Below are 56,990 nucleotides of genomic sequence, written 5' to 3' on the forward strand. Positions count from 1 at the left end.
ATGACCGCTCGCAAGAACTCCGGCAGGAACGTCCAGCCCCCGCGCTGGCTCAAGCCGATGAACAAGCTGTTCCTCGTGTTGCGGCGGGTGGGCTCGGGATGAAGGAGCTGCCCGTGCTCACGGTGCCGGGGCGGCGCACCGGCAAGCCGCGCAGCACGCCGCTGTCGGTCCTCGAGCACGAGGGGCAGCGTTACGTGCTCGAGGGCTTCCCCGGCGCGGACTGGGCGCGCAACGTGCGAGCCGCTGGCGGCCGGGCGACGACGCTGTCGGTCGGGAAACGCACCGAAGGGGTGCGCCTGGTCGAGCTGGATCCGGCCGACGCGCGGCCGGTGCTGCGGCTGTGGCCGGAACGGTTCGCCGATGGCGCGAAGCTCATGGCGGACGCCGGCGTGGTGGAGGCGGTCACGTCGGAGGCGTTCGAGGCGCTGGCGGGCCGCTGCGCGGTGTTCCGCATCGAGCGGGCGTGAAAGCGGACGGTTCCCGTCCGCTATTCGTCCTAGGAAGGACCGCATGACCGAGTACATCGCGATCGTCGGCGCCCGCGAGAACAACCTGCGCGACGTGTCGGTCCGGATCCCGAAGCGGCAGATCACCGCGTTCGTCGGGGTGTCGGGATCCGGCAAGTCGTCGCTCGTGTTCGACGCGATCGCCGCGGAGGCGCAGCGCCAGCTCAACGAGACCTTCTCGGCGTTCGTGCGCGGGTTCCTGCCCAAGCTCGGCCATCCCGACGCCGACCTGATCGAGGGCCTGTCGACGGCGATCGTGGTCGACCAGAAACGCCTCGGCGGCGGCGCGCGTTCCACGCTGGGGACGGTCACCGACATCAACGCGTTCCTGCGGCTGCTGTGGTCGCGCCGCAGCACCCCGCACGTCGGGTACGCCTACGCGTTCTCGTTCAACGAGCCGCAGGGCATGTGCCCGACCTGCAAGGGCATCGGGCGGAAGGTGCAACTCGACCACGCCGAGTTCTTCGACCTGGACAAGTCGCTCAACGAGGGCGCGATGCGCCACCGCGACTTCGCCGTCGACTCCTGGTACTGGCACATCTACGTCCAGTCCGGGAAGTTCGACAACGACAAGCCGCTGCGCGACTACACCGACGCCGAGTGGCAGCTGCTGCTGTGGGGCTCCGACGAGAAGGTCGCGCTGAAATCGCCCGGCCGCAAGGCCGTCAGGATGGACTTGGAGGGCGTGGAGGCCAAGTTCAACCGCCTCTACATCCAGGCCGACGCCGACTCGGGCAGCTCGGAGCGCAAGCGCGAGGCGGTCGCCCGGTTCACCACGTCGGTGCGCTGCCCCGACTGCGGCGGGACCCGCCTGAACGAGGCGGCGCGCACGGCCACCGTCGGCGGCTACACCCTGCCCGAGGTCACCGCGATGAACCTGCACGCGGTGCACGCGCTGCTGCCCACCCTCTCCGACCGCGAGGTCGCCCCGATCGTCGACGAGGCCACCGAGCGCGTCGGCGCGCTGATCGACATGGGCCTGGGCTACCTCACGCTCGACCGGGAGACGTCCACGCTCTCGGGCGGGGAGTCGCAGCGGATCAAGATGGTCCGCCACCTGGGGTCGTCGCTGGTCGACGTCATGTACGTGTTCGACGAGCCGACGATCGGGCTGCACCCGCGCGACGTCGGCCGGATGAACGCGCTGCTGCGGCGGCTGCGCGACAAGGGCAACACCGTCCTCGTCGTGGAGCACGACACCGACGTGATCACCGCGGCCGACCACGTCGTCGAGCTCGGCCCGCTCGCCGGCGCCGAGGGCGGCCGGATCGTCTACGAGGGGGACGTGGCCGGGCTCGCCACCTCCGGCACGCTCACCGGGGAGTACCTGCACCGCCCGATCCGGCTGCGCGACGAGCCGCGCACCCCCACCGGCCACCTGCACCTCGCCAACGCCAAGGCCAACAACCTGCGCGGGTTCGACCTCGACGTGCCGCTCGGTGTGCTCGTGGCGCTGACCGGCGTGGCGGGCTCGGGCAAGAGCACCCTGGTGCGGGAGGTGCTGCTGCCCCAGCACCCCGAGGCGATCATGGTGGACCAGAGCCCGGTGGCCACCTCGATCCGCTCCACCCCCGCCACCTGGACCGGGGTGATGGACCCGATCCGCAAGCTGTACGCGAGGGCGACCGGGGTGAAGCCGGCGCTGTTCAGCTTCAACTCCGACGGCGCGTGCCCCACCTGCAACGGGCTGGGCGTGGTCTACACCGACCTCGCCTTCCTCGACGGGGTGCGCTCCACCTGCCCCGACTGCGGCGGCCGCCGCTACACCGACGAGGTGCTCGCGCTCACCGTCGACGGGAAGTCGATCTCCGACGCGCTCGACATGACCGCCGCCGAGGCGTGCGAGTTCTTCACCGCGCCCGACATCCGGCGCCGCCTGCGCGCGCTCGTCGACGTCGGGCTCGGCTACCTCACGCTCGGCCAGCCGCTGTCCACCCTGTCCGGCGGCGAGTGCCAGCGGCTCAAGCTGGCCGGGCGGCTGCACGAGGAGGGCAACGTCTACCTCCTCGACGAGCCCACCACCGGCCTGCACATGTCCGACTGCGGGCACCTGCTGGCCCTGCTGGACCGGCTGGTCGACGGCGGCAGCTCGGTGATCGTCGTCGAGCACAACCTCGACGTGATCGCCCACGCCGACTGGGTGATCGACCTCGGCCCGGACGGCGGCGACGACGGCGGCGCCGTCGTGTTCTCCGGGACGCCCCACGATCTCGTCCGCGCCCCCGGCTCGTTCACCGGGGAGCACCTCGCCCGCCACCTCGCCGATCACGCCGCCGGCTGACCCGCCCGCCACGTCGTGCGCCCCGCCGACGCCGTCGCGCATCCTGGAGCTCGATGACCTCGACCCGCCCCCTGAGCCCGCCCGCCGCGAGCCGGGCGCCGGGGCCGTGTGACCTCGCCGCCTTCGTCCCCGCCGACCCGCCCCGGGCCGGCCGCCTGCTCCTGACCGCGGAGCCGGCGCCCGGGCTCGGTGCGCCCGGCACCGCCGAGGTCGTGCCCCCACCCGGGGACGAGGCCCGCCTCGCGCGGGTGCGCCGGGTCGCGGTGGCCGACGCGCTGGCGCCGCTGCTGCGCCTCCCCGACGACGCCGCGGACGCGCTGCGGTTCTGGGCCGAGGCGGCCCGGTTCGCGCTGCACCTCGTCGCCCGGGGCCGGCTGCTGCCCGGCGTCTCCCCCGCGGGGTTCGACGCGTGGCGGGTCGGCCCGCTCGATGGGGCCGACGCCGACCGGCTGCACGCCCTCGCCGCCGCCATGCCACCCACCGCGCGGGCGGTTCCCGCGGCGGGCGCCGAGCCGCTCGCGCTGCCCGCGGCCGCGCCGCTGGTGCGCGCCTTCCTCGACGCGGTGGCCGACGTGCTGCCGCGCACCGACGGCGCCGCGGAGGCCGTCGGCACCCCGCTGTTCGCCGCGGCCGAGCCGCAACCGGCGCAGCACCTGCGGGACTGGGCCGACGAGGTCGCGGCGGGGGTCGACGCCGGGGTGCGGCTGTCGCTGCGGGTCGAGGCCGACGCGGGCGCCACCCGGTTCCGGGCCGTGGTCCAGCTGCACGCGCTCGACGACCCGACCCGCGTGGCCGACCTCGCCGCCGTGTGGAGCGGGGCGGCGCCCGGGTTCGGTCCACGCGCCCGGATCGACGCGCTGCTGGCGGTCCGGCGCGCCGCCCGGTTCTGGGAGCCGCTCGCGCACCTGCTGGGCAAGGCCGTCCCCGACGGGCTCGACCTGGACGACACCGACGTCGCCGACCTGCTCGGCGACGGCGCCGCCCGGCTGGTCGCGGCCGGGATCGGCGTGCACTGGCCGCGGGAGCTGCGCCCGGAGCTGTCGGCGCGGGCCGTCGCCGGTCGGGGCGGCGGACCGCCCGCGTTCGGCGGGGTTCCCGGGGACGCAACGGCGTCGCTGCACCTGGACTGGGAGCTCGCCCTGCGCGGCGACCCGCTCACCCCCGAGGAGATGACCGAGCTCGCCGCGAGCCACCGGCCGGTGGTGCGGCTGCGCGACGAGTGGGTGCTGGTCGACCCCGCCACCCGGACGCGGGCGGCCGAGCGCACGCTGGGCCCGGTCAGCCCGGTCGCGGCGCTGGGGGCGGCGCTCACCGGACAGGTCGACGACCGCGGCACCCCGGTCCCGGTCGTCACCACGGGCCGGCTGGAGGAGCTGCGGCAGCGGATCAGCGCCCCGCCCGCCCCGACCGAGCCGCCGGACGGGCTCGCCGCGACGCTGCGCGACTACCAGCTGCGCGGCCTGGCCTGGCTGGACCGGATGACCTCGCTCGGCCTCGGCGCCTGCCTCGCCGACGACATGGGGCTCGGCAAGACCATCACCCTGATCGCCCTGCACCTGCACCGCGGGCCGCTCGCCGCCGGGCCGACGCTCGTGGTCTGCCCGGCCTCGCTGCTCGGCAACTGGGAGCGGGAGATCCGCCGGTTCGCCCCCGGTGTGCCGGTGCGCCGCTACCACGGCAGCGGCCGCGAACTGGACGACGCTCCCGCCGGGGGTTTCGTCCTCACCACCTACGCCACCATGCGCATCGACGTCGACGCGCTCGCCGCGCACCGGTGGGGCCTCGTCGTCGCCGACGAGGCGCAGCACGTGAAGAACCCGGTCTCGGGCACCGCGACCGCGCTGCGTCGCATCCCGTCCGCGGCCCGGGTGGCGCTCACCGGCACCCCGGTCGAGAACGACCTCGACGAGCTGTGGGCGATCCTCGACTGGACCACCCCCGGCCTGCTCGGCAGCCTCGGCCAGTTCCGGGCCCGATGGGCCGAACCCATCGCCGAGGGCGCCGATCCGGCGCTCGCCGACCGGTTCGCCCGGCTCATCGCCCCGTTCCTGCTGCGGCGGCGCAAGTCCGACCCCGGCATCGCGCCCGAGCTACCCCGCAAGACCGAGACCGACCGGCCGGTCGGCCTCACCCGCGAACAGGCCGGCCTCTACGAGGCGGTGGTGACCGCGACGATGGCGCGGATCGCCCGCGCCGACGGCATGGCCCGCCGCGGGCTCGTGCTCTCCCTGCTCACGGCGCTGAAGCAGATCTGCGACCACCCCGCGCTGTACGCGAAGGAGCCCGACCCGGTGCTCGCGGGCCGGTCCGGGAAGCTCGAGCTGCTCGACGAGCTGCTCGACACGATCCTCGCCGAGGACGGCGCCGCGCTGGTCTTCACCCAGTTCGTGGCCATGGGGCGGCTCCTCGAGCGCCACCTGCGGGCCCGCGGCGTCGGCGTCCAGTTCCTGCACGGTGGCACCCCGGTGCCGGAGCGGGAGGCGATGGTCGAGCGGTTCCAGCGCGGCGAGGTGGGGGTGTTCCTGCTGTCGCTGCGGGCGGCGGGCACCGGGCTCAACCTCACCCGCGCCGACCACGTCGTGCACTTCGACCGCTGGTGGAACCCCGCCGTCGAGGAGCAGGCCACCGACCGGGCCCACCGGATCGGGCAGACCCGCCCGGTGCAGGTGCACCGGCTGATCAGCGAAGGCACCGTGGAGGACCGCATCGCCGCCCTGCTGGAGTCCAAACGGGCACTCGCCGACGCCGTGCTCGCAGGCGGCGAGGCCGCCCTCACCGAGCTGACCGACGCCGAGCTCGCCGACCTCGTCGACCTGCGAGGTGGGGCGTGACCGCCGCGCGGGGGTTCCCCGCCTTCCCGCCGCGCCCCGGCCGGCGCGGCCGGTCCTGGTGGGCGCGCGCGTTCGTCGCGGCGATGGAGGACACCGCGCTCGACGCCGCGCTGCTGCGGGCCGGCCGCCGGTTCGCCGGCAGCGGGCGGATCGGGCCGATCACCGTGTCGCCCGGGCGGATCGCCGCGACCGTCGACGACCCGGACGGCAGCTACGACGTCGCCGTGCACCTCGCCCAGCTCGCCGACGCCGGGTGGGACCGCTTCCTCCACCAGGTGCGTGCCGAGGCCGGGCACCTCGCGGCGCTGCTCGACCGGGAGGTACCGCGGTCGCTGGTCCGGTCCGCCGACGCGGCGGGGGTGGCGCTGCTGCCGACGATCGGCGACCTCGAGTCCGAGTGCGACTGCCCCGACGTCGGCGACCCCTGCCAGCACGCCGCCGGCCTGTGCTACCAGGTCGCGTGGCTGCTCGACGACGACCCGTTCGTGCTGCTCCTGCTGCGCGGCCGCGACGCCGACGAGCTGGTCGACGTGCTCGCCCGCGAACCCGCACAGACCGCTGCCGCGCCGCCCGGCCCCGCGCCGGGTGGGCGGGACGTCGACCACCCGGTCCCGGCCACCGCCGCCTACGCGACCGACCCGGCGAGCCCGCCTGCTCCGCTGCCCCCGCCCGCCCGCGCGGGCGACCCGGTGCTGGCGGAGCCGCCCGGGCTCCCGCCGGGGGCGCTGGAGCAGCTGGTCCGCGCGGCCGCCGCCCGGGCCAGGGCGCTCCTCGCCGACGGGCCGCGGTGAGGCGGCACCGGCCGCCGGCGAGGGGACCGCAGGCCGAGGCGGGCTCGGCCGTGCTCACCGCGGGGTGGCGGCGCCGGGGGTGATCTCGACGAGCCGATCAGCCAGGAAGCGGCGTTCGGCGGCGTTGGTGGTCAGCGCGATCGCCCGCTCGTAGGCCTCCGCGGCCTCGGCGTGGCGGCCGAGGCGGCGCAGCAGGTCGGCCTTCGCGGCGGGCAGGTAGCGGTAGCCGGCCAGGCGCGGGTCGTGCTCGAGCGCGGCGATCTCGGCCAGGCCCGCGGCGGGCCCGTGGACCATCGCCACCGCGACGGCGCGGTTGAGCGCCACCACCGGCGTCGGCCAGCGCCGCAGCAGCTCGTCGTAGAGCAGCAGGATCTGCGGCCAGTCCGTCTCGCCGTAGGCGGGGGCGAGCGCGTGCAGCGTCGCGATCGCCGCCTGCAGGGCGAACCGGCCCGGGTCGCCGCCGCGCAGCGCCCGCACGACCAGCGCGTCCGCTTCGGCGATGGCCGCCCGGTCCCAGGCGGCGCGGTCCTGCTCCTCGAGCCGCAGCAGCCGCCCGTCGGCGCCGGTGCGGGTCGCGCGGCGCGCGTGGTTGGCCAGCAGCAGGGCGAGCAGGCCCGCCACCTCGCGCTCGCGCGGCAGGAGCGCGTGCAGCATGCGGGCGAGGTCGAGCGCCCGTTCGGCGATGTCGTCCCGGGTGAGGGCCGGGCCGTCCGGCGCGGTGTGGCCGGTGGTGAACAGCAGGTGGATCACGGTGAGGACCGCGTCCAGGCGGCCGGGGAGCTCCTCGGGTGCGGGCATGCGGAACGGGATGCGGCTCGCGGCGATCTTCTTCTTCGCGCGCGTGATGCGGGCCGCCATCGTCGCCGTGGGCACCAGGAAGGCCCGCGCGACGTCCGGGGTCGGCACGCCGCACACCAGCCGGAGCGTGAGCGCCACCTGTGCCTCACGGGCGAGCGCCGGGTGGCAGCACAGGAACACCAGCCGCAGCCGGTCGTCGGCCACCGGCGCCGCCGCGGGCGGCTCCACGAGCAGGTGCAGCTTGGCCCGCTGGGTGCGAGCCCTGCGGACGGAGTCCAGCGCGTTGTGCCGGGCCGCTGTGGTGAGCCACGCGCCGGGGCGGGCCGGCACGCCGTCGCGCCGCCACGCCTCGAGTGCCGCGGCGAACGCCTCCTGGGCGCACTCCTCGGCCACGTCGAGGTCGCGGGTGACGCGCACCGTCGCGGCGAGCACGGCGGCCCACTCGCGGCGGTGCGCGTCGGCGAGCGCGCGCCCGACGTCGTCGGTCACAGCAGCGGTCGCACCTCGACCGCCCCGTCCATGATCGGCAGGAGCCTGCCGACGGCGAGCGCCGTGTCGTGGTCGGGTGCCTCGATCACGAAGAACCCGGCCAGCACCTCCTTCGTCTCCAGGAACGGGCCGTCGGTGACCAGGCCGCCCTTGTGGATCGTGCGGGCGGTCGCGGCGGGCTGCAGCCCCTGCTCGTGGACGATCCGTACCCCCATTGCGGCGATCTTGTCGCCCGCGGCGACGTTGGCCTCCATCACCTCCGGGGGGATGTCGGCCACCCCGCCGGGCAGCTCCTTCTCGTAGATCAGCACCGCGTATCGGGGCATCGTCGTCACCAGTTCCCTGTCTCGGGGCCCACCGCACCGTAGGCCAGGGCGCCCGCCCGCGCGTACCGCCCGACGACGACTCCCGACCGGGTGGTCGCGGCCGCGGCCGTCTCGAACCGGCCCGGGACGGTGCCGCTGCCGAACAGCCGCTTGCCGGTCCCGATCACCACCGGGACCACCACGAGGTGCAACTCGTCGACGAGGTCATGGGCGAGCAGCGTCTGCACGAGCTGCCCGCTGCCGTGCACCTGGATCTCGCCGCCGTCTTCCGCCTTCAGCTCCGCGACCGCTTCTGCGACGTCGCCGCGCAGGAGGGTGGAGTTCTCCCAGCCGACCGCCGCGAGCGTCCGGGACGCCACGTGCTTGCGCACGGTGTTCCACTTGGCACCGATCGGGTCGTCGGCCGCCGCAAGCGGCCAGGTCGCGGCGAACTCCTCGTAGGTGCGCCTGCCGAGCAGCAGCGCATCGGCCCGCGCCGCCACGCCGGTGGCGTGGGCGATCACCTCGTCGTCGATGTACGGCGCCGCCCAGCCGCCGTGGGCGAACCCGCCGTCGCGGTCCTCGTCGGGGCCGCCGGGTGCCTGCACGACGCCGTCCATGGACACGAACGCCGCCACCACCAGGGTGCGCATGTGGTCTCCTCACCGGTCGGGGCGCCGCTCGTCGGCGCCCGTTCACCTCCCCGGCGACGGAGGCGACGGCGAATCGACCGGATTCCGTGTGACGCCGGACACGCTGCGGCGGACCGCCCGGCCCACCCGGGCGACGACGGCCTCCAGGGGCCCGCGCAGCCCGGCCGCCTGCAGGCCCAGCCCGATCAGCGTGGCGACCGCGACGTGACCCAGCCACAGCACCACGTCGTCCGAGCCGCTCCCGGCGTAGACCGCGAGCGCCACGACGTGCAGCGTGTAGAGCGTGAGCGGGGCCGAACCCGGCCCGGCGGGCACCCGCACCAGGCGCCGCGACCAGTGCGCCAGCAGCAGCATCGCGCCGAGCACGGCGAGCGCCGACCCGGTGGTGGCGGCGAGGTCGGCCGGGCTGCCCGAGTGCGGGGTGTCCGCGGCGAGCCACCACCAGTTGCCGGTGGGGGTGGTGCCGTAGCGGCGCTCGGACGCCGCGGCCCCGAGCACCCACACCCCGTTGCCCGGGCCGAGCAGCAGCGACGACGCCGTGTGGGCGGCCACCGCGAGCGCGGCGCCGCCGACGAGCAGGCCCGCGGCGACCTGCGGGCGCCGCAGGTCGAGCCGGCCGACGGCCATCCCGGCGAGCAGGTACGTCGTCCAGGTCAGCACCGGGTAGTAGCCGGTGAGCAGGAGCGTGACCAGCGCGTCGCCGGGCGCGGCGAGCGCCCACCAGCCCACCTGCCGCCCCGGCCCGTCGGGGAGCCCGCTGCGCAGCAGCTGGCTCACCACCGGGGCGAGCGCGCACGCGAGCACCGCGCCCGCGGCGAGCGCGCCGCGCGGCAGCCGCAGCAGGAACGCGGCCACCACGAACAGCAGGCCGTAGTAGCTCAGGATGATCGCGACCGGGGCGTCGAGCGCCACGAGGGTGAGTCCGAGCGCGCCGACCAGCACGCCGCGCCCGACCAGCGCGGCGCCGGCCGCGAGGTGCTCGCGGCCGGCGGCCGGCCGCCGCGTGCCGCCCGTCGCGAGCGCCACCCCGACCCCGGCCAGCACCGCGAACAGCGCCGACGCCCGCCCCGACGCGACGAGCCCGGTGAGCGTCGGCTCGCGGCCGACGCGCAGCGGGAAGATGTGCGTGGCGAACATCCCGACGAGCGCCACGGCGCGGGCCGCGTCCACGCCGAGGATGCGGCCCCGGCCGCGGGTGGGTGGCTCCGAGGTCACCGGGCCGGGGCGCCGGCGCCGACGTGGCCGTCCGGCCGGTTCCCGGCCCGGCGCAGCCAGTCGGCGAGCGTGCTCTGCACCGAGCGCAGCGACGGCCTGCGGCGCGGGTTGGTGTCCAGCGCCGCCCGCAGCAGGGCCAGGTGCGCCGAACGGGTCGGCAGGTGCGTGAGCGGCGCCCCGGCGGCCGCCGCCCGCAGCCCCGACACCGCGTCGGCGTGATGGCCGCGCGGCGGGTGGCCGGTGAGCGCGTAGGAGATCGTGGCCGCCAGCTGCCAGGCGTCCGACGCCGGCGTGGCGCGCTCGCCGCACGCGACCTCGGGGGCGAGGAAGTCGGGCGTGCCGAGGACGAAGCCCGCCATCGTCATCGTGGAGTCGCCGGTCTTGCGGGCGATCCCGAAGTCGATCAGGTGCGCCAGGCCCGCCTTGTCCATCACGACGTTGCCCGGTTTGACGTCCCGGTGCATCACACCGCGGGTGTGCGCGGCGTCGAGCGCGCCCGCGAGTCCCATCCAGACGTGCGCGGCGGTGACGTCGTCGAGCGGGCCGCGGTTGCGCACCAGGTCACCGAGCGAGGGGCCCTCGACGTACTCCATCACGATCACGAGGCCCTCGAGCTCCCGCAGCCCCGGGTCGGAGCTCGCCGGCAGCAGGTCGTGGATCCGCACGCAGTGCGGGTGCCGGACGGCCACGAGCGCCCGCGCCTCGCGCCGGATCCGCTCCTCGGTCTCCGGGTCGGGGGCGTGCGCGGCCTTGAGCGCGACCAGCTGGCCGAGCCGGGCGTCGTGGGCGAGCCAGACCCGGCCGAAGCCGCCCGCGCCGAGCCTGCGGATCAGCCGGAACCGAGCGGGCGGCCCCGCGGGCGGCACGGGCGGCGCAGCGGGTGGCACGGCGTACGGCGGGGCCGGGGCCACCAGGGTGGGGCGCGGCGGCGCCGACGAGGCCACCTGCTGGTGCTGCGGCAGCGTCGGACGGGGCGTCGGCGCGCGTGGTGCCGGGATCACCGGCGGCTCGGGCTGCCGCGCGGCGAACCGGCGGGCCAGCCGGTCGGCCAGCGAGGAGCGGGGCGAGCCGGCGACGGGGGCCGCCGGTCGGCGTGCCGGGACGGGCGGGCGCGCCGACTCCGTCCGCGGCGGCCTGCGCGGCGCGGGCGCGGCGAGCGAGCGGCGCACCACCTCGCGGGACGGGGCCCCGACGACCAGCACGACGGCGATGCCGAGGAACGCGCCGATCGAGACGCCGATCCACAGGTGCCCCGTCGACCCGGCGGGGGTGCGCCCCGTGAGCACGGTGAGCGCGAGCAGCGGCACCCAGAAGAACTTGGCGGGCCAGCTCGGCCCGCGCCGCAGCGCGAGCCGCGCCTGCGCGGCCACGCACACCGCGGCCACCAGCGGGAACCCGACGAGCAGGACGACGGCGAGGCCGAAGCGCACCGGGTCGGCCGGGTTGAACGCGGAGGCGACCTGGTAGCCGCCGAGGTAGGTCGACTGCGGGACGAGGCACACGGTGGTGCCGAGGTCCTCGAGCTGCGCCGAGGTGAGCCAGCCGGTGTCGCGACCGAGCGCCGCGGCGCGGAACACCCGCCCGGTGGCGGTGAACACCGCGAGCGGGAGCAGGCCGGCGCTCACCACCCCGGCGAGGACGAACAGCACCGCCTCGCCCGCCCCGTACCGGGACCCGATCCGCTTGCGCAGCGCCGCCACCAGCACCGCGCCCGCCGTCGGCAGCAGGCCGACCCCGACGCCCAGGGCGGTGACCGCCCACGGCCAGCCGCCCGGACAGACGTCGGCGTCCAGCGCTGTGCGCAGGCTCGCCACCAGCTCGGCGACGAGCGAGGTGAGCGCGTTCACGCCGTGCTCCCCTTCCCTCGGCCCCACGGCGGCCCGCCGGGGGAATCCCGGCACCCACTATGGCATCACCGGGTCACGCGCCGGTGTAGGCGAGGTGGCGCACCACGTCCTTCGCCGCGCGCAGCTGGGCGAGGTCGGAGAAGCCGGACAGCGCGAGTGTCAGGTCCAGCTCGGCGAGCACCGACCGCAGCACGTGGCGCACCCCGTCCTGGCCGCCCAGCGCGAGCCCGTACACGTACGGGCGGCCGAGCAGCACCGCGTCCGCGCCCAGCGCGAGCGCCAGCGCCGCGTCGGCGCCGCTGCGGATCCCCGAGTCGAACAGGACGGCCGCCCGCCCGTCGACGGCGGCGACGATCTCCGGGAGCGCGTCCAGCGACCCGATCGCCCGGTCGACCTGCCGCCCGCCGTGGTTGGACACCACGATCCCGTCGATCCCGACGTCCACCGCGTGCAGGGCGTCGTCGACGTGCTGGATCCCCTTGAGCACGATCGGCCCGTCCCAGTGCTCGCGCAGCAGGTCGAGCCGGTCCCAGCGCAGCGCGGTGCCGGTGAACATCGGCACCCACCGCTGCACCGCGGCCATCAGGTCCTCCTCCGGCGGGGCGGCGAGCCCGGCCCGGAACGCCGGGTCGGAGAACGGGATCGCGGTGCCGACACCCCGCAGGAACGGCAGGTAGGACAGGTCGAGGTCGCGCGGGCGCCAGCCCAGCGTCCAGGTGTCGAGCGTGACCACCAGCACCCGGAAGCCGGCCGCCCGCGCCCGCTCCAGGATGCTGACCGTGACCGCGTCCTCGGTGGGCCAGTACAGCTGGTACCAGCGGGAACCGTCACCGGATGCCTCCGCGACCTCCTCGATCGTGTGCGACGAGGCGGTCGACAGCACCATCGGCACCCCCAGCTCGGCCGCGGCCCGCGCCACGGCGAGCTCCCCGTCCGGGTGCACGATCGACATCACCCCGATCGGGGCCGCGAGCAGCGGCGCGGGCATCGGGGTGCCGAGCACGGTGGTGGACCAGTCGCGTTCGGTGGTGTCGCGCAGCATCCGCGGCACCAGCGCGTACCGCTCGAACGCGGCCCGGTTCGCGCGCATCGTGGCGCCCCCGCCCGCGCCACCCGCGACGTACTCGAACGGCCCGTCGTCGAGCACGGAGCGCGCCGCCTCCTCCAGCCGGGCCGGGTCGGTGGGCAGCGCGGGGCGCTCGTCGGCGAGCCCCTTCAGGTAGATCTCGGCGCCGTACGAGGCGAAGGGAACACCCATTCCGGGGAACCTACTGGCTCGTGCAACCGAACCGGGCGTCGTCGACGTCCTGACGGCATGCACCGCATCACGCTCCCGCTGCTCGCCGCGGCGACGCTCGCCCTCGCCGGCTGCTCGTCCCCGGCGACCCCCGCGCCCGGCGCACCCGCGCCGCCCGCCATCACCGCCCGCGCCACCGGGACGGTCGTGGCGGCCCCGGACACCGCGACCGTCGTGCTCGGGGTCGAGACCCGCGACCGCAGCGCCACCGCGGCGCTCACCGCCAACTCCGAGCGCGCCAACGCCGTGATCGGCGTGCTGCAGGGCGCCGGGGTGCCACCGGAGGACGTCCGCACCAGCGAGCTCACGATCCACCCGGTCACCGGCCCGGAGACCGGCCGGATCACCGGATACGAGGTGAGCAACCTGGTCACCGCCACGCTGCGCGACATCGCCGCCGCCGGCGCGGTCATCGACCAGGCGGCCGCCGCCGCGGGCGACGCGATCCGGGTGCAGTCGATCCGGTTCTCGATCGACGACGAGAGCGCCGCACGGGCCGAGGCACGGGCCGACGCGGTGCGCCGCGCGCTCGACCAGGCCCGCCAGCTCGCCGACGCGGCCGGGGTCGAGCTGGGGCCGGTCCGCTCGATCGTCGAGGTGGGGGGCGGCGAGCCGCCGAGGCCGTACCAGGCCGAGGCCGACCGGGCCGCGGTGGCCGTGCCCGTCCAGCCGGGCACCCAGGAGCTGTCGGTCACGGTCGAGGTGGTGCACGACATCGCCTGACGGGCCGCCAGGAATGCCCAGCTGCTCGGGGCGTTGGGAGTGGCATGGCTCTCACCCGCGCGCACGGGCCGCTGTCGGCGACGGCGCCCGCCACCACCAACTACCGGATCGACGGGCCTGCCCACAAGCTGCTCATGCACCCCTTCCCGCGCCGCGTGCGCGCCGAGTTCGCCGGGCGCACGGTGCTCGACACCCGCGACGGCGTGCTCGTCCACGAGACGAACCTGCTACCCCGGCTGTACGTGCCGGAGCAGGACATCGACCAGTCCCTGTTCGTCCCGAGCGCCCACACCACGCACTGCCCGTTCAAGGGCGTTGCCACCTACCGCACGTTGCGCGTGGGCGACCGGGTCGTCGAGAACGCGCTGTGGGCCTACCTCGACCCGCTGCCCGAGGCGGGGTGGCTCGCCGGCCACGCCTCCCTGTACTGGGAGGCGGCCGACGCGTGGTTCGACGAGGACGAGCAGGTGTTCGGGCACCTCACCGACCCGTTCACGCGCGTGGACGTCCGCCCCACCAGCAGGCACGTGCAGGTGTGGGCGGGTGAGGCGCTCGTCGCCGAGTCGCGCCACCCGCTCGTGCTGACCGAGACCGGCCTTCCGCCCCGCTGGTACCTCTCCCCCGACGACGTGCGGGTGCCGCTGGAACCGTCCGCGACGCGCACCCGCTGCCCGTACAAGGGCGAGGCGAGCTACTTCTCGGTGCGCCTGGCGGACGGCCGCGAGCTCACCGACGCGGCCTGGTCGTACCCCGACCCGCTGCCGGAGTCCGCGCGGATCGCCGGCCGGCTGAGCTTCCTGCACGACGAGCTGACCACCCTCGTCGACGGCGAGCCCGGGTAGCGCGGCTCAGTCGTCGTCGACCAGGAGGGCCTCGAGGGCGGGCAGCGCGTCGACGATCCGCTGTCGATCCTCCTCGCCGAGCCGGGCGAGCCGCCGGGCCACCAGAGCGGTGCGGTGGCTGCGCACCTCCGCCAGGCGCGCCGCGCCCTCCTCGGAGAGCACGATCCGGACCCCCCGCGCGTCGCGCGGGTCGGGGGTGCGGATGACCAGGCCCTGGTCGTCGAGCGCGGCGAGCACCCTGCTCATCGTGGGCGCCGTCACGGCCTCGCGGCGGGCCAGTTCGGACAGCCGCAGGGGCCCGTGCTGCTCGATCGTGGCGAGCGCCGACAGTTGCAGCGGCGGGATCGACTCGCGCCCGTCGATGCGGATGCGGCGGTGCAGGCGACCGACCACGAGCCGCAGCCGCGCGGCGTACTCGGTGAGCTCGTCGGAAGCCACGTGCTCGTGCTCGGTCTCCACGGCCCCGGTGGTCATCGTCACATCGTGCCAGGTCTGTTCACGGCCTGTGCTCGGACCTCCACAACGGTCACGCCTTCCGCAACCGGATGCCGGTGACGTTGTGGTTCGGGCCCTTGCGCAGCACCAGCGTCGCCCGCCCGCGCGTGGGCAGGATGTTGCGCTCCAGGTTCGGGCCGTTGATCTCGTCCCAGATGCTCTCCGCCCGTTCGATCGCGCCCGCCTCGTCCAGCGCCGCGTACCGGCGGAAGTACGACTCGGGGTTGCGGAACGCCGTCTCGCGCAGCCGCAGGAACCGCTCGACGTACCAGCGGCGGATGTCCTCGGTGGCGGCGTCGACGTACAGGGAGAAGTCGATGAAGTCGCTCACCGCCAGCGCCGGGCCGCCCTCGCGGGAGGGCTGGGCGGGCTGGAGCACGTTGAGGCCCTCGAGCAGCAGGATGTCCGGCCGGTACACGGTCGAGCGGGCCCCGGGGACGATGTCGTAGGTCAGGTGCGAGTACACGGGGGCCGACACCTCCGGCCGCCCCGCCTTGACGTCGGTGACGAACCGCAGCAGCGCCCTGCGGTCGTAGGACTCCGGGAACCCCTTGCGCGACATCAGGCCGCGCCGCTCCAGCTCGGCGTTCGGGTGCAGGAACCCGTCGGTGGTGACCAGCGCCACGCGCGGGTGCTGCGGCCAGCGCGCCAGCAGCAGCCGCAGCAGGCGCGCGGTCGTCGACTTGCCGACCGACACCGACCCGCCGATCCCGATCACGAACGGGGTGCGCGCCGTGGTGGCACCCAGGAACGTCCGGTACGCGCGGTAGAGCCGGCCACCCTCCTGCACGTGCAGCGTGAGCAGCCGCGACAGCGGGAGGTACACCTCCCGCACCTCGTCGAGGTCCACCTCGTCGCCGAGGCTGCGGACCTGGTCGAGCTCCTCCGCGGTGAGCGGGAGAGGCGTGTTGGCGCCGAGCCGAGCCCACGATTCCCGGTCGAAGTCGACGAACGGCGACGAGTCCTCGGACTCCTCTCCGTCAACCGGTTCTGGTGGAGCCCACGTCTCGGGCAACGCACCGGTGCGAGTGCCGCTCATGACCGGTCAAACTAGATCCCGCGCGGCCGGAACGCCCCTCATCGTGACGGGAGTGACTCCCGCGAGAACCGACGCGGGCGCGGACCTACACTGAGGCCTCCGCTCCAGGAGGAACACGCCGTGCCCACCGCACGCCCCGCCGAACCGGGCTGCAGTAGCCGGCCGGGCCCGACCCGGCTTCCCGTCACCTGCCCTGCCCGCCGCCCGGTGGGCACCCGCCGAGGCCGCGGATGAACACCACCCTCCTGTCCGTCCTCGGCCTGCTCGCCGTCGCCGCGCTCACGCTCGGCACCGCGATCTCCGTCGCTTCGGAGTTCGCCCTCACCGCGCTGGAGCGCAGCCAGGTCGACGCGCACGTCGCCGAGGTCGGCGACCGGCGCGCCCGCGCGGTGCAACGGGCCCACCGCACCCTGTCGTTCCAGCTGTCGGGCAGCCAGCTCGGCATCACCGTCACCACGCTCGTCACCGGTTACATCGCCGAGCCCGCCATCGCGTCGCTGTTCCGCCCCGGCCTCGAGGCCATCGGCCTGTCCCCCGGCCTCGCCGGGGGCACCGCCACCGTCCTCGCGCTGCTGCTCGCCACCACGCTGTCGATGGTGTTCGGCGAGCTCGTGCCGAAGAACCTCGCCATCGCGGGGCCGCTGCGCACCGCGCGCGCCGTCGTCTGGCTGCAGAGCTCGTTCGCCCACGCGTTCCGGTGGCTCATCAACGGCCTCAACAGCGCCGCCAACGCCGTGGTGCGCCGCCTCGGCGTCGAACCCGCCGAGGAGCTGCGCTCCGCCCGCACGGCGCGCGAGCTCAGTTCCCTCGTCCGCGCGAGCGCCGAGCACGGCACGCTCGACGCGGGCACCGCCACGCTGCTGGACCGGTCGCTGCGATTCAGCGACCGCGTGGCCGAGGACCTCATGACCCCGCGGGTCCGCGTGGAGTCGCTCTCCGCCGACGCCACCGTCGCGGACATGGTGGCGCTCGCCCGGCGCACCGGCATCTCCCGCTTCCCGGTGCACAACAGCGACCCCGACGCCGTGCTCGGCGTCGTGCACGTCAAGCAGGCGTTCGGGATCCCGCCCGCCGAGCGCGGCCGCGTCCGCGTGGGCACGCTCGTCCAGCCGGTGCCCACCGTGCCCGGCTCGCTCGACGGCGACGAGCTGCTCACACGGCTGCGCAACTCCGGGTTCCAGCTCGCGGTCGTGGTGGACGAGTACGGCGGCACCGCGGGCATCGTCACGCTCGAGGACCTCGTCGAGGAGATCGTCGGTGACGTCCGCGACGAGCACGACCGCGCCGAGCAGTCCACGGTGCGCCCGCTCGGCCGGGGCAGCTGGCTGGTGTCCGGGCTGCTCCGCGACGACGAGGTGGCCGACGCCACCGGCTTCCAGATGCCCCCCGGTGACTACGAGACCCTCGCCGGCCTCGTCCTGACCCGCCTCGGGCGCATCCCCGACGTGGCCGAGGAGGTCGAGGTCGACGGGTGGCGGCTCACCGTCGTGCGGCGGGACCGCAACCGGATCGCCGAACTGCGCCTGGCCCGGCCCCCGGAGGAGGCCCCGTGAACGCGGACCTGCTGGCCCTGCTGGCCGCCGTCGCGCTGCTCGGCGCCAACGCGTTCTTCGTCGGCGCCGAGTTCGCCCTCATCTCCGCGCGGCGGGACCGGCTCGAGGCGATGGCCGCCGAGGGCACCGCGGCCGCGGGCACCGTGCTGCGGGCCCACGCCGACCTGTCCCGCATGCTGGCCGCCTCCCAGCTCGGGATCACCATCAGCTCGCTCCTGCTCGGCCGCCTCGGCGAACCCGCCGTCGCCCACCTGATCGAACGGCCCACGCTGTGGCTCGGGCTGCCGGACGCCCTGGTCCACCCGATCGCCTTCACGATCTCGCTCGCGATCGTCGTCGTCGCGCACATCCTGCTCGGCGAGATGGTGCCCAAGAACATCGCCATCGCCGGGCCCGAGCGCACCGCGATCCTGCTCGTGCCGCCGTTCCTGGTGTTCACCACCGTCATGCGGCCGCTCATCGAGCTGTTCAACCTCATCGCCAACAGCGTCCTGCGGCTGCTCAAGGTGGAGCCGCGCGACGAGCTGGAGGCGTCGTTCACCTCCGGCGAGCTCGCCGACCTCATCGCCGAGTCCGGCCGGGAGGGCCTGCTCGACGACGACGAGTCCCGCCGCCTCACCCGCGCCCTCAACTCCGCCGAGGCCACCGTGGCCGACGCGCTCGTGCCCGTGTCGGACCTGGTGACGCTCCCGGCCGAGCCCACCGTCGGCGACGTGGCCGACGCCGTCGCCGAGACCGGCTACTCCCGCTTCCCGGTGCGCGCGGCGTCCGGCGACCTCGCCGGGTACCTGCACGTCAAGGACATCCTCGACCTCGCCGACGACCCCGCGGCCGCCGTGCCGGCCGCGCGCGTGCGCACCCTGCCCGAGGTGCCCAGCACCGTGCGGCTCGACGAGGCGCTCGCCGTGCTCCGCCGCGCCCGCGCCCACCTCGGCCGCGTCGTCGGCCCGCAGGGCGAGACCGCGGGCATCGTCGCGCTCGAAGACCTCGTCGAGAACTACGTCGGCGAGGTCCGCGACGCCACCCACGCCCGCGAGCGCCGCGGCTGACGCCCCGCTCCCCCGGCCGGCGACGGCTCGGCCGTCGAGGCCGTTCTCGATCGTCAATCTGTGATTGACGATCGGTAGGCGTCAATGAATCATTGACACAGGAGAGGGCGCAGGAAGGGGCGGAAACCGGGTGCCAGACCGGAGCCCCACCGCCACGATCGGACCTGTGTTCCTCCCCGGCCTCCAGCTGTCCCGCGCCTTCTACTCCGAAGCCGTCCGGCCGCTCCTCCACGGCGTCCGGCACTCCGCCGCCCGCATCGGCCCCGGCTCCGAGGTCCTCGGCTTCGACACCCCGCGCTCCGCCGACCACGAGTGGGGCCCGCGCCTCGAGGTCTTCGTCGCACCCGCCGACGCCGACCGCATCCCCGAGCTGGACCGCCGCCTCTCCGAGCGCCTCCCGCGCACCTTCCGCGGCTGGCCCACCCACTTCGAGGCCGTCGAGGGCGACCACGTGGGCCGCATGGCCACCACCGACGGCCCGGTCCGCCACCGCGTCGCGATCACCACCGTCGAGGCGTGGTGCCACGACCGGCTCGGCGTCGACCCACGCGCCGGCCTCGACGCCACCGACTGGCTCGCGCTGCCCACCCAGGCCCTCGCCGAGGCCACCGCGGGCGCCGTCTTCCACGACGGCCTCGGCGAGCTCACCGGGCTGCGCGCCGCGCTCGCCTGGTACCCGCCCGACGTGTGGCGCTACGTGCTCGCCTGCCAATGGGAGCGCATCGCGCAGGAGGAGGCGTTCGTGGGCCGCGCGGGCGAGGTCGGCGACGAGCTCGGGTCCGCCGTCGTCGCCGCCCGCCTCGTCCGCGACCTCATCCGGCTCGCCCTGCTGTTGCACCGCCGCTACCCGCCCTACGGCAAGTGGCTCGGCAGCGCGTTCGCCGCCCTCCCCCTCGCCGCGACCCTCGGCCCCGTCCTGCGCGGCGCCCTCGCCGCCGGCACGTGGCGCGAGCGCGAACGCCACCTCGCCACCGCCTACGAGGCCCTCGCCACCGCCCAGAACGACACCGGCCTCGCCCCGCCGGTCGACCCGGCCACGCGCCCGTACTTCGCCCGCCCGTTCCGGGTCCTCAAGGCCGACCGGTTCGCCGACGCCCTCCTCGCCGCCGTCTCCGACCCGGCGGTGGCCGCGCTGCCCCGGGTCGGCGCCGTCGACCAGCACGCCGACAACACCGACCTGCTCACCGACCCCCGTCGCACCCGGGCGGTCGCCCGCGCCGCCCTCTCCCGCTAGCCCCTCCCCCGCTCGCCGTGGCGGAGCCACCGAGCGTCATCGATTCGTTGGCGATCGGATGGCGTCAATGATTCATTGACAATGGTGACGATCACATGTATCACGCAGCGCTACCCGACCGTCCTCGCTACGGACGGGTGGGGCGGAGGGGACCCGCCCGTCCACTCGCCCCACCCGTCCGAGGAGGCTCAGGAGGAGTACGCCTCCACCGGAGGGCAGCTGCACACCAGGTTCCGGTCGCCGTAGGCGCCCTCGATGCGCCGCACCGGCGGCCACACCTTCCGGTCGTGCACCCCCGGGGTGCCGCCCATCGGGTAGGCGGCGATCTCGCGCGAGTACGGGTGGTCCCACTTGTCGGTCAGGCACGCCGCGGTGTGCGGGGCGCCGCGCAGCGGGTTGTCCGTGACCGGCCACTCCCCCGACGCCACGCGCTCGATCTCCTTGCGGATGCCGATCATCGCGTCGACGAAGCGGTCGATCTCGGCGAGGTCCTCGCTCTCGGTGGGCTCCACCATGAGCGTGCCCGCCACCGGGAACGACATTGTCGGGGCGTGGATACCGTAGTCGGCGAGCCGCTTCGCGACGTCGTCGACGGTGACGCCGCTCTCCTTGGTGATCCCGCGCAGGTCGAGGATGCACTCGTGGGCGACGTGGCCCCGCTCCCCCGTGTACAGCACCGGGTAGTGCTCACCCAGCCGCGCAGCGACGTAGTTCGCGGCCAGCACCGCGGTGAGCGTGGCCCGCCGCAGCCCGTCGAGCCCCATGAGCCGCAGGTACGCCCACGAGATCGGCAGCACCAGCGGGCTGCCGTAGGGGGCCGCCGACACCGGGCCGACCTCCCCGCGGCCCGGCAGGAACGGCACCAGGTGCTCGGCCACCGCCACCGGCCCGACGCCCGGACCACCACCGCCGTGCGGGATGCAGAACGTCTTGTGCAGGTTCAGGTGGCTCACGTCGCCGCCGAACGCGCCCGGCCGCGCGAGCCCGACCAGCGCGTTCAGGTTCGCGCCGTCGACGTAGACCTGCCCGCCCGCGGCGTGCACCGCGTCGCACACCTCGCGGACCCGCGCCTCGTAGACGCCGTGCGTCGACGGGTAGGTGATCATGAGAGCGGCCAGGTTCGGGCCGTGCTCGGCGATCTTGGCGTGCAGGTCGTCGAGGTCGACGTCCCCGGAGGGCGCGGTACCCACCACGACCACCCGCATGCCCGCCATGACCGCCGACGCGGCGTTCGTGCCGTGCGCGCTCGCCGGGATGAGGCACACGTCGCGATGCCCCTCCCCGCGGCTGCGGTGGTAGGCCGCGATCGCGAGCAGCCCGGCGAGCTCGCCCTGGCTGCCGGCGTTGGGCTGCAGCGACACCGCGGCGTAGCCGGTGAGCTCGGCGAGCCAGCGCTCCAGGTCGGAGATCAGCTGCAACGTGCCCGCCGCGTCGGCCTCCGGGGCGAACGGGTGCAGGTTCGCGAACTCCGGCCAGGTGATCGGCTCCATCTCGACCGCCGCGTTGAGCTTCATCGTGCACGAGCCCAGCGGGATCATCGTGCGGTCGAGCGCGAGGTCGGCGTCGGCGAGGCGGCGCAGCCACCGCATCAGCGAGGTCTCGCTGCGGTGCTCGTGGAACACCGGGTGGGTGAGGTACTCCGACTCCCGGCGCAGGCCGGCGGGCAGGGCGTCCTCGGTGGCCGCGTCGAGCTCGGCGGCGTCGGCCGAGACCCCGAACGCCGACCACACGGCCTGCAGGTGCGCGACCGTGGTGACCTCGGAGCAGGCGATTCCGACGGTGTCGGGCGGCGCGCCGAGCCCGGGGCGCCGCAGCGCGATGCCCGCGGCGTGCGCGGCCTCCACCACCTGCTCGGCCCGGCCGGGCACCCGGGCCAGCACGGTGTCGAAGAACTCGTCGTGCACGACCTCGATCCCGCCGGCCCGCAGCCCGGCGGCGAGCACCGCCGCCATGCGGTGGGTGCGCTGGGCGATCCGGCGCAGCCCGTCGGGGCCGTGGTAGACGGCGTAGCAGGCGGCGGCGACGGCGAGCAGGACCTGCGCGGTGCAGATGTTGGAGGTCGCCTTCTCGCGGCGGATGTGCTGCTCGCGGGTCTGCAGGGCGAGCCGCAGCGCCGGGTTGCCGTCCGCGTCGCGCGACAGGCCGACCAGCCGGCCGGGCAGCTGGCGGGTGAACTTCTCCCGCACCGACAGGTAGCCCGCGTGCGGCCCGCCGAAGCCGAGCGGCACCCCGAACCGCTGGGTGGTGCCCACGACCGCGTCCGCCCCCAGCTCCCCGGGCGGGGTGAGGAGGGTGAGCGCGAGCAGGTCGGCCGCCACCGCCACCAGTGCGCCGCGCTCGTGCGCGGCCTCGATCAGCGCGGACGGGTCGCGGACCGCGCCGGACGCGCCGGGGTAGCTCAGCAGCAGCCCGAACATCTCCCCCTCGGGCAGCCCGTCGGCGAGGTCGGTGACGACGAGCTCGATGCCCAGCGGCTCGGCCCGGGTGCGCAGCACCTCGAGCGTCTGCGGCAGGGTGTCGGCGTCCACGACGAACCGCGGCGACCGCGACGACCCCGCGCGGCGCAGCAGGGTCATCGCCTCGGCCGCCGCCGTGGCCTCGTCCAGCAGCGAGGCGCCTGCCACCGGCAGCCCGGTGAGGTCGGCCACCATCGTCTGGAACGTCAGCAGCGCCTCCAGCCGGCCCTGGCTGATCTCCGGCTGGTACGGGGTGTAGGCGGTGTACCAGGCCGGGTTCTCCAGCACGTTCCGGCGGATCACCGCGGGGGTGACGGTGCCGGAGTAACCCAGCCCGATCATCGGGACCGTCACCGTGTTGCGCGCGGCGAGCGCCCGCAGCTCGGCGAGCACCTCGGTCTCGGTGGCCGCGGGCGGCAGGCTGGAGCGGACCGGCTCCCGGTCGCGGATGCTGTCGGGAACGGCCGCGGCGGCCAGCTCGTCGAGCGAGGCCGCCCCGACGGCCTCGAGCATCTTGTCGACCTCCGCGGGGCGGGGCCCGATGTGGCGGTCGACGAAGGGGGTGCCGCGCTCCAGTTCGGAGAGGGTGGGTCGGTCGGGCACGGGATCCTCCAGGCGGCGCGCGGGGCAGGGTCGTTCTGCCTCCCCCTCTGTCCCCGCCCGGTCGCCGGGCGCCTGAGAGATTCGCCCCGGCGGCACCAGGGCTTTCCCCGTCGGCGGACGGGCATGCCCGTCGCTTTCCAGAGGCGTCTCGCCCGCGCGGTCCTGGTGCCTGAGAGGTTCCGGGGAGGAGTTGCTCCTTCGGCGCCCGGCCGGGACCGGGACTCTCCCGCGCGAGTTCGGCGACTGCGGCGCACATGTTACCGCCGCGGCGGGGTCTCGACCCCGCGGCTCGCCGCGGCGAGGATCCGCCCGACGTTCTCGTCGGAGAAGAACTCGGCGGGCGATGTCACCCCGGTCGCCACCTGCGCGAACGCGTCCATCGTGGCCTGCTCGCCGCTCACCGCGGCGAGCAGCCGCGCGAGCTCGGGCGGGGGCGGCTCGAGCGCGGCGAGCGAGGTGGTGAACTCGTAGATCGGCAGCGCCTCGTCGCGGACCGCCCGGTAGCGCTCCATCGCGGCGTCGTAGGTGGCGGCGCCCGTGAAGGCCTCGTGCAGGGCCGTGGCGACGAGCTCGGCGTCGCGGAAGGCGTCCTGGATGCCCTGCGCGGTGATGAAGTCCTTGTTGTACCCGGCGTCCCCGACGAGCGCCCAGCCCGGACCGTGTGGCGTGCGGAAGTAGTTCGGCACCGCCGTCCCGACGATCCGGGTCTCGCGCCGGGCGCCGCGCAGGCGGTCGGCGAACGCGGGCACCGTCTCGAGGGTGGCGAGGTAGTTGCCCTCGACGTCGCCCCGGTTCGCCGCGAACTCGCGGTACGGCCAGCCCGCGATGACCAGCATCAGGTCGTCGTTGGTCGGCCATGCGGCGAAGGCCCGCTCCGGGCGGTCGTAGGTCTCGAAACGGCCGTCCGTCGGCAGGTCGCTCCAGTAGGCGTAGTAGCCGCACAGCAGGCGCGGCTTCTCGTGGTAGCCGTGCGGCCGCACGGTGCGGGCGACGAGCGAGTGCAGCCCGTCGGCCCCGACGACCACGGCAGCCCGCTCGGTGACGGTGCGCCCGCCCGCGCAGTGGCCGCGGATCCCGGTGACCCGGCCGTCGTCGACGACCAGCTCCGAGACGGTGAACCGCTCCCGCACCTCCGCCCCGGCCGCGGCCGCCGCGGCGACGAGCGCCGTGTCGAGGACGGTCCGCCGCGGCGCGTACCCGGTGCCGGGCCTGCCGGTGATGGTGAACGGGCCGAAGTCGAACGCGTAGGTGTCGATCGGCGGGCTGCCCGCCACCGCCCGCTCCAGCAGGCCCCACCGCCGCAGCGCCGCCACGCCGGGGGCGTGGACGAGGTGGGTCGAGACGGTGTCGCTCGGGAAGCTCGCCCGGTCGACGAGCAGGACCCGGTGGCCCATCCGGGCGAGCAGCATGGCCGTCGGCGACCCGGCGCACCGGGCGCCGACCACGATGACGTCGAACCCGCTCACGGCCCCGTTCACGGCACTACCACCGTTCCGACCGCGGACCGCAGCGCGTCGACGAACGCGCCGGGCTGGTCAAGGGCGGGGTCGTCGCCCGCGTCCTCGGCCACGTGCAGCGGCCACCCGTGGGCGGCGCTCGCGGCCTCGGCGACCGCGAGCGGGGTCACGAGGTCGTGGCGGCCCCAGACGAGAGCGGTGGGTGCGCCGATGCGGGCGAGTTCCTCGGCCGGGATCGGCGCCGCCGCGAACTGCCCGATGAGCCCGCCGAGCGCAGCCTGGACCTGCGGGTCGGCGGCCAGTTCGACCGCGTATGCGGCGTAGGCGTCCCAGCGGCGCCCGATGTTCGCGCGCACCCGGTCGAGGTCGAACGCGCAGAACTCCATGAGGCGCTCGTAGGTGCGCGGCGTCGGGTCGCCGAGGAACCGGTGCAGCGCCAGCCCGAACCGCGGGGCCGGCTCGAACGCGGCGAGCCCGAGGGTGTCGACGAGCACGAGCGCGGCGAGCTCGCGGCGGTTCTGCGCGGCGTACCGGGCCGCGATCGCCCCGCCGATCGTCTTGCCGACCAGCACCGGCGGGGCCGGGCAGGCCGCGCCGACGAGCTCGTCGAGCCAGTCGAGCACGCGTTCGGCGGCGAGCGGGCCACCGCCCGACGCCCCGTGGCCGGGCAGGTCGGGCACGACGAGCCGGTGGTGGCGGGCCAGCCGGGGCAGCACGGGCAGCCACGACGCGGCGAATTCGCCGGGCCCGTGCAGCAGGACCAGCGGCGTTCCCGCGCCCCCCTCCAGCACGGCGGTCGGCACCCCCGCGCAGGTCCGCCGCCGCTCGGTGACCGGGAGCCCCGAAAGCAGGGTCTCCCGCGTGCTCCGCCTGGTGTTCATGGCGCCTCCCGCCGTCGATCGGGCGACACTAGGCGGCGCGCGGGGGCGGGGGCATCGGGCGAAGAACCCACGCCGGCGGATGGGTGGTTCTACCCAGTGCGGGTCTGCGCTCGCAGGAGCTCCCTCGCCCGGTGGCCGAGCACGACGGCGGCCGGGATCGCCTGCAGCGGCAGGTCGGTGACGTAGTCCAGCACCGGTGTGGCGATGGCGACCGCGTACAGCACGGGGTGACCCCACGGCCGGGCCGGGCCCCGCTGCGCCCTGATCCGGCCCCACGGCTTGGTGCGCGCGATCCAGGCCATCACCGCGATCGCCGCGACCATCAGCACCTCGGCGCCCACCAGCCGGAGGTCGACGGTCCCGGTGCGGGCCGCGGTGTCGTCGGCCAGGAACGCGGTGTGGAGCGCCCTGCCGCCGAGCGCGAGGCCGATGGCGAGCGCCAGCTTCACGGCGACCCACCAGAACCGGGTGAAACCCCAGTGCGAGAGCCCGGCCAGCACCAGCCCGGTGTAGGCGGTCATGAACGAGAAGTCGGCGAGGAGGTCGTCGTCGAGGTGGGCGACGGCGGCCGACACCGCGAGCCGGTCGTCCTGATCGGTCGGGGTCGCGCCGTGGAACGTCAGCAGCAGCACCGCGAGGGCGCACGTCAGCCAGCCGAACGCGGTCGTCATGTGCATGAGCACGAGCACCCGCCGCAGGGGGCCGACCAGCTTGTCCCGGGTTTCGGTCATGCCGGCGAGCGTTCCGGCGGGCGGCCGTGCCCGGCGTCGTCCGCGTGCGGGCATCCCGGCGTACCGCCGACGCGGTAGGCGATCAGTCCGGGCCGCGGACCAGGCCGGACTGGTAGGCCATCACCACGACCTGCGCCCGGTCGCGGGCGCCGAGCTTCGCCATGGAACCGGTCCGGGACGGCCCCGTCCCACCGCTGCGGCTGCGCGAGGAACCGGGCGATGAGCGTCCGGGTCGCCGTGGGCGACAGCAGCGCCTCGCCCCGCGCCACGAGCCGGATCCCGTCGAGCAGCTCCCGCGCCGGTGGCGCCCTTGCCGAGGAAGCCGCTGGCGCCGGCGCGCAGCGCCTGGAACACGTACTCGTCGATCTCGAACGTGGTGAGACCAGCACGCGGCCGGCGGCGAGGTCGGCGTCCCCGGTGATCGCCCGGGTGGCCGCCAGCCCGTCCACCCCGGGCATCCGGACGTCCATCAGGACGACGTCCGGGCGGGTCTCGCGCACCACCGCGACCGCGTCGGCCCCGTTGTCGACCTCCCCCACGACCTCCATGTCGTCGGCCGACTCGACGAGCGCCCGGAACCCGCCCCGGATGAGGGCTTGGTCGTCGGCGAGCACGACCCGGACGGTCACGGGGCCTCCCCGGGCAGCGGCACCCGTACCCGGACGGCGAACTCGCCGTCGCGGCCGGGCCCGGCCGTCATCTCGCCCCGGATCGCGGCAACCCGTTCCCGCATGCCGACGAGCCCGTGGCCGGTCCGGCCGCGCGGGGAAGCGCGATCCGGTTGCGGATCTCGATCTCCAGCTGCTGCGGCGCGTAGGTCAGGATGAGCCGGGCGCGGCCGGCCCCGTGCCTGCCCGCGTTGGTCAGCGCCTCCTGCACGATGCGGTAGGCCGAGACGTCGACGGCGGGCGGCAGCTCACGCGGGGCGCCGACCACCTCGCGGTCGACCCGCAGCCCGGTCACCTCGGCCGCGGCGACCAGCCGCTCCAGGTCGGCGAGCCCCGGCGTGGGGGCGGTGGTCGTCGGTGTGCTCGGCGCGGATTCGTCGGAGCCCCGCAGCACGCCGATCAGCGATCCCAGCTCGTCGAGGGCCGCCCTGCTCGCCTCGGTCACGTGGCCGAGCGCCTCCCGCGCGGCGTCGGGGCGGTCCGCGAGCACGTGGGCGGCCACCCCGGCCTGGACGTTGACGACCGCGATGTGGTGGGCGACGAGGTCGTGCACGTCCCGCGCGATGTGCAGCCGTTCGTCGGCCACCCGCCGCCCAGCCTCCTGCTCCAGGGCCTCCTCGGCCCGGCGCGCCCGGTCCTCGAGCGCGACGACGAGCTCGCGGCGGCTGCGGACCGCGTCGCCGGCGGCCGTGCCCACCGGGATGGCGGCCAGCGCCATCGGGGCGAGCCCCGTCCACCACGGGCCCGCGACGGCCGCCGCGACGCCGACGAACAGCGCGGCCGACACCGCGGCCGACGCCAGTGCGATCGTCCTCGGCGCCACGGCGGGTACCGCGGACGCCGCAGCCCGCGCTAGACCAACCCGTGCTCGTAGGCGTACGCGGTGGCCGCCGCCCGCGAGGACACCCCGAGCTTGGCGAAGATGTTGCTCACGTGCCGGGCGACGGTCTTCTCGGACAGGAACAGCTCGGCGGCGAGCGCCTTGTTGGTCTTCCCCGTCGCGAGCAGCCGCAGCACCTGCGCCTCCCGCGCGGTCAGCCCCGCGGTGGCCGGCGCCCGCGACAGCGCCTGCACGCGCGCGACGTCCGGGGCGGCGCCGAGCCCCTCGAACACCAGCCGGGCCGCGTCGAGCTCCATCTCGGCCGAGTCGGGGTCGCGCCGCTGCAGGCACGCCTGCCCCAGCAGCACCCGCACCCGCGCCGCCTCGTAGGGCGCGTCGAGCGCCTGCCAGGCCCGCCAGGCGCGGCGCAGCGCCTCCCACGCGCCCGGATCGTGCTCGGCGACGAGGACGGCGCCGGTGGCGTGCGCGGCCATCGCCCGCAGTAGCGGGGCGTCGACGTCGCCGGCGATCGCGGACAGCTCGTCGGCGCTCGCGCGGGCCGCGGCCACGTCGTCCGCCGCGATCATGATCTCGACGTGGGCGGCGAGCAGCCGCGACCGGGCGACGAACGCGGTCGCCTCCGCGAGCACCGGGGCGAGCATCGCGGCGGCGGCGTCGACCTGGCCGCGGGCCGCCCGCAGCAGCGCGAGCCCGGGCTGCGGAGCGGGGATCCAGCGGCTCGCCCGGTGGTAGGCCTCCTCCGCCGCCTCGTACTCCCCGCGCAGCCGGTGCACCTCCGCGAGCTGGTAGCAGGCCGATCCCGCCGCGGGGTGGCCGGCGAGCCGTTCACAGGCGCGCCGGGCCTCGTCGAGCGCGTCCGGCCACGCGCCGTGCACCAGCATGATCTCGACCCGGTGCACCATGCACTGCCCGCGGTAGGGCACGAGGTCCGGCTGCGTGGCGCACCAGTGCGCGAGCGCCGCGGTCCACTCCTGGGCGCGGCGCAGGTCGAACACCTCCTGGCAGGCCTCGATCACGGCGCAGTAGACGATGCCCGCGACGACCGGGGAGACCTCGTCCGCGGTGACCGCGATCATCGCCTCGTCCAGCTCCGCCACCGCAGCGCCCGCCTCCCCCGCGGCGATCAGCGCCTGGCCCACGCCGAGCCGCCCCATCGCGACCAGGTCGGGGTCGTCGAAGCGCTCCCCGATCGCGGTGGCCCGCTGCGCGCGCTCCCGAGCGGTGGTGGCGTCACCCTCCTCGAGGGCCTGGAGGGCGGCCGGGACGAGCAGGTAGCCGCGCTCCACGCAGTCGCCGCCCCCCTCGTCGACGAGGCGCCGCGCCCGCGCGAGCCACCCCCCGCCGCGCACGGGTTCGCCGCGCAGCAGCAGCTGGATGCCCAGCCAGAATGCGTGGCGCGCCGCGCGGGTGGGCGCGGCGCGCACCAGCTCGCGGTACGCGCGGGCGGCCAGGTCGTCGCCCGTCTCGTCGCGCCCCACCAGGTAGGCGCTGGTCACCAGCAGCTCGAGGTCGTCCACGGGGAGCGGCGAGGCACGGTCCGCCGCCGCCAGGAGCTCGTGGGCCATCGCCCACTCGCGCTGCCGGTACGCCGAGCGGCCCCGCTCCCGTAGGTCCTCGTCCACGGGGCGCGGCCTCGGATCAGCTGATGGCGCGCCGCGCCCTGCGGCGGGACAGCTCGTCCTCAGGGGCGTCGTCGACGGTGCCGCCGTCGGCCCGTTCCACCGGGAAGTCCTTGATGGACCCGCTGATCTCCTTCATGGCCCCGCCCACGGCGATGCCGAACACGCCCTGGCCGCCGCGCAGCAGGTCGACGACCTCCTCGGGCGACGCGCACTCGTAGACGGTGGTGCCGTCGGAGAACAGGGTGATGCCCGCGAGGTCGCGGATGCCGCGGCGGCGCAGGTGCTCGACGGCCACGCGGATGTTCTGCAGCGACACCCCGGCGTCGAGCAGGCGCTTGACCACCTTCAGGACGAGGACGTCCTTGAACGAGTACAACCGCTGCGAGCCGGAGCCCGCGGCACCGCGGATCGAGGGCACGACGAGCCCGGTGCGCGCCCAGTAGTCCAGCTGCCGGTAGGTGATCCCGACGACCTGGCACGCGGTCGGTCCGCGGAAACCGACGAGCTGGTCGGGCAGGCCGTCGAGCCCTTCACCGAGCAACGGATCGGGGAAGAGCTCGCCCTGCTCGGGCGCGCCGGACGGCGGCTGCTCCACCGAACTCCTTCCGCCGGAGCCCGATTCCGACCTCCGGGGGGCAGGGCCGGAACCGACGGGCTACGAGACATCCGACGATATGAGCCTCCGCGCGCCTGGTCAACGCGGCGCGCCGCCGGGTGGTGGAGGGTTACGGCTGGGCGCCGCGGAAGTCCTCGGGCGTGATCGAGTCGAGGAACTCGCGGAACTTCTCGACCTCGTCCTCCTGCTCGTCCGGGATGATCAGCCCGGCCTCGGCGAGGACGCTCTCCTCGGCGTGGATCGGCACCCCGATCCGCAGAGCGAGCGCGACCGAGTCGCTGGGGCGCGCCGACACCGTGATGCCGCCGTCGAACACCAGCTCCGCGTAGAAGGTGCCCTCCTGCAGGTCGGTGATCCGCACCAGCTCCAGGCGGCGGCCCAGGGCGTTGATCACGTCCTTGAGCAGGTCGTGCGTGAGCGGCCGGGCCGGCTTGACGCCCTGCTGCTCCAGCGCGATCGCGGTGGCCTCCACCGATCCGATCCAGATCGGCAGGTACCGGTCGCCCGTGGTCTCCCGCAACAGGAGGATCGGCTGGTTGGCGGGCAGTTCGACCCGTACCCCCACGACGCGCATCTCGCTCATCGCTATCGCTCCTCCTCGCGGTCCTGCGCTTCCCGACGCTACACGGCGCACCCAGCCGGCGCCCGACTCCGGACGGGTCGCGGCGCGCGTCGGCGGGGTGAGCCGGAGCTAGCCCCTCGGCCCGGACTCGCGCGGCCCGGTGAGGAACACCAGCCGGAACTTCCCGATCTGCACCTCGTCGCCGTTGGCCAGGACCGCGGTGTCGACCGGCTCCCGGTTGACGTAGGTGCCGTTGAGGCTGCCGACGTCGACGACGATGAACTCGCCGTGGTCGTTGCGGAACTCCGCGTGGCGCCGGGACACCGTGACGTCGTCGAGGAAGATGTCGCTGTCCGGGTGACGGCCCGCGCTCGTGGACGGGCGGTCGAGCAGGAAGCGCGAGCCCGCGTTCGGGCCGCGCTTGACGACCAGCAGGGCCGAGCCGGCGGGCAGCGACTCGACACCGGAGACCGGCTGGTCCTGGGCCTGGGAGTCGGCCTCGGAGAGGAAGTCCGCGCGGAAGACCGAGGTGGTCTCCGGGGAGCGCTCCGGGGGTACGCCGGGCCCGTCGTTCGTGGTCACCTCGGGGTCTCCTCCTGATGGGTGGGCGAGTGGGGTGCCCTGCTCTTCACGTACAACAAGTGTGACGCCGCTCGGGCGGGTGCGCGCGGCGGCGCCTGATACCGCAAACCTACCGCGCAGCCGTCGGCGCGGAAGGCGCGGTCAGCCCTCGGTCAACTCCCGGTACGCGGCGGCGTCGAGGAGGTTGTCGGGAAGGCCGGTGGCGCCCTCCGCGAGCCGGACCTCCAGCATCCACCCCTCGTCGTACGGGCCGGAGTTGACCAGCTCGGGGTTGGCCTCGAGGGCCTCGTTGACGGCCGTGACCGTGCCGGAGACGGGCGAGTAGATGTCCGAGACCGACTTGGTGGACTCGACCTCCCCCACGGACGCTCCGGCCGTGACCTCGTCGCCGACGGCGGGCAGCTGCACGAAGACGACGTCGCCGAGCTGGGACTGGGCGTGGTCGGTGATGCCGATCCGAACCAGCCCGTCCCCCAGGTCGCGCACCCACTCGTGGGCTTCGGTGTAGCGGAGGTCCTCGGGGATCACGCCGAAAGAGTAGGCCGTGCCCGCGGGTCGTGGTCGGCGGGGTTGGCGTGATCCACGCGGCACCGCCCGCGCACCCGTGCCCGACCCGGCTCAGCCCTCGGGAGCCGCCCGGGCGGCGGCCGCGGACCCGGCGTCGGCGGACCCGGCGTCGACGGGCCCCGGGTCGACGGGGACGGGCGGCGTGCGCAGCGCGCGGACGAACTGCGCCAGGTAGAGCAGGCCGGTGTAGAGGTAGAGCGCGGTGCCCCACACGGCGAACGCGTAGGCGAACGGGCGGGCGAGGTCGGCGAACCACCCCTCCGCCTGGGCGGCGAGCAGGAGGGGGAACGCGTACAACAGCAGGAACGTGGCGCCCTTACCCAGGTAGGTCACCCGGTAGGGCCCGTAGCCGCGCGAGCGCAGCACCGGCAGGGTCGCGCCCAGCACCAGGTCGCGCGCGACGAGCGCGGCGACCGCCCACCACGGCACGACGTCGCGGACGCCCAGCGCCAGCAGCGCGGCGAGGATGTACAGCCGGTCCACCGCGGGGTCCAACAGGGCCCCGAGCGCGCTGTACTGGCCGAGCAGGCGGGCGAGCTTGCCGTCGAGCCAGTCGGTGATGCCGCCGATCGCGAGCACGACGATCGCCCAGATGTCGGCGCCCCACTCCGCGCCGCCGGGCACCAGCAGCAGGTACACGAACAGCGGCACCCCGGCGAGGCGCAGCAGGCTCAGCAGGTTCGGGACCGTGAGCACGCGGTCCCGGCCAACCCGGCCGAGCAGGCTGGTCAGCGACGGTTCGGCCACCCGACCGAGCCTACGCAGCCCGGGCGGGGCGCACAGCGGGCTGGGCCACAGGCCGTCGCGCCCCGCGCCGGCGGGAGGCACGATGCAGCCCATGGAACGAACCGGGATCGACGCCACCACCCTCCGCGAGCTGCAGGCGCCGCTGAAGGCCCGCTACCGGGAGGACCCCGACGCGGCCGTGGTCACCCTCACCGCGGACGGCGAGCTCGACGGCAGCGGCGTGGCCTGCCGGGTGCGCACCGCCACGGCGCTCGCCGAGGCCGGCCTGCACCCGGCCACCGGCGGCGACGGCACCCAGCTGTGCTCGGGCGACATGCTGCTCGAGGCGCTCGTCGCCTGCGCGGGCGTCACGCTGCGGGCCGTGGCCACATCGCTGGGGCTGCAGGCGTCGGGCACCGTGCACGCCGAGGGCGACCTCGACTTCCGCGGCACCCTCGGCGTGGCCAAGGACGCCCCGGTCGGGTTCCGCGAGATCCGCCTGCGCTTCGACCTCGACACCACCGCGAGCCAGGACGAGATCGACACGCTCATCCGGCTCACCGAGCGCTACTGCGTGGTCCTGCAGACCCTGCGCAACTCCCCCACCACCTCCGTGAGCGTGCAGGCGTGAGCCGGGCGCCGGTGCACACGCCGACCGCGAGCGGGGCCCAGGCGCTGCTGGGGTCGCTGCTCGACGGCGGGGTCGACACCTGCTTCGCCAACCCGGGCACCTCGGAGATGCACTTCGTCGCCGCCCTCGACGGGGTGGCCCGGATGCGGGCCGTGCTCACCCTGTTCGAGGGGGTCGCGACCGGCGCCGCCGACGGGTACGCCCGGATGGCCGAGCGGCCCGCCGCCACCCTGCTCCACCTCGGCCCCGGCCTGGCCAACGGCCTCGCGAACCTCCACAACGCGCGCCGGGCGGGCACCGGGGTGGTCAACGTCGTCGGCGACCACGCCACCACCCACGCGCCGCTGGACGCCCCGCTGCAGTCCGACATCCACGCGATCGCGGGCGCGGTGTCCGGCTGGGTGCGCACGACCACCAGCCCGGCCGAGGTCGGCGCCGACGCCGCCGAGGCGGTGGCCGCAGCCAAGGCCGGGCAGGTGGCGACGCTCGTGCTCCCGGCCGACGTGAGCTGGAGCCCGGGCGGCGTCCCCGCGCCGCCGGTCCCGCCGCCCGCGCCGCCCGCGGCCGACCCGGACGCCGTCCGCGCGGCCGCGGCCGCGCTCACGTCCGGGGAGCCGTGCGTGCTGCTCGTCGGCGGCGACGCCACCCGCGCCGCCGGGCTCGCGGCCGCCGACCGCATCGCCGCCGCCACCGGGGCCCGGGTGCTCGCCGAGACGTTCCCGACCCGCCTCGAGCGGGGTGCGGGCGTCGCCCCCGTCGACCGGCTCGGCTACGTCGTCGACGTCGCCGTCGGGCAGCTCGCCGGCGCGCGCCACCTCGTGCTGGCCGGCGCGCGGCGCCCGGTGTCGTTCTTCGCCTACCCGGACAAGGCCTCCGACCTGGTGCCCGCCGGGTGCGAGGTGCACGCGCTCGTGCCGAAGGAGGGCGCGTTCGCGGGCGGGACCGCCACGGCCGTCCTGGAAGAGCTCGCCGACCTGGTCGCGCCGGGCACCGCCCCGCGGCCGGCCCCGGCCGCCCGGCCGCCGCTGCCGAGCGGCCCGCTGACCGTCCAGAGCGCCGCCGCCGTGGTCGGCGCCCTGCTGCCGGAGGGCGCCGTCGTCGTGGACGAGTCGGTGAGCTCGGGGCTCGGGCTGCCCGCCGTGACCGCGGGCGCGCCGCGCCACGACTGGCTCACGCTCACCGGCGGCTCCATCGGCTACGGCCTGCCGGCCGCGACGGGTGCGGCGATCGCCTGCCCGGACCGGCCGGTGTGGTGCCTGCAGGCCGACGGCAGCGCCATGTACACGATCTCGGCGCTGTGGACGCAGGCCCGGGAGGGCCTGGACGTGACCACGGTCGTCTACCACAACAGCGCCTACGCGATCCTGCGCATGGAGCTCGCCCAGACCGGCGCGGCCGCGCACCTGGCGGGCGACGGCGCCCGCGCCAGGGCGCTGCTCGACCTCGACCGGCCCGACCTCGACTTCGTGGCGCTGGCCGCGGGGATGGGCGTGCCCGGGGAGCGGGTGACCACGGCGGAGGCGCTCGCCTCCGCCCTCCGCCGGGCCACCGCCGAGCCGGGGCCGCACCTCGTCGAGGCGGTGCTGCCGCCGCTGGCGCCCTGAGCGGGGCTCCGTTCACCGCGGCGATCATGCGCTTCGGCGTCCGCCACCCCGGACGCGCGCCCGGCGCCCGGGTGGCGGACGTACAGTGTCCTGCGCGTGACGCTGTGTTCGACGACGCCGCGTTCGACGGAGCTGTGTTCGACGACGTTGATGCCCTAGCCCGGGAAGCGTGATGACGACGACGGTCGAGGACTGCCGCGGCGTCGACCACGCCATCGCGGTTCCGGTCAGCGACGAACAGCTGTGGGAGATCGCAGCGGAGTTCCTCGCCCACGGTCTGAGCCGCGGGGAGCAGGTCATCTACGTCGACGACGGCACCTCCGACCGGGTGCTCGAGCGGATGACCGACGACGGGGTGGCCGTGGCCGGGCCGCTGCGGGAGGGCCGCTTCACCATCCTCCCCGGCGACCGGCACCGCTCGCCGCAGGAGGCGGCCGAGGCGGTGCGCGCCGGCGTCGACGCCGCGCTGGCGGCGGGCTTCCCGGCCGTGCGGATCACCGGCAGGCTCAGCTTCTCGGTCGCGCAGGCCGCCGCAGGCGTCGAGGACTACGACCGCATCGTCGACGAGGTGGTCCGCGACCGGCCCGCGCACGTCCTGTGCATCTACGACCGCGGCCGCTACCCCGACGAGGTCGTCGACGCGATGCGCGCCGCGCACCGCACCGAGGTGGTCTCGCCCGCCATCTACGACGACGGCCTGCTGCGCATCACCGCCCTCGGTCCCGGCGCGGCCCGGGTGGCGGGCGAGTGCGACCACAGCAACCGCCCCCGCATCCGCAGCTTCCTCGAGGCCGCCCTCGACAAGGCGCTGCGCCTGCCGGACGCGCCCGCCGACATCACCCTCGACCTGTCGTCGCTGCGGTTCCTCGACGTCGCGGGCGCCGTCGGGCTGGTCCACGCCGCCGAGGAGTTCCCCGAGGCCCACCGGCTGGTGCTGACCGGCGTCCGCCCCCGGGTGCAGCGGGTCCTCGACCGCTGCGGGGCCCCGTTCGCCACCCAGCTCGTCGTGCACGCCCGCAGCGACCTGCCGCCCGTCGACACGCCCCCGGTCGACGGCTCGCCCCGCGAACAACCCGCGGACCGGCCGCCCACGGCGCCGGCCGCGCCCTCCCCCGAACAGGAACAGGCACCGGCATGAGGATCGAGACGACCCGTTCGGCCAACGCGCTCCGCCTGGAGCACGCCGCGGGCTTCCACGGGTCGACCACCGACCTCCTCGACCAGCTCACGCCGCTCGTGGAGCAGGCCGCCGAGCGGGAGGAGCCCCTCGCCGTCGCGCTGCAGCCGGACACCGAGCGCCGGCTCGCCGACCGCTTCGGCGGCACCCTCGCGCCCGAGGACCGGCTGGTCCGGCTCAAGCGCTCGGTCGACGGCCCGGCGGGCGCCTCCGCGCAGACGCTCGCCGCCCGGTGGGCGCTCGAGCTGCGCGCGCTGTCGGTCGCCCGCGGGCGGCCGGTCACCGTGCTCAACGAGCACACCGCCGCCCTCGACGGCGTCGACGGCCGCTTCTGGACCGAGCTGGACGCCGCCCTCAACGTGGCGCTGGCCGACCTGCCGGTGCGCATCACCTGCTTCTACCCGGAGCTCCCGCTCTACCTGGAGATCCTCGACGGCGCCCGGCGCAACCACCCGTACCTGCTGGACGGCGGTGAGCTGCACCACAACCCCGGCCACCACGACCCGCGCGCGGTCCTGTCCGCGCGGCCCGCCGCCGAGCCGCCGCTGCTCGGCCCGCCGGACGTGGTGCTGCCGTTCTCCGCCTGGCAGCTGCACGACGTGCGCGTCACCGTGGAGCAGGCGCTCTCCGGCCGCGGCTACGAGCGCGAACGCGTCGAGGACATCGTCCTCGCGGTCAACGAGCTCGCCACCAACGCCGTGGAGCACGGCTCGCCCGAGGCGCAGCTGTCGCTGTGGACGGGCGGGCACGGGCTGCTGTGCGAAATCGACGACGGCGGCACCCTGCGGGACCCGCTGCCCGGGCTGCAGGCTCCCCACCCGGCCGAGCCCCGCGGCCGCGGCGTCTGGATCGCGCGGCAGCTGTGCGACTCGCTGCACGTGTGGTCGGACGGGCGAGGCACCCACGTTCGGGTGCACGCCATCCCTTGAGTACCATCAAGGCTGCCTCGCACGTCACCCGGATGGCCGCTGAGCAGCCGGAAGTGTGACGAACAGGCCCCTTGGCAACGCGGGCGCTCGGGAGAACACTCTGCTTTCGCGGACTCCGGCGTTGTCGTGCTGCCGACGGGTCCTTGCGAGCTCCAGCCGGGCACACCACCTACACAGGACGATCCATGTCTGACGATCAGCGACGATCTCGCACGACTCAGGCGCACCCTGGCGCCCGGCACGCGGTGCGCGTGCTGGGGTCGTTCACCCTCGTGGCGGACGGCAACCCCGTCCCGCTGGGGGTCGACTCCCGCAGGCTCGTCGCCTATCTGGCCATCCACCCCCGCCCCCAGGAGCACGCGGCGCTCGCCGCCGACCTGTGGCCCGGCGTCCCCGCGGCCGCCGCGCAGCACCTGCTGGTGGAGGCGGCCGCGGCGGTGGGCATCCCGTCGCTGTTCACCGATGGCGACCTGACCGGGCCGCTCTCGCTCGCGGCCGACGTCCAGGTCGACCTCGCCGACGCCCTGGGCCTCATCCGGGCGCTGCCCGAGATCCCGGCCACCGACAGCCCCGACATCGGGCTGCTCTCGGCCGACATCCTCCCCGGCTGGACCGCCGCCTGGATCGCGGTGGAGCGCGAGCGGTTCCGCCAGCTGCGGCTGCACGCCATCGAGGAGCGCAGCCTGCGCCTCTCCGCCGCGGGCCGCCACGCCGAGGCCGTCCGGCTCGCCGAGATGGCGGTGCAGGCCGCACCCAGCCGCGAGAGCGCCCGCCGGGCCCTCATCGAGGCCCACCTCGCGCAGGGCAACATCGCCGCCGCCGTGGCCGAGTACGACGCCTACGAGGAGCTGCTGCGCTCCAGCGTCGGCGGGCCCGCCACCAACGGCCTCGACGCCCTCTTCCCGCCGTCCCCGGTGTGGCCCGTGCTGCGGGCGCGCCGCCCGATGCCGCGGTCGGCGGTCCAGCTGCCGGGCCTGCGCGCCGCCCGCGGCGCCGGCGGCGGCAGGCGCCTCGTCTCCGGCGGCGGGGCCTCGCGGCCCTACTGAACCTCCACGCAGGGGCCCTGCCGGTTTCCGTGTTCGGGACCCGCGTGGTCGGGTACCCGCGGTGCATGCACGGGACCCCAGAACCGGACGTCGAAGCCGACCCGAACGTCGCGCGCTCCCGCGAGGCGGGCGGGGTCGACCCCGACCGGAAAGCCCGCCCCGACGACGAACGCGCCGGGGCCGACGGCGCCGGCACGACCGGCACCGACGAGAACGAGCAGTTCGTCGGCCGCGTCGCCGGGCAGGACGCCGGCTACGCGGGCGAGACGGGCGCCGAGGCGCGCGCTCGGGAGGACCGGTGAGACGCGGCGACGGCAGCGAGCTGACCGGCCTGGCCAAGCTCGGCTACAAGCCCATCGGCCTGCTCTTCGGCCTCATCGGCGGCATGCTCGCCGGGAAGCTCTTCGCGGCGGTGTGGAAGCGGATCTCCGACGAGGACGAGGCCCCGCAGCCGCTGTCGGACGACTACAGCACCCGCGAGGTGCTGCTCGCCGCCACGCTGCAGGGGGCCATCTTCGGGCTGGTGAAGACGGCGGTGGACCGGTACGGGCTGAAGGGCGTCCGGCGCTTCCTGGACACCCCGCGCCCGCGCCGTCGAGTGGAGGTGTGACATGCCGGGCAAGGACGCGATGCCGAGCACCGTCGAGCGCTCGGACGCCAAGGCCAGGCGCACCTGGGTGGACAGCTACGACTCGGCGATCGAGACCTACGGCGACGACGGTGGCCGCGCCCGCCGGGTCGCGTTCGCCGCGCTCAAGCACACCCACGAGAAGGTGGGCGACCACTGGGAGCCGAAGGGCCGCAAGGGCCCGTCCGACGAGCAGGCCGCCAAGGCCGGGCGCCGGACGAACCGCGACACCGCGGGCGGGGTCGATGCGAACGCCTCGAAGGCGCACCTCATGGACGTCGCGCGCAAGCTCGACATCCGCGGACGCTCGTCGATGAAGAAGGGCGAGCTGGTCGACGCCATCCAGAAGGCGAACAACCGCAGCACCCGCAAGTCGCGCGAGAAGAAGAAGTAGTGCACGGCCCCGGCGGGGCGGGGCCGCGGCCCCGCCCCACGACCCGCGTCAGGCCAGCGCGCGCAGGCGCGGCAGGACGTCCTCGGCGAACTGGGTGAGGAACCGCTCCTGGTCGTGCCCCGGCCCGTGGAACACGAGGTGGTTCAGCCCCGCGTCGAGGTAAGGCTTGATCTGGGCCACCGCCTCGTCGGGGTCGGAGGCCACGATCCAGCGCTTCGCGACCTGCTCGATCGGCAGCTCGTCGGCCAGCCGCTCCATCTCGACGGCCGAGTCGACGCTGTGCTTCTGCTCCGCGGTGAGCGACAGCGGCGCCCAGAACCGGGTGTTCTCCAGCGCCTGCTCCGGGTCGCGGTCGTAGGACAGCTTGATCTCGATCATCCGGTCGATCTCGCCCGGGTCCCGGCCGGCGGCCGCGGCGCCCTCCTCGACGGCGGGGATGAGCTTGTCGGTGTAGAGGTCCATGCCCTTGCCGGACGTGCAGATGAACCCCTCGCCCGACCGCCCGGCGTACTTGGCGACGACCGGGCCGCCCGCGGCCACGTACACCGGCACCGGCTGCTCGGGCCGGTCGTAGATGGTGGCACCGACCGTGCGGTAGTACTCGCCCTCGAACGACACCTCCTCCTCGGTCCACAGCGCGCGCATCAGCCGGATCGACTCGCGCAGCCGCGCGAACCGCTCCTTGAACTCCGGCCACTCCCGGCCCGACACCGCGATCTCGTTGAGCGCCTCGCCGGTGCCGACGCCGAGCATCACCCGCCCCGGGTACAGGACGCCGAGCGTCGCGAACGTCTGCGCGAGCACCGCGGGGTTGTAGCGGAACGTCGGCGTGAGCACGGAGGTGCCGATCACCACCCGGGACGTGCGCTCCCCCACCGCAGGCAGCCAGGCCAACGACGACGGCGCGTGTCCGCCGTTGTGCCGCCACGGCAGGAAGTGGTCGGAGATCACGACGCTGTCGAGCCCCACCTCCTCCGCCCGCACGGCGTACTCCACCAGCTCCCGGGGCGCGAACTGCTCCGCGGACGCCTTGTAGCCGATCCTCAGCTGCCCTGCCACGACGGTTCCTCCTGACGCGATCTTCTGCTGCCCCCAGCCTGCCACTCGCGCCCGGAGGGCCGCGTGCCGCGCCGGTCGCGTCCGCGAGCGCCCGAGACCCGGGTGCACCGATCAGCCGCGGTTCCTACCGTCGACCGGGGCATGCCGGAGCCGCCGCCCGCCGCCCTGTCCGCCCTCCGCCGCCTCGCCCCGTCGCCCGCCCGTACCGGTGGGCGCTGCCCGGCGGCGCTCACCGGCACCCTGGCCGCCTCGGATCCCGCTCGTCACGCGCGCGATCGTGGACGGACCGATCGCGAGTGGCGACCTCGGTGCCCTGCCGTGGCCGGTGGCGGGAGAGCCTGGCCCGACCGCGGCCCCGGCGGTCAGGCCTCCGCCACCACCGTGTTGCTCAGCGCGCCCAAACCCTCGACCTCCACCGTGATCGTGTTGCCCGGCTCCACCGGGCGGACGCCCTCCGGCGTGCCGGTGAGGACCACGTCGCCGGGCTGCAGCGTGGTGAACCGGGTGATGTACTCGATCAGGAACGGGATGCCGAAGATCAGGTCCTTGGTGCGCCCGTCCTGGCGGCGCTCGCCGTCCACCGTGCACGAGACGCCGACGTCGGTCGGGTCGAACTCGGTGTCCACCCACGGCCCGATCGGGCAGAACGTGTCGAAGCCCTTGCCGCGGGTCCACTGGCCGTCGGCGCGCTGGATGTCGCGGGCGGTCACGTCGTTGCCGCAGGTGTAGCCGCCGATCACGTCCCAGGCGTCGGCCGCGGCGACGTTGCGGGCGGTGCGCCCGATCACCAGCACCAGCTCGGCCTCCGGGTCGACCCGCTGCGACAGCTTCGGGTACACCACGTCGGCACCCGGCCCGACCACCGCCGCGGGCGGCTTGAGGAACAGCAGCGGCTCCTCCGGCACGGCGTTGCCGAACTCCTCGGCGTGCGAGCGGTAGTTGCGCCCGACGCAGAGGACCGTGCGCGGGGTCACCGGGGCGAGCAGCCGCACCTCGTCCAGCGGACCCACGTCCACCCCGGTCGGCCGCAGGTCGACGAACGGGGTGCCCTCGGCCGCGCGCACCACGCCGTCGGAGAGGAGGCCCCACGCGGCGCCGTCGGGGCCCGCGTAACGAATGATCTTCAACTGATGTCCTTCCGCCTTCAGCACTGGTTGTACGCGTTGGTCCACAGCACGCCTTCGGCGGGGTCACCAGCGCTGCCGGTGATGCCGACCTCGTGCATGACGGCGAGCGTGCTCTGCACGGCCGCCGGGTCGAAGCAGCCGTCTTCCGAGAGCGCGGGCGCGAGCGCCTCCAGGGTCTGCTGGAGCACCGGGAGGTCGCCTGCCGACATCCGGTCGACGATCTTCTCCGCGGCGGCCCGCGGGTCGGCGAGCACCTGCTCCATCGCCTGGTTCAGCGCACTGCTGAACGCGCGGGCGGCCTCGGGGTTGGCCTCGGCCCACTCCCGGTTGGCGGCGAACCCGGTGTAGGCGAAGTCGGCGAACCTCGGCACGTCGCCCGACGGCCCGTCGATGAGCACGGTCCCGAACCCCGCGGCCTGCGCCACGTACGGCGTCGGCGGGGAGAGCTGGTAGGCGTCGATCTGCCCGGTCTCGAGCGCCGCGAGCAGCGACGAGCCGTCGCCGATCGGTCTGCACCCTCCGTTCGCAACCGGTTCGGGTTCGTAGCGATTACCCTGGGCAGGTGTCGGCGGAGCTGCTGGAACGCGCCCCTGCGTTGAAGCGCCACCGCGGCGTGCCGGTGCACGCCCAGATCGAACGGTGGCTCATGGAGGAGATCACCGCGGGCGCGATCTCCGCGGGCGACCGGCTGCCCGGTGAGCGGGAACTGGCCGCTGCGCTGCGGGTGAGCCGGATGACGCTGCGCCAGGCCCTTGATGGGCTCGCCCGCCGCGGCGTGCTCGTGCGCACCCCGGGGCGCTCCGGCGGGGCGTTCGTCGCCGAGCCCCGCATCGACTGCGACCTCACCGGGGTCGCCGGGTTCACCGAGCAGATGCGGCGGGCCCACCGGCGGGCGGGGGCGCAGGTCCTCACCGCCCGCACCGTCGACGCGGACGGGCAGGTGTCCCGGGCGTTGCAGCTCCCGCCGGGCGCACCCGTGTACGAGTTGGTGCGCGTGCGGTCCGCCGACGGCACCGCGCTCGCGCTGGAGCGGACGTGGCTGCCGGCCGATCGCCTGCCCGGCCTGCTCGGCCACCCGCTCACCGGGTCGATCTACGAGCTGCTCGCCGACGAGTACGGGCTCGCCCCGCACACCGCGGTCGAGTACCTGGAGCCGGTGAGCGCCGACCCCGCCACGGCCGCCGCGCTCGGCGTGGTGCGGGGCACGCCGTTGATGGGCGTCGAGCGCACGGCGCACTCGGTGGGCGGGCTGGCGGTCGAGTACGCGCGCGACCTGTACCGCGCCGACAAGGTGCGGCTCATGGTGCGCACCGAGGTGCGGCGGGACGACGGCGAACGCAACGGCGCCGCCGGGGTGTCGGAGCCCTCCCCGGCATCGTGACCGGCCACGGCCCGGCGGGGAAAGATCCACCGGCTCCACCGCGGCGGCCTCTGGACCTCCGGGAACCGCGCATTACCATCACGCCGACCACACCGACGAGGAGAGCCGGGGCTGCGCGCGATGGACCTGAAGATCGATCGCGCCCACGGCGCGCGCATCTACGACTACATCCTCGGCGGCAAGGACAACTACGCCGTCGACCGCGCCGCGGGCGAGGCGTCGCTGCGGCTGTGGCCCGCGCTGCGCGTGCACATGCTGGAGAACCGCAGCTTCATGCACCGCGTCGCGCGCTACCTCGCCGAGAGCGGCGTGCGCCAGTTCCTCGACATCGGCACCGGCATCCCGACCTCACCCAACCTGCACGAGGTCGTGCAGGCGATCGCCCCGGACGCCCGGGTCGTCTACGTCGACAAGGACCCCACGGTGCTCGCCCACGCCAAGGCCCGCATGGCCAGCACGCCGCAGGGCCGCACCGCCTACGTCTGCGCCGACATGCGCGAGCCGGAGGCCATCCTGTCCGACCCGCGGCTGTGCGACACGCTCGACCTCTCCCAGCCGGTCGGGCTCACCCTGATCGCCGTGCTGCACTTCGTCCCCGAGGACGGGCTCGCGCAGCAGGTGGTGCGGCGGCTCGTCGACGCGCTGGTGCCGGGCAGCTACCTCGCGGCGTCGATCGCCACCGACGAGTTCGCGCCGGTCCCCCTCGCCGGGGTACGGCAGGTGTACGAGGCCTACGGGGAGAAGGTCCGGTTCTGGTCGAAGGCCGAGACCGAGGACTTCTTCGCCGGGCTCGACGTCGTCGACCCCGGGATCGTGCAGATCCACAAGTGGCGGCCGCTTCCCGGCGCGGCCCCGGTCCCGGACGCCGACATCGCGATGTACGGCGGCGTCGCCCGCAAGCCCTGACCCAACCCACCGCCACGGGCGCACGGGCCGCGCCGCTGGAACACGCCGCTGGGACCCGCCGCTGGGATCAGAGCGCGATCACCCCGCGGCGGTCCGACGGGCGGCGAGGTCGTCGAGGATCGCCGCCGTGGCCGTCGCCCCGAACCGGGTGGCGCCGAGCGCGGCGAGCTCGAGCAGCCGGTCCAGGGAGCGCACGCCACCCGCGGCCTTGACCCCGACGTGCGGCGACACCGTCCGGCGCATCAGCGCGATGTCGTCGGCGGTCGCGCCGCCGTGGGCGAAACCGGTGCTCGTCTTGACGTAGTGGGCGCCCGCCGCCTCGGCGAGCCGGCAACCGAGCACCTTCGCGTCCGCGTCGAGCAGGGCGTTCTCCAGGATCACCTTCACGGTGCGCCCCTCGGCGGCGGCGACGACGGCCGCGATGTCGTCACGCACGTAGGCCGCGTCGCCCTCGAGCAGGCGCCCGATGTGCAGCACCACGTCGATCTCGGCGGCGCCGTCGGTCACCGACTCCCGCGTCTCGGCGACCTTGGCGGCCGTGGTGGTGCTGCCGTGCGGGAAGCCGACGACGGTGCCGACGAGGACCGGGGTACCGGCGAGCGCGGCGGCGGCGAGGCGCACGTCCGACGGGCGAACGCACACCGATGCCGTCGCCCTGGCCGCGGCGAGCGCGCAGCCCGCCCGCACGTCGTCGCTGGTGAGCTCTGGTCGGAGCAGCGAGTGGTCGATCATCCCCGCGACCACGGAGGGCTCGGGAAGGGTGGTCCGGGTGATCACGGTCCTGCCTCCACGTCGAAGGTCACCTGCAGGGAGTAACGGGAGCCGACGTAGCGGCTCACCGTCCGTTCGAGGGGGTCGGCGCGCTGGTCGACGATGAGCCGGGTCTCCACCAGCAGGGGCTCGGTGGCCGGCACGTCCAGCAGGCCCGCGTGCGGCCCGGCCGCTTCCGCGGTCAGCGTCGAGGAGCCGAGGGTCGGGTGTACGCCGCGCTCGCGCAGCGCGCGGTGCAGCGACTCGTGCTCCAGGTCGAGTTCCAGCAGGTGGGCCAGCTGCGGCGGGAAGCAGGCGTGTTCGAGCGCGAGCGGGGTGGCCCCGGCGAGCCGGACGCGCACGATCGCGACGACCCGCGCGCCCGGGCCGAGCCGCAGGGCCGCCCGCTCGTCGGCGCTCGCCTGCCGGAGCCCGGCCTCCACCAGGCGGGACGAGGGCACCCGGCCCCAGCTGCGCACCTGGTCGTGGAAGCTCATCAGGGTGCCGGCCGGGCGGGGCGCGGGCCGGGGCCGCACGAAGGTACCCCGGCCGGGCACGCGCTCCACCAGGCCGTCGGCGGCCAGCCGGTCCAGTGCCGCCCGCACGGTCATCCGGGCCACCCCGAACTCGGCCGCCAACGCCGGCTCGGAGGGCAGCGGGTCGCCGGGTGCGGCGGCGGCGAGGCGGGTGCGCAGCGCCTGCTCGATGCGCGCGTACAGCGGCGGCACGACACCTCCTCACCGATCCTGTCTAGACAGCCTGGACAGTGCCGTGCGCCGCGCGGGTTGTCAACCGGTCGACCGGGAGGGTCGACGCGTCGAGCGCCCGGCCTTCCCCGTTCGTCCCCGCCCGGCCGGACCGTCCCCCTACGATCGCGGGGTGCCCGACGCCCGGACCGCAGCCCCCGCGAGCACCCCGCTCGACGTCCTGCGCCGGGTGTTCGGCTACGAGTCCTTCCGCGGCCGGCAGGCGGAGATCATCGAGCACGTCTGCGCGGGCGGCGACGCGCTGGTGCTCATGCCGACCGGCGGCGGCAAGTCGCTCTGCTACCAGATCCCCGCGCTGGTGCGCCCCGGCGTCGGCGTCGTCGTCTCCCCGCTGATCGCCCTCATGCAGGACCAGGTCGACGCGCTGCGCGCGCTCGGCGTGCGGGCCGGGTTCCTCAACTCCACCCAGTCGCTCGACGAGCGCCGCGACACCGAGCGGGCGTTCCTCGCGGGCGAGCTCGACCTGCTCTACCTCGCCCCCGAGCGGCTGCGGGTGCCCTCCACCCTGGGCCTGCTCGACCGCGGGCGGATCGCGCTGTTCGCCATCGACGAGGCCCACTGCGTCGCGCAGTGGGGCCACGACTTCCGGCCCGACTACCTCGAGCTCTCCCAGCTGCACCAGCGCTGGCCGGACGTGCCGCGGATCGCGCTCACGGCCACCGCCACCGAGGCCACCCACGCCGAGATCGCCGAGCGGCTCGACCTGCGCCCGAGCGAGCGGGCCCGGCACTTCGTCGCGAGCTTCGACCGTCCCAACATCCAGTACCGGATCGCGCCGAAGGACGACCCGCGCCGCCAGCTGCTCGAGCTCATCCGCACCGAGCACGCGGGCGACGCGGGCATCGTCTACTGCCTGTCGCGCAGCTCGGTGGAGCGCACCGCGGAGTTCCTCGTGTCCCAGGGCCTCACCGCGCTGCCCTACCACGCCGGGCTCGACGCGGCCACGCGCGCGGCCCACCAGGCGCGCTTCCTGCGCGAGGACGGTGTGATCGTCGTCGCCACCATCGCGTTCGGGATGGGCATCGACAAGCCGGACGTGCGGTTCGTCGCGCACCTCGACCTGCCCAAGTCCGTCGAGGGCTACTACCAGGAGACCGGCCGCGCCGGGCGCGACGGGCTGCCGTCCACCGCGTGGCTCGCCTACGGCCTCGCCGACGTCGTCCAGCAGCGGAAGATGATCGAGGAGTCCGACGGCGACCGCGAGCACCGGCGCCGCCTCGCCCAGCACCTCGACGCGATGCTCGCGCTGTGCGAGACCGTCGAGTGCCGCCGCTCGCAGCTTCTGGCCTACTTCGGCCAGCGCGGCGAGCCGCCGTGCGGCAACTGCGACACGTGCCTGGTCCCGCCGGAGTCGTGGGACGGCACGGTGGCGGCGCAGAAGGTGCTCTCCACGGTCTTCCGGCTCGACCGCGAGCGCCGCCAGCGGTTCGGCGCGGGCCAGATCATCGACATCCTGCTGGGCAGGCGCACGGCCAAGGTCGAGCAGTTCGACCATCACACGCTCTCGGTGTTCGGCGTCGGCACCGAGCTGTCGGAGGCCGAGTGGCGGGCGGTGCTGCGCCAGCTCGTGGCCCGCGGGATGCTCGCGGTGGAGCCGCGGCACCAGACGTTCGTGCTCACCGAGGAGAGCCGGCCCGTGCTGCGCGGCGAACGCCAGGTGATGCTGCGCCGCGACCCGAAGCGGCAGGCCCGCCGGTCCCGGCCGGCCAAGGCCGCCCAGCCCGAGCTCGCGCCCGAGGCCGCCGGGGTGTTCGAGCGGCTGCGCGCGTGGCGCGGCGCCGTGGCGAAGGAGCAGGGCGTGCCCGCCTACGTGATCTTCCACGACGCCACGCTCCGCGAGATCGCCTCCCGCCGCCCCAGCTCGCTCGCCGAGCTGGGCACCATCAGCGGGGTCGGCGAGACCAAGCTCGCCCGCTACGGCGAGCAGGTGCTCGAGGCGCTCACCGGCTGACCCTCACCGGCCGGCCCTCACCGGCGCAGCCCGCGCAGGAGGCGGGCGAGCACGTCGCCCGGCGGGCGTCCGCCCGGGAACGCGGGCGTGGCGTGCACGTGCAGGAAGCCGCCCTCGGCGAGCTCGTGCACCCGCCCCCGCACCGCGGCCACGGGCACGCCGAGCGCCGCACCGATCTCCACCAGCGACACCGGCCGCCGGGCCAGCTCGACGATCGCGCGGGCCTCCGGGTCCAGCGCCCGGCCCCAGCGGGCGCGTTCCGTGGCCGTCACGACCGACTCCACCGGCAGGTCGTGCTCCGGGCCCACCGGTCCCCCACCGGGCCCGGGCGGGCGGGCGCCGGCCACCCGGGACGCGAGCGCGGGCGCGCCGGGGGCGCGCGGGAACGGCGTGACGACGGGTCTGCAGACCGAGTGATGCATGCGCATCCTCCACGGCGGTGCTGGCGGGGGAGCGAATCGCGCCGGCCGGGGTCCGGGGCCGCACGGCGACACGGGGTCGCGGTGCGCAGACGCTACCGCGAGCGACGAGTTCGCTGCAGCACGTTCACGGGATCAGCCCAGTGTCGCGCGGCGCGTCGCGCCGTATCGTCACCCGACGTGTCGATCTTCACGACCAGACGCACGGCCGTTGCTGCAGTCGGGTGGCGCGCTCAGGCGCGGATGCGCTCCCCCTTCGGGTCGTAGAGCGGGCTCGCCGCCACGGCGGCGCGCTCCCAGGTGCCGTCGATCTGCACCTCCAGCTCCGCACCCTCGGGCGTACCCGCGGGCAGGTAGGCGTAGGCGATCGAGCGGGCCACCGTGTAGCCGTAGCCTCCCGAGGTCACCTGCCCCACCACCTGGCCGTCCAGTCGGACCGGCTCGCCGCCGAGCGCGACGGCCCGCGGGTCGTCGACGACGAGGCACCTCAGGGAGCGGTCGATGCCGCGCTCGCGGGCCGCGAGCAGCGCCGCGCGCCCGACGAACTCGCCGTCGGCGCGCACCGCGAAGGACAGCCCGGCCTCGTCCGGGGTGGTCTCGGGGGTGATGTCGGCGCCCCACACCCGGTAGCCCTTCTCCAGCCGCAGGCTCTCGATCGCCCGGTAGCCACAGGGGCGGGCCCCGGTCTCGACGAGCGTGCGCCACAGCGCCGCGCCGTACTCGGTGGAGCAGTACAGCTCCCAGCCCAGCTCCCCGACGAACGTCACGCGCGCCGCCCGGACCGGGACGTCACCCACGGTCGTCTCGCGCATGGTGCCGAACGGGAAGTCGGCGTTCTCCAGCGACGCCGGGGTGAGCGGGGCGAGCAGCTCGCGGGCCTGCGGGCCCCACAACCCGAAGCACGCCTCGGCACCGGTGACGTCGGCCAGCCGCACGGACGCGCCGGTGAGCCGGGCCTGGCGGCGCAGCCAGCCGAGGTCGTGCGTGCCGAACGCGGTGCCGGTGACCACGAGGAACTCGTCCTCGGCGAGCCGGGTGACCGTCACGTCCATCTCGATGCCGCCGCGGTCGTTGAGCGCTTGGGTGTAGACCACGGAGCCCACCGGGCGGCCCACCCGACCCGCGAACACGTGCGCGACGAACGCCGCCGCGTCCGGGCCGCTGATCGAGATCTTCGCGAACGAGCTCTCGTCGAACAGGCCCGCCGCCTCGCGCACGGCGCGGTGCTCGGGCTCCACGCACGGCGACCAGTGCCTTCCCGCCCAGCCGCGCGGCCGCAGCTCCTCCGAGCCGGGCTCGGAGTAGTGGTTCACCCGCTCCCAGCCGGCCTTCTCGCCGAACACCGCGCCGTGCGCGGCGTGCCACGCGTACGCGGGCGAGGTGCGCAGCGGCCGGCCCGCCGAGCGCTCGGCGGCCGGGTAGCGGATGTCGTAGTAGCTCTCGTAGTTCTCGACGGTGCGGGCGAGCGTGTAGCCGGGCGAGCGGTAGTGCCGGCCGAAGCGGCGCACGTCCATGTGCCACAGGTCCATGCCCGGGTCACCGTCGAGGATCCAGTCGGCCATCACCCGGCCGATCCCGCCCGCGCCCGCGATGCCGTGCGCGCAGAAGCCCGCGGCGACGAAGAACCCGGCGACCTCGGTCTCGCCGAGGCAGAACTCGTTGTCGGGCGTGAACGCCTCCGGCCCGTTGATCATCGTGGTGATCCCGGTGTCGGCCAGCACCGGCACGCGGACCTGCGCGTTCTCGATGATCTCGGAGAAGCGGTCCCAGTCCGGGGAGAGCAGCTTGCCGTTGAAGTCGGCCGGCACGGCGTCGTAGGAGGCCGCCGTGGCCGTCCACGGGGCCGAGCGCCGCTCGTAGCCGCCCATGACGAGCCCGTCGACCTCCTGGCGGTAGTAGACGAGCAGGTCGGGATCGCGCAGCGAGGGCAGCGGCCGGTCGGCGGGCATCGACCCGGCGGGCAGCGGCGCCGTGACGACGTACTGGTGCGACATCGGAACCACCGGGATCCGGACACCGGCGAGCCGGCCGATCTCCGCGGCGAACATGCCGCCGCAGTCGACGACGATCTCGCACTCGACGTCGCCCCGGTCCGTGCGCACGCCCGTGACCTGACCCTTGTCGGTGTTGATCGCCACGACACGGGTTCGTTGTGCGATCGTGACGCCGTTGGCCCGGGCCATCGCGGCGAGCGCGTAGCAGAGCCGGGACGGGTCGACGTGGCCGTCGGTGGGCGTGTAGGCCGCGCCGAGCACGCCGTCCGTGCTCATCAGCGGGAACAGCTCGCGCGCCTCCTCGGCCGAGATGAGCTCCAGCGGCAGCCCGGAGCGGGCCGCCCACCCGGCCTGGCGGCGGATCTCCTCCAGCCGCTCCGGCGAGGACGCCAGGCGCAGCGAACCCGACTCGACCCACCCCGGGGCGTGCTCGCCGCCCTCGGCCTCGAGCTTGCGGTACAGCTCGGCCGAGTACACGTTCATCCTGGTCAGGGCCGGGTCGGAGCGCAGCTGGCCGACCAGCCCCGCGGAGTGGAACGTCGATCCGCTGGTCAGCTCGGAGCGCTCGAGCAGCAGGACGTCCCGCTCGCCGCGCTCCGCGAGGTGGTAGGCCACACTGGCCCCACCCACCCCTCCGCCGATGATCACGATGCGGGCACGGCTGGGCAACACGTCTGGCATGGGGGGCACCTTACGGTCTAGACCGTATTTGACGCGACTTCTACCATCCCCCAGTGGAGTTGACCACGACCGTGCTGGATCCGGACCTGGACGCGCTGCTCGACACGATTCCGTGCACAGCCCGACGCCCCCGCACGGTGGTCGATTTACCCGGTGGTCTCACGAACCGCAACGTCAAGGTCACCAACGGTGACGGGACCTGCGTCGTGCGGATCCCGGCCGGCGGGAAGAGCCTGCTCGGGATCGATCGTGACGTCGAACACGCCAACTCGTTGGCCGCCGCGCAGGCGGGCGTGGGCGCACCGGTGCTCCACTACCGGCCGGGCGAGGGCCTCGTGGTCGGCTTCCTGCCCGGCAAGCCGCTGAGCGACGCCGACCTGCACCGCCCCGACGTGCTGCACCGGGTGGCGGCCGCGTGCCGCAAGCTGCACTCGGGCCCGCGCTTCGTCAACGACTTCGACATGTTCGAGGTGCAGGCCCGCTACCGGCGGATCGTCGCCGAGCACGGATTCCGCCTGCCGAAGCGCTACGACGAGTTCGCCCCGATCGTCGACCGCATCCGGGAGGCGCTCGGGCCGCGCACCGACACGGTGCCCTGCAACAACGACCTGCTCGCCGAGAACATGATCGACGACGGCGAGCAGGTGCGGATCATCGACTACGAGTACTCCGGCAACAACGATCCGTGCTTCGAGCTGGGCAACATCTGGAGCGAGGCGACCCTGCCGCTCCCCCTGCTCGACGAGCTCGTCACGGCCTACTACGGGCGCCCCCGCCCGCGGCAGGTCGCGCGGGCTCGCCTGTTCGCCCTGATGTCCCAGTACGGCTGGACGTTGTGGGCGGCGATCCAGGACGGCTCCAGCCCCATCGACTTCGACTTCTGGTCGTGGGGCATGGAGAAGTACGACCGCGCCGTAGCGACGTTCGACGGGCCCGACCTCGAGGACCTGCTCGAGGCGGCGACCCGGCCCGAATGACCCCCGAGAACCCGGACAACCCCTGACAACGAGGAGCCCAGTGGCTGCCACCGAGCGCGCCGCGCGCACCGACGACGAGGCGATCCTCCACCGCCTCGGCTACGCGCAAGTCCTGTACCGCGAGATGGGCGGGTTCTCGAACTTCGCCATCTCGTTCACGATCATCTCGATCCTCGCCGGCTGTCTCACCTCGTACTACATCGCGTTCAACAACGGCGGCCCGGTCGCCATCACGTGGGGCTGGCTCCTGGTCGGCTTCTTCTGCGTGCTGGTCGCCATGGCGATGGGCGAGATCGCCTCGGCCATGCCCACGGCGGGCGCGCTGTACTTCTGGGCGTCCAAGCTCGGCGGCCCGGCGTGGGGCTGGTTCACCGGGTGGTTCAACCTGGTGGGCGAGATCGCGGTGACCGCCGCCATCCAGTACGGGTCGGCGATCTTCACCACCGCGCTGCTCAACCTGTGGTTCCCGGGCATGGGCAACGACACCGGCACGATCTTCATCGTCTTCACGGTGATCGCCGCGCTGCAGCTCGGGCTGAACCTGCTCGGCATCAACATCCTCGCGCTGCTGAACACCATCTCGGCGTGGTGGCACATGGTCGGCGTCGCGGTGGTCGTCGCCGTGCTCGCCTTCGTGCCGGACAACCACCAGTCCGCCGCCTTCGTGTTCGGCGAGACCATCAACAACTCGGGGTTCTCCGACTCCGCCTTCTGGTTCGTGTTCGGCATCGGCCTGCTGATGTCGCAGTACACGATCACCGGGTTCGACGCGTCGGCGCACATGAGCGAGGAGACGCGGTCGGCATCGCGCACGGCCGCCCTCGGCATGGTCATGGCCGTGGTCGCGTCGGTGGTGTTCGGCTTCATCCTGCTCGTCGCCGTGACCTTCGCCGTGCCGGACGTGCAGGGCGTGCTCGACGCGGGCGGCGACGCGGTCATCTACATCTGGACCGAGGCACTCGGCGAGACCTGGGCGCAGTTCCTGCTGCTCATCGCGGTGATCGCGCAGCTGTTCTGCGGCACGGCGTCGGTGACGGCCTCCTCGCGCATGATGTTCGCGTTCTCCCGCGACCGCGCGGTGCCGTTCCACAAGGTGTGGCGCAAGGTCGCGGCCAACCGCGCCCCGGTCAACGCCGTCACCGCGATCTGCGTGCTCGCCTGGGCGCTGATGCTGCCGACGCTGGTCAACGGCGTTCTCGGGTACGCGGTCGGCACCTCGATCGCCGTCATCGGCCTCTACATCGCCTTCTGCCTGCCGATCATCCTGCGGATCAAGGCGGGCGACCGGTTCGAGGCGGGCGCCTGGACCCTCGGCCCGCGCTACAAGTGGATCTCCACGACCGCGGTCGTGTGGATCGCGCTGGTCTGCGTCCTGTTCCTGATGCCGCTGTCGCCCGCGGGCGTTCCGTTCTCCGAGGAGTTCGACTGGGAGGCGGTCAACTACGCGCCCATCACCGTGGGCGGCGCCCTGATCCTGTTCGGCGGCTGGTACCTGATCTCGGCCCGCAAGTGGTTCACCGGCCCGGTGCCGGAGGGCGGCTCGGTGGCCGAGCTGGAGAGCATCGAGGCGCAGCTGGAGGCCGAGGCGGAGGCCCGCGGCCACGGGCACGGGACGGCCGCGGACGACAAGGCCGCCGAGAAGGACGAGGCCACGGACGACGAGCAAGCCGGCGCCGCCGAGAGCGCGGCCGAACGGTCCGGCACCAACGGCGCCTCCGCGGGCGGGGCCTCCACCACCGACGGGGCCTCCACCACCAACGGGGCCTCCACCGGCGAGGATGGCGACACCGACGCTTCCCCGGCAGGCACCGACGCCGCGAAGCCGGCGAAGTAGGCACGACCAGCAGGCGGACGGCACTCCCGGGGGGAGCTTCCCTTCGGGGGTGCCGTTCGGCGTGAACCGCTCCACCGGAAGGACACCCCATGGCCCGCCCCGGGATGCTCACCCTCGAGCAGCTGCGCTCGATGGTCGACGACGGCACGATCGACACGGTCCTCGTCGCGTTCACCGACATGCAGGGCCGCCTGCAGGGCAAGCGGTGCGCCGCGACGTACTTCCTCGACGAGGTCGTCCCGCACGCCGCCGAGGCGTGCAACTACCTGCTCGCGGTCGACGTCGAGATGAACACCGTGAACGGCTACGCGATGTCGAGCTGGGAGCGCGGGTACGGCGACTTCGTGATGGTGCCCGACCTCTCCACGCTGCGGCGGGTGCCGTGGCACGAGGCCACCGCGCTCGTGCTGTGCGACGTGCAGTGGGCCGACGGGAAGCCGGTCGTCGCCTCGCCGCGGCAGGTCCTCAAGGCGCAGCTGGACCGGCTCGCCGCGCACGGGCTGTCGGCCGACGTGGGCACCGAACTGGAGTTCATGGTCTTCGCCGACTCGTTCGACACGGCGTGGCGCAAGGGCTACCACAACCTGGAGCCCGCCAACCTCTACAACGTCGACTACTCGATGCTCGGCACGTCGCGGGTGGAGCCGCTGCTGCGGCGGATCCGCAACGGGATGGCGGGCGCGGGCATGGTGGTCGAGTCGGCCAAGGGCGAGTGCAACCTCGGCCAGCACGAGATCGCCTTCCGCTACGCCGACGCGCTCACCACCTGCGACAACCACTCCATCTACAAGACGGGCGCCAAGGAGATCGCCGACCAGGCGGGCATGGCGCTCACGTTCATGGCCAAGTTCGACGAGCGGGAGGGCAACTCCTGCCACATCCACATCTCGCTGCGCGGCGCGGACGGGCCGGTCTCGGCCGGCGACGGCGAGCACGGTTTCTCGAAGGTGTTCTCCCACTTCGTGGCGGGCCAGCAGGCGTGCCTGCGCGAGCTGACCTACCTGTTCGCCCCGAACATCAACTCCTACAAGCGGTTCGCCGAGGGCAGCTTCGCGCCCACGGCGGTCGAGTGGGGACTGGACAACCGCACCTGCGCGCTGCGCGTGGTCGGGCACGGGCCCTCGCTGCGGGTGGAGAACCGGGTGCCCGGCGGCGACGTCAACCCCTACCTCGCGGTGGCGGCGCTGATCGCGGCCGGGCTGCACGGCATCGAGAACGAGCTGCCCCTCTCGCCGCCGTACACCGGCAACGCTTACCAGTCCACCGGCCCGCGCGTGCCGAGTACCCTGCGTGAGGCGGCGGAGCTGTTCGCCGGGTCGAAGGTCGCCGAGGCCGCGTTCGGTACCGAGGTCGTGGAGCACTACACGAACGCCGCGCGGGTCGAGCTGGCCGCCTTCGACGCGGCGGTCACCGACTGGGAGCGCAAGCGTGGGTTCGAACGGCTCTGACCCGAGCCCCCGGCCCGTCGTCGGGATCACCGCCTACGGCGAGCGCGCGAGCTACGGGGTCTGGGACCACGAGGCGGTGCTCCTGCCCCGCACGTACCCGGACGTCGTGATCGCCGCGGGCGGGGTGCCGGTGCTGCTCCCGCCGGTGCCGGAGGCGGCCGCGGCCGTCGACCGGCTCGACGCGGTCGTGCTCGCCGGCGGCCCGGACGTCGACCCGGCCCGCTACGGCGCCACCCCGCACGAGCGCACCGGCACGCCCCGGCCCGAGCGCGACGCGGCCGAGCTCGCCGTGCTGCACCGTGCGCTCGACCGCGGGATTCCGGTGCTCGGCGTGTGCCGCGGGGCGCAGATCCTCAACGTCGGGCTCGGCGGCACGCTCGTCCAGCACGTGCCCGACGTCGTCGGGCACACCGGGCACAACCCCTCCCCCGGCGTCTTCGGCACCGTCGAGGTGAGCCTGGAGGCAGGCAGCCGGGTCGCCGCTGCGCTCGGCGCCTCGGCGACCGTGCGCTGCCACCACCACCAGGCCCTCGACCGGCTCGCCGACGGCCTCGTCGTGACCGCCCGCGCCACCGACGGGTTGGTCGAGGCGGTGGAGCTGACCGGCGACCGCTGGGTCGTGGGCGTGCAGTGGCACCCCGAGGAGGTCGCCACCGACGTGCGCCTCATGGCGGCCCTCGTGCGCGCCGCGGCCGCGCACCGCGCCGGCCGGGCCGCCTGAATTCGGTCTAGACCGCAGGATCTAGGCTGCGGGCCATGATGGAACGCTTCTCCGGCCGCACCGCCGTCGTGACCGGTGGCGGCAGCGGGATCGGCCTCGCGACCGTGCGCCGCCTCGCCTCCGAGGGGGCGCGGGTGGTGGTCGCCGACATCGACGCCGACGCCGGCAAGGCCGCCGCCGACGAGGTGGGCGGGCTGTTCGTGCAGACCGACGTCACGTCGGAGTCGCAGGTCGAGGCGCTGTTCGCCGCGGCCGTCGACACGTACGGCAGCGTCGACGTCGCGTTCAACAACGCGGGCATCTCCCCGCCCGAGGACGACTCCATCCTGTCCACCGGCCTCGACGCGTGGCGGCGGGTCCAGGAGGTCAACCTGACCTCGGTGTACCTGTGCTGCAAGGCGGTGATCCCGCACATGCAGCGCCAAGGCAAGGGCGCGATCGTCAACACCGCGTCGTTCGTGGCGGTGATGGGTGCGGCGACGTCCCAGATCTCCTACACCGCTTCGAAGGGCGGCGTGCTGGCGCTGAGCCGGGAGCTGGGCGTGCAGTTCGCCCGCGAGGGGATCCGGGTCAACGCCCTCTGCCCGGGGCCGGTCGACACCCCGCTGCTGCAGGAGCTGTTCGCCTCCGACCCCGAGCGCGCCCAGCGCAGGCTGGTGCACGTCCCGATGGGCCGCTTCGCCCGCGCCGAGGAGATCGCCTCCGCGGTCGCGTTCCTCGCCAGCGACGACGCCAGCTTCATCACCGCCTCGACGTTCCTGGTCGACGGCGGCATCTCCGGCGCGTACGTCACGCCCCTGTAGCCCTCGGTGGGGGTGCGGTCACCGGGAGCGGTCGGCGTCCAGCCGCGCGACGAGCGCCTTCGGCGCCGCCTGCCGGTCGGCGTCGAGGACCACCTCGCCGACCTCGGCCCGGTCGGGCTCGCCGTCGAGCCGCACCCCCACCCGGTCGTGCCCGCCGAAGCGCGGGACGACGAAGCGGTCGGGCGCGGCGGCGCGGCCGCCCAGATCGCCACGTGCGGCAGGTCGAGGCGGGGGTGCTCGTCCGGGTCGACGAACGTCACGACCGGGCGGCGGCCCCGCACGAACCACGGAGGCGCGCCGTGCGTGGGCGCCTCGATCACCTCCGGGAGCGAGCGGCACGGCCGGCGCACCCGGGCCGGCGGGGCCGCCGCGCCGGTCACCGCGTCTGCAGCTTGCGCAGCTCCGGCGGCAGCGGCTCGGCGTGCACCACCGCGAGCCGCTGCGTGGCGCGGGTGAGGGCGACGTAGAGGTCGCCCCGCCCGCGCGGCGACTCGGCGAGCAGCTGCGCCGGCTCCACCACCACAACGGCGTCGAACTCGAGGCCCTTGGCGGCCGACACCGGCAGCACCACGACGGGGGCGGTGAGGTCGACCTCCCCGACCGCGCCGTCCGTGCTCGCCGCACCGTCCGCCCCGCCGTCGGGGCCGAGCACGCGCGCCCGCAGGCGGTCGACCAGCCCGACGGGCGCGAGCACGGCCGTGCGGCCGTCGCCGACGGCACCCGCCTCCTCGGCGAGCACCTTCGCCACGGTGTCGTCCAGGCCGCCCGCCTGCGCCGCGACCGCGCGCGGCGGCACCCCGGTGCTGCGCACCGACCGCGGCGGGGTCAGGTTCGGGTCGATCGAGGCGAGCACGTCGTCGGCGACGTCGGCGATCTCGGCCGGCGTGCGGTAGTTCACCGTGAGCTGTTCCAGCCGCCAGCGACGCTCGACGAACGGGGCCAGCACCTCGTCCCACGACCGCGCGCCCGCGAGATCGCCGGTCTGGGCGATGTCGCCGACGATCGTCATCGACCGGCTCGGGCAGCGGCGCATGACCGTGCGCCACGCCATCGGCGACAGCTCCTGCGCCTCGTCGACGATCACGTGGCCGTAGGTCCACTCGCGGTCGGCCGCGGCGCGCTCGGCGGTGGAGTCGTACCGGCGCACCTGCATCCGCTCGGCCAGCCGGTCGGCGTCGATGACGTCGGTGGCGCGCAGCAGCTCCGGGTCGAGGTCCTCCTCCAGGTCGAGCACGTCCAGCACGCCCTGGGCGTACATGACCTCCTCGCGCAGCGCAGCGGCCTCGCGGGCGGCCGCCTCCGAGCCGTCGTCGCCGAGCAGCTCGGCCGCCTCGTCCAGCAGCGGGACGTCGGCGGGGGTCCAGCGCAGGTCCACCGGCACGTCGTCCGACGGCGCGGGCCGGTAGAGCAGCTCGCGCTCGGCGGGCGGCAGCCGGCGCGCCACCGAGTTCAGCCGCTTCCGGTCGGCGAACAGGTCGGTGAGCAGCTGCTCGGCCGACAGGG

General features: G+C 74.9%; 54 protein-coding genes and 1 riboswitch (1 of these 55 running past the window's edge). Of the genes, 25 read left to right on the forward strand and 29 right to left on the reverse strand.

Features of this window, described 5'->3' with window-relative positions; all coding sequences use genetic code 11:
• The first annotated feature begins 98 nt into the window (after positions 1-98).
• Genes VKZ81_RS20445 through VKZ81_RS20460 form a run of 4 tightly spaced genes read left to right on the forward strand, consistent with a single transcriptional unit; the run spans position 99 to position 6,409 of the window.
• Positions 99-467 carry a nitroreductase/quinone reductase family protein gene (locus tag VKZ81_RS20445; RefSeq protein ID WP_324243226.1) on the forward strand — a complete coding sequence of 123 codons (369 nt, stop codon included), beginning with the start codon at positions 99-101 and terminating at the stop codon, positions 465-467.
• 43 nt (positions 468-510) lie between these two features.
• Positions 511-2,787 (forward strand): excinuclease ABC subunit UvrA, encoded by a 2,277-nt coding sequence (locus tag VKZ81_RS20450; protein ID WP_324243227.1) that lies wholly within the window; start codon positions 511-513, stop codon positions 2,785-2,787.
• 53 nt (positions 2,788-2,840) lie between these two features.
• Positions 2,841-5,618 (forward strand): SCO1167/SCO6262 family helicase, encoded by a 2,778-nt coding sequence (locus VKZ81_RS20455; protein ID WP_324243228.1) that lies wholly within the window; start codon positions 2,841-2,843, stop codon positions 5,616-5,618.
• Positions 5,615-6,409, forward strand: a complete 795-nt coding sequence (locus tag VKZ81_RS20460; RefSeq protein ID WP_324243229.1) for an SWIM zinc finger family protein — start codon at positions 5,615-5,617, stop codon at positions 6,407-6,409. Before VKZ81_RS20455 ends, VKZ81_RS20460 begins: the two co-directional genes overlap by 4 nt.
• Positions 6,410-6,463: 54 nt before the next feature.
• Here the strand turns inward: VKZ81_RS20460 and VKZ81_RS20465 are convergent, their stop codons facing one another.
• The 6 genes from VKZ81_RS20465 to VKZ81_RS20490 form a co-directional block, all read right to left on the reverse strand.
• Positions 6,464-7,696, reverse strand: coding sequence for an RNA polymerase sigma factor (locus VKZ81_RS20465; RefSeq protein WP_324243230.1), 1,233 nt, complete (start codon positions 7,694-7,696; stop codon positions 6,464-6,466).
• Positions 7,693-8,022 (reverse strand): YciI family protein, encoded by a 330-nt coding sequence (locus VKZ81_RS20470; protein WP_324243231.1) that lies wholly within the window; start codon positions 8,020-8,022, stop codon positions 7,693-7,695. Before VKZ81_RS20470 ends, VKZ81_RS20465 begins: the two co-directional genes overlap by 4 nt.
• A gap of 5 nt (positions 8,023-8,027) precedes the next feature.
• Positions 8,028-8,654 carry a dihydrofolate reductase family protein gene (locus tag VKZ81_RS20475; RefSeq protein ID WP_324243232.1) on the reverse strand — a complete coding sequence of 209 codons (627 nt, stop codon included), beginning with the start codon at positions 8,652-8,654 and terminating at the stop codon, positions 8,028-8,030.
• Positions 8,655-8,696: 42 nt separating this feature from the next.
• Entirely contained in the window at positions 8,697-9,824 is a 1,128-nt protein-coding gene (locus VKZ81_RS20480; protein WP_324243233.1) for a heparan-alpha-glucosaminide N-acetyltransferase domain-containing protein, read from the reverse strand.
• Between the two features lie 41 nt (positions 9,825-9,865).
• A complete protein-coding gene (locus tag VKZ81_RS20485) occupies positions 9,866-11,716 on the reverse strand; it encodes a serine/threonine-protein kinase (RefSeq protein ID WP_324243234.1) in 1,851 nt (616 codons plus the stop codon).
• Between the two features lie 73 nt (positions 11,717-11,789).
• A complete protein-coding gene (locus VKZ81_RS20490; RefSeq protein ID WP_324243235.1) occupies positions 11,790-12,974 on the reverse strand; it encodes an alpha-hydroxy-acid oxidizing protein in 1,185 nt (394 codons plus the stop codon).
• Between the two features lie 57 nt (positions 12,975-13,031).
• Between VKZ81_RS20490 and VKZ81_RS20495 the strand changes: the two genes are divergently transcribed.
• Positions 13,032-13,736, forward strand: coding sequence for an SIMPL domain-containing protein (locus VKZ81_RS20495; RefSeq protein WP_324243236.1), 705 nt, complete (start codon positions 13,032-13,034; stop codon positions 13,734-13,736).
• Between the two features lie 44 nt (positions 13,737-13,780).
• Positions 13,781-14,578: a DUF427 domain-containing protein gene (locus tag VKZ81_RS20500; RefSeq protein ID WP_324243237.1), complete on the forward strand. Its 798-nt coding sequence runs from the start codon at positions 13,781-13,783 to the stop codon at positions 14,576-14,578.
• Between the two features lie 6 nt (positions 14,579-14,584).
• Here VKZ81_RS20500 and VKZ81_RS20505 read toward each other — a convergent pair whose 3' ends face one another.
• On the reverse strand, positions 14,585-15,052 hold the full coding sequence (locus VKZ81_RS20505) for a MarR family winged helix-turn-helix transcriptional regulator (protein WP_324243238.1): 468 nt from the start codon (positions 15,050-15,052) through the stop codon (positions 14,585-14,587).
• A 52-nt stretch (positions 15,053-15,104) separates the two neighbouring features.
• The gene (gene coaA / locus VKZ81_RS20510) at positions 15,105-16,112 is read right to left on the reverse strand and encodes a type I pantothenate kinase (RefSeq protein WP_324243239.1); all 1,008 of its coding nucleotides are present in this window, start codon (positions 16,110-16,112) and stop codon (positions 15,105-15,107) included.
• 230 nt (positions 16,113-16,342) lie between these two features.
• On the opposite strand from coaA, the gene VKZ81_RS20515 reads away from it, so the two are divergent.
• From VKZ81_RS20515 to VKZ81_RS20525, 3 genes are all read left to right on the forward strand, one after another.
• On the forward strand, positions 16,343-17,665 hold the full coding sequence (locus tag VKZ81_RS20515) for a hemolysin family protein (RefSeq protein WP_324243240.1): 1,323 nt from the start codon (positions 16,343-16,345) through the stop codon (positions 17,663-17,665).
• The gene (locus VKZ81_RS20520) at positions 17,662-18,714 is read left to right on the forward strand and encodes a hemolysin family protein (protein WP_324243241.1); all 1,053 of its coding nucleotides are present in this window, start codon (positions 17,662-17,664) and stop codon (positions 18,712-18,714) included. The genes VKZ81_RS20515 and VKZ81_RS20520 overlap by 4 nt, the downstream gene beginning before the upstream one ends.
• A gap of 166 nt (positions 18,715-18,880) precedes the next feature.
• Positions 18,881-19,948 (forward strand): DUF4037 domain-containing protein, encoded by a 1,068-nt coding sequence (locus VKZ81_RS20525; RefSeq protein WP_324243242.1) that lies wholly within the window; start codon positions 18,881-18,883, stop codon positions 19,946-19,948.
• A gap of 188 nt (positions 19,949-20,136) precedes the next feature.
• Here the strand turns inward: VKZ81_RS20525 and gcvP are convergent, their stop codons facing one another.
• The 12 genes from gcvP to clsA form a co-directional block, all read right to left on the reverse strand.
• Complete coding sequence (gene gcvP, locus VKZ81_RS20530) at positions 20,137-23,007, reverse strand: aminomethyl-transferring glycine dehydrogenase (protein WP_324243243.1); 2,871 nt, start codon at positions 23,005-23,007, stop codon at positions 20,137-20,139.
• Positions 23,008-23,154: 147 nt separating this feature from the next.
• Positions 23,155-23,246, reverse strand: a riboswitch (glycine riboswitch).
• An 18-nt stretch (positions 23,247-23,264) separates the two neighbouring features.
• On the reverse strand, positions 23,265-24,485 hold the full coding sequence (locus tag VKZ81_RS20535) for an NAD(P)/FAD-dependent oxidoreductase (RefSeq protein ID WP_324243244.1): 1,221 nt from the start codon (positions 24,483-24,485) through the stop codon (positions 23,265-23,267).
• Positions 24,482-25,345, reverse strand: a complete 864-nt coding sequence (locus tag VKZ81_RS20540) for an alpha/beta fold hydrolase (protein WP_324243245.1) — start codon at positions 25,343-25,345, stop codon at positions 24,482-24,484. Before VKZ81_RS20540 ends, VKZ81_RS20535 begins: the two co-directional genes overlap by 4 nt.
• A gap of 89 nt (positions 25,346-25,434) precedes the next feature.
• The gene (locus VKZ81_RS20545) at positions 25,435-26,076 is read right to left on the reverse strand and encodes a hypothetical protein (RefSeq protein ID WP_324243246.1); all 642 of its coding nucleotides are present in this window, start codon (positions 26,074-26,076) and stop codon (positions 25,435-25,437) included.
• On the reverse strand, positions 26,073-26,705 hold the full coding sequence (locus VKZ81_RS20550) for a response regulator transcription factor (protein WP_324243247.1): 633 nt from the start codon (positions 26,703-26,705) through the stop codon (positions 26,073-26,075). Before VKZ81_RS20550 ends, VKZ81_RS20545 begins: the two co-directional genes overlap by 4 nt.
• A 67-nt stretch (positions 26,706-26,772) precedes the next feature.
• A complete protein-coding gene (locus tag VKZ81_RS20555; RefSeq protein WP_324243248.1) occupies positions 26,773-27,567 on the reverse strand; it encodes a sensor histidine kinase in 795 nt (264 codons plus the stop codon).
• A gap of 29 nt (positions 27,568-27,596) precedes the next feature.
• Positions 27,597-29,207: a response regulator transcription factor gene (locus VKZ81_RS20560; RefSeq protein ID WP_324243249.1), complete on the reverse strand. Its 1,611-nt coding sequence runs from the start codon at positions 29,205-29,207 to the stop codon at positions 27,597-27,599.
• A gap of 16 nt (positions 29,208-29,223) precedes the next feature.
• Entirely contained in the window at positions 29,224-29,802 is a 579-nt protein-coding gene (locus VKZ81_RS20565; protein WP_414709429.1) for a MerR family transcriptional regulator, read from the reverse strand.
• Between the two features lie 130 nt (positions 29,803-29,932).
• Positions 29,933-30,406 carry a bifunctional nuclease family protein gene (locus VKZ81_RS20570; protein ID WP_324243250.1) on the reverse strand — a complete coding sequence of 158 codons (474 nt, stop codon included), beginning with the start codon at positions 30,404-30,406 and terminating at the stop codon, positions 29,933-29,935.
• Between the two features lie 108 nt (positions 30,407-30,514).
• Positions 30,515-30,967: a glycogen accumulation regulator GarA gene (gene garA, locus VKZ81_RS20575; RefSeq protein ID WP_324243251.1), complete on the reverse strand. Its 453-nt coding sequence runs from the start codon at positions 30,965-30,967 to the stop codon at positions 30,515-30,517.
• Positions 30,968-31,108: 141 nt separating this feature from the next.
• On the reverse strand, positions 31,109-31,495 hold the full coding sequence (gene gcvH, locus VKZ81_RS20580; protein WP_324243252.1) for a glycine cleavage system protein GcvH: 387 nt from the start codon (positions 31,493-31,495) through the stop codon (positions 31,109-31,111).
• A 90-nt stretch (positions 31,496-31,585) separates the two neighbouring features.
• Positions 31,586-32,281, reverse strand: coding sequence for a cardiolipin synthase ClsA (gene clsA, locus VKZ81_RS20585; protein WP_324243253.1), 696 nt, complete (start codon positions 32,279-32,281; stop codon positions 31,586-31,588).
• A gap of 106 nt (positions 32,282-32,387) precedes the next feature.
• On the opposite strand from clsA, the gene VKZ81_RS20590 reads away from it, so the two are divergent.
• The 8 genes from VKZ81_RS20590 to VKZ81_RS20625 all read left to right on the forward strand — a co-directional run bounded on the left by VKZ81_RS20590 (position 32,388) and on the right by VKZ81_RS20625 (position 38,669).
• Positions 32,388-32,891, forward strand: coding sequence for an OsmC family protein (locus tag VKZ81_RS20590; RefSeq protein ID WP_324243283.1), 504 nt, complete (start codon positions 32,388-32,390; stop codon positions 32,889-32,891).
• Positions 32,888-34,495, forward strand: a complete 1,608-nt coding sequence (locus VKZ81_RS20595; RefSeq protein ID WP_324243254.1) for an acetolactate synthase large subunit — start codon at positions 32,888-32,890, stop codon at positions 34,493-34,495. The genes VKZ81_RS20590 and VKZ81_RS20595 overlap by 4 nt, the downstream gene beginning before the upstream one ends.
• A gap of 172 nt (positions 34,496-34,667) precedes the next feature.
• Positions 34,668-35,633 (forward strand): MEDS domain-containing protein, encoded by a 966-nt coding sequence (locus VKZ81_RS20600; protein WP_324243255.1) that lies wholly within the window; start codon positions 34,668-34,670, stop codon positions 35,631-35,633.
• Positions 35,630-36,601 carry an ATP-binding protein gene (locus VKZ81_RS20605; RefSeq protein WP_324243256.1) on the forward strand — a complete coding sequence of 324 codons (972 nt, stop codon included), beginning with the start codon at positions 35,630-35,632 and terminating at the stop codon, positions 36,599-36,601. The genes VKZ81_RS20600 and VKZ81_RS20605 overlap by 4 nt, the downstream gene beginning before the upstream one ends.
• A 251-nt stretch (positions 36,602-36,852) precedes the next feature.
• Positions 36,853-37,647, forward strand: coding sequence for an AfsR/SARP family transcriptional regulator (locus VKZ81_RS20610; protein WP_324243257.1), 795 nt, complete (start codon positions 36,853-36,855; stop codon positions 37,645-37,647).
• Positions 37,648-37,712: 65 nt separating this feature from the next.
• Complete coding sequence (locus VKZ81_RS20615) at positions 37,713-37,949, forward strand: hypothetical protein (RefSeq protein WP_324243258.1); 237 nt, start codon at positions 37,713-37,715, stop codon at positions 37,947-37,949.
• Positions 37,946-38,257 carry a DUF4235 domain-containing protein gene (locus VKZ81_RS20620; protein WP_324243259.1) on the forward strand — a complete coding sequence of 104 codons (312 nt, stop codon included), beginning with the start codon at positions 37,946-37,948 and terminating at the stop codon, positions 38,255-38,257. Before VKZ81_RS20615 ends, VKZ81_RS20620 begins: the two co-directional genes overlap by 4 nt.
• A 1-nt stretch (position 38,258) precedes the next feature.
• Positions 38,259-38,669, forward strand: coding sequence for a ChaB family protein (locus VKZ81_RS20625; protein WP_324243260.1), 411 nt, complete (start codon positions 38,259-38,261; stop codon positions 38,667-38,669).
• Between the two features lie 48 nt (positions 38,670-38,717).
• Here VKZ81_RS20625 and fgd read toward each other — a convergent pair whose 3' ends face one another.
• From fgd to VKZ81_RS20640, 3 genes are all read right to left on the reverse strand, one after another.
• The gene (gene fgd / locus VKZ81_RS20630; protein ID WP_324243261.1) at positions 38,718-39,728 is read right to left on the reverse strand and encodes a glucose-6-phosphate dehydrogenase (coenzyme-F420); all 1,011 of its coding nucleotides are present in this window, start codon (positions 39,726-39,728) and stop codon (positions 38,718-38,720) included.
• A gap of 362 nt (positions 39,729-40,090) precedes the next feature.
• The gene (locus VKZ81_RS20635) at positions 40,091-40,855 is read right to left on the reverse strand and encodes a fumarylacetoacetate hydrolase family protein (protein WP_324243262.1); all 765 of its coding nucleotides are present in this window, start codon (positions 40,853-40,855) and stop codon (positions 40,091-40,093) included.
• Positions 40,856-40,872: 17 nt separating this feature from the next.
• Complete coding sequence (locus VKZ81_RS20640) at positions 40,873-41,361, reverse strand: ABC transporter substrate-binding protein (protein ID WP_324243284.1); 489 nt, start codon at positions 41,359-41,361, stop codon at positions 40,873-40,875.
• Between the two features lie 56 nt (positions 41,362-41,417).
• Here VKZ81_RS20640 and VKZ81_RS20645 point away from each other — a divergent pair, with 56 nt between their 5' ends.
• Complete coding sequence (locus VKZ81_RS20645) at positions 41,418-42,236, forward strand: GntR family transcriptional regulator (RefSeq protein ID WP_324243263.1); 819 nt, start codon at positions 41,418-41,420, stop codon at positions 42,234-42,236.
• A gap of 120 nt (positions 42,237-42,356) precedes the next feature.
• Positions 42,357-43,142 carry an SAM-dependent methyltransferase gene (locus VKZ81_RS20650; RefSeq protein WP_324243264.1) on the forward strand — a complete coding sequence of 262 codons (786 nt, stop codon included), beginning with the start codon at positions 42,357-42,359 and terminating at the stop codon, positions 43,140-43,142.
• 78 nt (positions 43,143-43,220) lie between these two features.
• Here the strand turns inward: VKZ81_RS20650 and deoC are convergent, their stop codons facing one another.
• Both deoC and VKZ81_RS20660 read right to left on the reverse strand, forming a co-directional pair.
• A complete protein-coding gene (deoC, locus tag VKZ81_RS20655; RefSeq protein WP_324243265.1) occupies positions 43,221-43,919 on the reverse strand; it encodes a deoxyribose-phosphate aldolase in 699 nt (232 codons plus the stop codon).
• Positions 43,916-44,620 carry a GntR family transcriptional regulator gene (locus VKZ81_RS20660; protein ID WP_324243266.1) on the reverse strand — a complete coding sequence of 235 codons (705 nt, stop codon included), beginning with the start codon at positions 44,618-44,620 and terminating at the stop codon, positions 43,916-43,918. The genes deoC and VKZ81_RS20660 overlap by 4 nt, the downstream gene beginning before the upstream one ends.
• Before the next feature lie 151 nt (positions 44,621-44,771).
• On the opposite strand from VKZ81_RS20660, the gene recQ reads away from it, so the two are divergent.
• Positions 44,772-46,610 carry a DNA helicase RecQ gene (gene recQ / locus VKZ81_RS20665; protein WP_324243267.1) on the forward strand — a complete coding sequence of 613 codons (1,839 nt, stop codon included), beginning with the start codon at positions 44,772-44,774 and terminating at the stop codon, positions 46,608-46,610.
• Positions 46,611-46,627: 17 nt separating this feature from the next.
• Here the strand turns inward: recQ and VKZ81_RS20670 are convergent, their stop codons facing one another.
• Both VKZ81_RS20670 and VKZ81_RS20675 read right to left on the reverse strand, forming a co-directional pair.
• A complete protein-coding gene (locus VKZ81_RS20670) occupies positions 46,628-47,032 on the reverse strand; it encodes a DUF742 domain-containing protein (protein ID WP_324243268.1) in 405 nt (134 codons plus the stop codon).
• A 230-nt stretch (positions 47,033-47,262) separates the two neighbouring features.
• Positions 47,263-49,704: a GcvT family protein gene (locus VKZ81_RS20675; protein WP_324243269.1), complete on the reverse strand. Its 2,442-nt coding sequence runs from the start codon at positions 49,702-49,704 to the stop codon at positions 47,263-47,265.
• 53 nt (positions 49,705-49,757) lie between these two features.
• Between VKZ81_RS20675 and VKZ81_RS20680 the strand changes: the two genes are divergently transcribed.
• The 5 genes from VKZ81_RS20680 to VKZ81_RS20700 all read left to right on the forward strand — a co-directional run bounded on the left by VKZ81_RS20680 (position 49,758) and on the right by VKZ81_RS20700 (position 55,487).
• Entirely contained in the window at positions 49,758-50,681 is a 924-nt protein-coding gene (locus VKZ81_RS20680; RefSeq protein ID WP_324243270.1) for a phosphotransferase, read from the forward strand.
• Between the two features lie 40 nt (positions 50,682-50,721).
• The gene (locus tag VKZ81_RS20685) at positions 50,722-52,515 is read left to right on the forward strand and encodes an amino acid permease (protein ID WP_324243271.1); all 1,794 of its coding nucleotides are present in this window, start codon (positions 50,722-50,724) and stop codon (positions 52,513-52,515) included.
• A 104-nt stretch (positions 52,516-52,619) separates the two neighbouring features.
• Positions 52,620-53,963 (forward strand): glutamine synthetase family protein, encoded by a 1,344-nt coding sequence (locus VKZ81_RS20690; protein WP_414709431.1) that lies wholly within the window; start codon positions 52,620-52,622, stop codon positions 53,961-53,963.
• Positions 53,944-54,684, forward strand: a complete 741-nt coding sequence (locus VKZ81_RS20695) for a gamma-glutamyl-gamma-aminobutyrate hydrolase family protein (RefSeq protein ID WP_324243273.1) — start codon at positions 53,944-53,946, stop codon at positions 54,682-54,684. The genes VKZ81_RS20690 and VKZ81_RS20695 overlap by 20 nt, the downstream gene beginning before the upstream one ends.
• A gap of 35 nt (positions 54,685-54,719) precedes the next feature.
• Positions 54,720-55,487 carry a 3-oxoacyl-ACP reductase gene (locus VKZ81_RS20700; RefSeq protein WP_324243274.1) on the forward strand — a complete coding sequence of 256 codons (768 nt, stop codon included), beginning with the start codon at positions 54,720-54,722 and terminating at the stop codon, positions 55,485-55,487.
• An 18-nt stretch (positions 55,488-55,505) separates the two neighbouring features.
• Here VKZ81_RS20700 and VKZ81_RS20705 read toward each other — a convergent pair whose 3' ends face one another.
• Complete coding sequence (locus VKZ81_RS20705; protein ID WP_324243275.1) at positions 55,506-55,628, reverse strand: hypothetical protein; 123 nt, start codon at positions 55,626-55,628, stop codon at positions 55,506-55,508.
• Positions 55,629-55,863: 235 nt separating this feature from the next.
• A protein-coding gene (locus VKZ81_RS20710) for an ATP-binding domain-containing protein (RefSeq protein ID WP_491723618.1) crosses the window boundary here: on the reverse strand, positions 55,864-56,990 show its final stretch. 1,228 nt of this gene lie beyond the right edge of the window; only the last 1,127 of its 2,355 coding nucleotides appear in the window; the start codon falls outside the window, past its right edge; the stop codon is at positions 55,864-55,866.

It is taken from the genome of Pseudonocardia sp. (genome assembly GCF_035305885.1).
Taxonomy (GTDB): Bacteria; Actinomycetota; Actinomycetes; order Mycobacteriales; family Pseudonocardiaceae; genus Pseudonocardia.

What these genes read in the sequence shown, in the direction of transcription:
- VKZ81_RS20650 (WP_324243264.1), top strand. Translation starts at nt 42,357, where the DNA reads ATGGACCTGAAGATCGATCGCGCCCACGGCGCGCGCATCTACGACTAC.
- VKZ81_RS20605 (WP_324243256.1), top strand. Translation starts at nt 35,630, where the DNA reads ATGAGGATCGAGACGACCCGTTCGGCCAACGCGCTCCGCCTGGAGCAC.
- VKZ81_RS20675 (WP_324243269.1), bottom strand. Translation starts at nt 49,704, where the DNA reads ATGCCAGACGTGTTGCCCAGCCGTGCCCGCATCGTGATCATCGGCGGA.
- VKZ81_RS20625 (WP_324243260.1), top strand. Translation starts at nt 38,259, where the DNA reads ATGCCGGGCAAGGACGCGATGCCGAGCACCGTCGAGCGCTCGGACGCC.
- VKZ81_RS20445 (WP_324243226.1), top strand. Translation starts at nt 99, where the DNA reads ATGAAGGAGCTGCCCGTGCTCACGGTGCCGGGGCGGCGCACCGGCAAG.
- VKZ81_RS20490 (WP_324243235.1), bottom strand. Translation starts at nt 12,974, where the DNA reads ATGGGTGTTCCCTTCGCCTCGTACGGCGCCGAGATCTACCTGAAGGGG.
- VKZ81_RS20670 (WP_324243268.1), bottom strand. Translation starts at nt 47,032, where the DNA reads ATGCATCACTCGGTCTGCAGACCCGTCGTCACGCCGTTCCCGCGCGCC.
- VKZ81_RS20545 (WP_324243246.1), bottom strand. Translation starts at nt 26,076, where the DNA reads ATGACCGAAACCCGGGACAAGCTGGTCGGCCCCCTGCGGCGGGTGCTC.
- VKZ81_RS20570 (WP_324243250.1), bottom strand. Translation starts at nt 30,406, where the DNA reads ATGAGCGAGATGCGCGTCGTGGGGGTACGGGTCGAACTGCCCGCCAAC.
- VKZ81_RS20470 (WP_324243231.1), bottom strand. Translation starts at nt 8,022, where the DNA reads ATGCCCCGATACGCGGTGCTGATCTACGAGAAGGAGCTGCCCGGCGGG.
- VKZ81_RS20495 (WP_324243236.1), top strand. Translation starts at nt 13,032, where the DNA reads ATGCACCGCATCACGCTCCCGCTGCTCGCCGCGGCGACGCTCGCCCTC.
- VKZ81_RS20700 (WP_324243274.1), top strand. Translation starts at nt 54,720, where the DNA reads ATGATGGAACGCTTCTCCGGCCGCACCGCCGTCGTGACCGGTGGCGGC.
- VKZ81_RS20455 (WP_324243228.1), top strand. Translation starts at nt 2,841, where the DNA reads ATGACCTCGACCCGCCCCCTGAGCCCGCCCGCCGCGAGCCGGGCGCCG.
- coaA (WP_324243239.1), bottom strand. Translation starts at nt 16,112, where the DNA reads ATGAGCGGCACTCGCACCGGTGCGTTGCCCGAGACGTGGGCTCCACCA.
- VKZ81_RS20505 (WP_324243238.1), bottom strand. Translation starts at nt 15,052, where the DNA reads ATGACCACCGGGGCCGTGGAGACCGAGCACGAGCACGTGGCTTCCGAC.
- VKZ81_RS20475 (WP_324243232.1), bottom strand. Translation starts at nt 8,654, where the DNA reads ATGCGCACCCTGGTGGTGGCGGCGTTCGTGTCCATGGACGGCGTCGTG.
- VKZ81_RS20540 (WP_324243245.1), bottom strand. Translation starts at nt 25,345, where the DNA reads ATGAACACCAGGCGGAGCACGCGGGAGACCCTGCTTTCGGGGCTCCCG.
- VKZ81_RS20450 (WP_324243227.1), top strand. Translation starts at nt 511, where the DNA reads ATGACCGAGTACATCGCGATCGTCGGCGCCCGCGAGAACAACCTGCGC.
- VKZ81_RS20515 (WP_324243240.1), top strand. Translation starts at nt 16,343, where the DNA reads ATGAACACCACCCTCCTGTCCGTCCTCGGCCTGCTCGCCGTCGCCGCG.
- VKZ81_RS20600 (WP_324243255.1), top strand. Translation starts at nt 34,668, where the DNA reads ATGACGACGACGGTCGAGGACTGCCGCGGCGTCGACCACGCCATCGCG.
- VKZ81_RS20500 (WP_324243237.1), top strand. Translation starts at nt 13,781, where the DNA reads ATGGCTCTCACCCGCGCGCACGGGCCGCTGTCGGCGACGGCGCCCGCC.
- VKZ81_RS20615 (WP_324243258.1), top strand. Translation starts at nt 37,713, where the DNA reads ATGCACGGGACCCCAGAACCGGACGTCGAAGCCGACCCGAACGTCGCG.
- VKZ81_RS20690 (WP_414709431.1), top strand. Translation starts at nt 52,620, where the DNA reads ATGCTCACCCTCGAGCAGCTGCGCTCGATGGTCGACGACGGCACGATC.